Below are 57,671 nucleotides of genomic sequence, written 5' to 3' on the forward strand. Positions count from 1 at the left end.
GGGGTAATTAGCCGATAAAATTATACTGTGTAAATATCGATGTCGGCTAATTTGGCCAAAACAATACATATTTCACATTTTGGTATTTTTTCCTGCAATAGATTTTGGACAATCCTTTAGAAAAGAGAGAATTCAAGGGGTGTAGACGATCGCAAATTTCACTCTTGAATTATATTGGAAAAATCGTAGGAATTATATTGGACACTTTAGGTTTCGCTGCACTGTCATGTACATGAATAAATAATGAAGAAGAAAACAATAATCGTCGTTCTGATACTCGGTTTAGTAGGCTGTGCAGCGGCTCCCAAAACACAGCAGCAATACATGAACGCATCTTTCTACGGTATTAAAGAGGCGTCATTTAGCCTTCAATAAATTGCGCATACATAAGTAATATGCGAGTATGAAGTATATTTTTCTGAGCACCTAAATCTAAAAATCGGCGAAGAATTTTATGATTATATTATGGAGAGTAAATGAGAATTAGAGCTATTGAGAAATATTTATTCTCAAACTTCCTATACTTAGTTGTACTTAATTCAACAGTTTTCTCAATGCTTTGGAGTAGCATAGAAACCGCTTTTACTAACGCAGCGATTGTTTACTTTCTTTTTCGCTTAATTGATATTTACTCCTCACCATTCACTAGCCGATTAAGTGATAAGTTTGATAGAAAATTGATCGTTAAACTAAGCTATCTTTATTTGCTTGGTATCATTGCGCTGCTATCCGCATTTATTATCTTATTCGGTGAATTACCACTAATAGTATCTATTTTTATAGTGGTAAGTCTTGGGTTTATGTCCGGTCTGACGCCTATTAACTCAAGAGCGCTACTTCATGATTCTTATGGACCAAGAGTAAAGACCGCCTTACGATTAGGCGGGATATTTGCATCTGCAAGAATGTTTATTGCACCTGTTTTTGGTGCTTTATTCAGTATCTCCTTTGGTTCTTTAACAGCTCTTTTTATATCTGCTATTGTCCTTTTAGCCGCCACTCTCATAGTCTGGTCTGCACTACGAATGTTACCAAGCTACAAATTTGAAAAACAGATTGATCATAAAAATGAAAGCGTATCTCAGATAAAGCTTATTGGTTTAGTCTGGAAAATTCGAATAGAGAGATTTTTGATACTATCACAAATAAGTATCAACTCATTTTTGACCCCCTTCTTTATGATTGTAATGCCTTACCTAGCGTTTCAAGGGCACTTCGCTTTCCCAGAATTAATTGCCTTGCTCGATATGATTTTTGCAGCCGGCATGTATATTTGTAATAAGTACCTTATAAAAAAAATGAAAGGAAAATTATCAGATTCGAATCAGGTATTGGTTGGATTCTTTCTCATGGCTATTATGGTTATATTTGGTGTTTCTACCCACGTTTGGGTTTCACTATTATCAATGTTTGCTGGAGGCATTGGTATTGTTTTGTATGGCGTAAACATTTCGGCGTTCAGAATCAGGTCTATTCCACAAAGTCATAAAGCTCGTATGCTTTCTGTCGTCAATTCATGGTCGATGGCTTTCAACCCATGGTCAATAGTTATATTTAGTTTTTGTTTAGCTTCTTATAATTTTAGTGCTATATGGGATGTAGTCAGTATCATAATTTTAGTATTTTTCATACTTCATGTAATGAGTTTTCTTTCGTTTTCAGATATCAATGATGGTGAACGTCGCGACGAATACCTAGGCGTTATTAAGTAAGTTTAATTAACAGATTGGTTGACCAAGTTGGTGATTTTGGATTTAATGAGATCGATCCTTTACAGATTAAAGCTAGCGCTGAACAATATAAATCAAAACTGGCTTACTACGATACAGATAGGATGCTTTGTGAGGAAGGATTGAGATTGCTCTTTGTAGCAATTTCAAATGTGAAGACCGACTATATTCAGCTAACTGACGTTCCATTTCAAAATTATCAATTTGGAATATTTGCCCCCTGAAAAATAGTCAAAGAGTATATAAAGGGCTCTTCAATTATTGTCAAACATGCGGATTATGTATTTCTAGGCGTTTATTCCCTTAAAAGATGCGTCCAAAAAGAAAATTTTTCCTTATACGGTCTAGGCTAATGTCTATCTGGCTCCGATTTCTACTGAAGGGGTTTCCCCTCATGTCAAACATAACAATTGGCGATGGTGTCATTATTGGCAGTAAATCAGTCGTGACCAAAGATGTTCCTCGCTGCGCTGCTATGGGTGGAAACCCAGCAAGAGTGATCAAGCATCGCTTTGAACCAGAAACCATAGAACGCTTGCTGCAGCTTACTTGGTGGGATTGGCCTGCAGAGAAAATTACCGCTAATGTAGAGCATATATTAGGTCGCGATATAGAGCACTTGATGACAGCAGATAGCGAATAGCGAATAGCGAATAGCGAATAGCGAATAGCGAATAGCGAATAGCGAATAACATTGGCATACATCAACTGCATTGTGACGAGAAGGCCGAGTGCCATTCTTTTTCTTTTGGTTTAATAATCATTGGGGCCTGCAAAATCCGAAGAAGACAACTCATTCCTCAGAACACTCACCATCACAGCCTGTGAAAAACAACTGTATGAGAGCTCTCGAAACGGACAATGACGAACACTTGATAACGAATAGTTAGGACATGTTCGAGAAAATAAGCTTGTGACTCAAAGGTGTTGAATGGCTATATGTCTAAAGCTTCCATCATTGACTGCCGCCATAGCGACATTACACCCATGATATATAGCTAAAAAGTCCATCTTGTAGATACTTGAGTCCACTTTTTTTCGGCACATAACGGAGTCATAGACCCAAAAGTGTCCTTTGTAATGTCTGCGATTCGTACAATAAGCGTTGTTATTTATCGTGCAAAAAACTGTCCCGGGCGGTTCACATTCATTTCACACCTCACCCTTTATTTTTGTTCTGATCAACATGATGAGGTGAAGGATGAAACATAAACTTTGGTTACTCTTCGTAGCAACAGGATGGACGTTTTCTGCTAATGCCAATGAACACACTGATCTGTCTCATTGGGCGACAGACAGGGTAGCAATACAAACAACAATCAGCCAGGCATTAAATCGATATCAGCAGGCATCTCGTGATAAATGGGCGTATCAGGTTTCGCGTTACGAAAACGAAGAAGGTGACGAATCAACAAGCATAGAGCGCTTTAACCCGAACAGCAGCATAAGTGAAAGGTGGACTCTGATTGAGATTAACGGAGCCGCGCCAACGGAGGAAGAACGCGAAGATTTTGCAGCAAAGAGAAGGACGAGCAAAGAAAGTGAAGATAACAATCTCGTTGTTTCACTCAGTGACATCATTTCTCTCGAAACATTAACGTATAAAAGTGAAAGCGATGAGAAATTGAACGCGACCTTTGATGTTCACCTTGAACAACTCGGTGACGATGCCAGCAGTAAATTAAAAGGCTCACTGGTTTACAATAAGAACCTTAAATTTATTGAAGCCATCGACATAAAAAATATTGATAAATTCTCTCCCATGTTTGGTGCCAGTGTTTCTGACTTTTTAATGACGTTTGAATTTCAAGCTATTAACCAAGCTATTTTACCCAAAAAGAACGCGTTGAGAATGAAAGGGACCTACGCTCTTTTTTCAAAATTCGATGAGGTTTCCCACGACACTTTTTCTAATTTTACTTATCAGGGTGATACGTTGAAAAAATAAACGGGTTTATGCGGCATTCACATGCCGCATTGAAGACAAAGCGATAGTTAATCACAAACAGACACTGAGACTCTCGTGCCCTGCTGACTTTCAACACTAAGCATCCAGCCCTGATGCTCGCACAAACGCTTTACAATCGATAAACCAAAACCAAAGCCTGTGCTTTGGCTTCCTTTCACAGCGGGCTCCATAATATTGTCTGAAATGGCAGGCTCAATACCACACCCCGTGTCTTGCACAACGAGCTGATTCCCACTGAAAAACACCTCAACACGTCCAGATTGAGTGTATTGGAACGCATTACCAAGCAAGTTATTCAGCAACACCATCAGCATACCGGATTGCGCGAAAATTTCGCGGTTGCAGCTATCGTCAATCTCTACCTCCACTTTTTTTCCCTCAAGAAGGTGGGCATTACCGACAACAGATTTTTCAACCAATGGCATTACATTGAATGTTTCCTTCTTTGCTTGGGTATGTTCCTCTCGGGCTAGCACAAGCAACGTCTCGACTGTTTTTTCCATTGCAATAGCGGCATCAGCAATGCGTTCAATCACGACATTCTGGTCACTTCCTTTTCGAATACGGTGCACTTCCACTGCATTCTTGATAATAGCCAGCGGTGTTCTCAATTCGTGGCTCACGTCTCGGGTGAAGCAACGCTCGCGCTCCAAGGTCGTGGCAATTCTCTGCATTGATTGTTCTAACGAATCAGCCAGAATCCCTACCTCGTCATTTGGAAATTGATCGGCAAACCTTCGGGGTAAGGCATTCGGATCCGCTCCACCAACGACTTGAACCAACTGCCTTAGTGGACGAATGGTTTTCCGGCTGATAAACCATGCAATCAGGCAAGCGATCAATGACACAACAACACCGCTGAACCCCATAAACCACAGCACATCGTTAGTCATATACCGTACTATCAGCATTTTACTGACTTCAGAAACCAAAAATGTATTAGGAGCATCAGGAAAGCGATACAAGTGATAGTGACGTTTATCGGCACCGAAAAATTCACGTTGATTAGGGACGCGGATGACCGTATCACGGATGTCATCAGGAAGCTCCGTGACAGAAAAATATAGCGTCATGTAACCGTTACGGGGCACTGGCCATTGTCCCTGCTGCTTAAAGCCTCGCTGCAAATACTCAGCTTCATGGGTAATTTCCCGCTCAATAAAGCTGTCTTCGAGAGTCCACATCAAGACAAACGCGATCGCCCCATATACTGCTGACAAGACGAGGGCGAACAGACAAAACTGCGTCATGATGCGTCGGCGCAGGCTGGTAAATTTTGATTTGGTTTGTTTCATCAGTGTGTCGCTTTCTCGGAATCAATATCGAGCGTAAAGCCAACGCCATGAACCGTCTTCAAGAGCGGGTAATCGAAGGGCTTATCCAGCACAGCGCGCAGCTGATAAATATGAGAGCGTATTGCATCTGACTCCGTGGGCTGATCACCCCAGATTTTGCGGGAAAGCTCAGACCGAGTAACAACCTGTGGAAATGCCTCGGCAAGGATGGTGACAATTTTATACCCCATGGAATGTAGGGCGAGTGGCTTGCCGTCGCGCGTTATCTGCTTCCGTTTTCTGTCTACACTCAAAGGACCAAGTGTCATCACATCCTGCGTCTGAAGCAGGTGCCTGCGGGAAAGCGCCAGACATCTGACTTCCAGTTCTTGCAGTGAGAAAGGTTTTGTCAGGTAATCATCTGCGCCCACAGAGAAGCCTGTGACCTTATCATCAATGCTGTCTCGTGCTGTCAGCATTAATATCGGTATATGGCGCGCTGATTTCTCACGAAGCTGTTTACAAACTTCCAGTCCGTCCATCAGGGGAAGATTAAGATCGAGAATGACCAGGTCGTAGTACTCGCTGAGTGCCAGCTCAAGCCCATGCTTCCCTTCAACGGCAAAATCAAAGACATGCCCTTTTTCTTCCATATAATCGGCAACATTACTGGCAATATCTTGTTGGTCTTCAACCAGCAACACATGCAATGCTGGCATTGATGATGTCATGATGTCCTTCTCTCTTTGGTTTATGCGGGAAGCGCTGAAAATGCCTGATTCACTGTACGGTATTTGACTGATAAATCTAACTTTACTGAAGATATTGCGGCCGTTAGCGCGATTGTGCTGACTCTTTCACTCACCCAATCATTGGTTTGAATAAGGTTACCCAGACTGGCAACCTTATTCCGACATCACTGTGACTACCCCTCTGCCATCAAATGTCTGATTGACGTATCAAGGTTTCGCCTGCTCGCCAACACACCGGTACCGACCACCAACACTAAAATCACGGCGACCGTTGCAAACATCCAGATGAAGTCAGGTATGTATGGCAATGAGAACTGCGACTGATAGACCATTAAGCCCGCAAAATACGCACCTGCCACCGAGCCAAACGCCGCTGTAAGCGCAGTGATCACCCATTCGAAGACATTGAGCATCAGACAGGTTTTTCGGCTGAAGCCAAAACTCATGATGATGCTGTTCTTGCGCTTTTCTTCTGATTCCAAGGCATGAATAGACGATAAGATAACGATCCCGGCCAGTAGGCTGATTAACAGGGCAAAACTGCTGACGACATCAGTCAACATGGCAAGATTGGCGTCAAATCGCTCGGTCATTTCCTTCATCGTCACCATCTGAAGCGTTGGGTGTTTCTTCCAAAGTTCGCCAAGTTGCGACCATTTATCTTTCGGTAGCTCCATACTGGCCATGATGTATTTAGGTGCATCAATATATGCCAACGCGGCTGGAGGCATTTGCACCCAGAAGGTGATAGAGCCTGCCCCGCCATAGACATGACTTGCGGCAATGGTGAACGCTATCTCTTGTTGTCCAACAAAGAACGTCAGCCTGTCTCCGATTTGTAAGCCCAAATCGTCATGACCTCTGACTCTATCGACACTTGATCCCAAGTACTGTTTTCACTCCACCAGCTCCCTTTGATGATCCGGTTGTTACTCGGAACAGCCTGAGACCAATGAAGTCTGATTGACGTCTTCATGGTATCCAGACTCTCGCTGGGTTGCTCTGCGTATTCATCCAGTGTTTCGCCATTCACTTTGAGGAGTTTGGCGAAAACAAACGGTTTAGACTGCCTGATTTCAACATTCTGCTCATCGGCCCAACGCGTAATATCGGCCATCTGTGACTCGGTTGCCTTAGAGATCAACACATTCCCGTCGTGTACTCTTTGATTGGATGCAATGGTATCGCCCAAATCGCGAAGCACCATCAGGGTGAAAAGCAGCAAGAAAGCACAAAGGCCGACACCCAGAATTTGGGTGCTTTTCGTCAGCAAACGTTGCTTCATCATAAAGAGCGTGAAAGGCACTAATCCAGAAAATGGCTGCGAGACTTTTTCACCGACTGTCAGTACCGCCCAACTGCTGGTCACCATCAACACAACACTTAACGCAAGTGCCCCCAACATCATCGCCGTCAACAAACCGTTGTCTGAATACACCCAGGCAACAAGACAAAATACTGCGACAGCACTGAGCTTGGTCATCCAAAAGCCTTTGTCTTTTTTCACATCGTTGAGCAGTCTGGCGACTGAGCTTTGGGTGATTGCAATCCACACAGGCAGTTGGAAAACCATCAATATAAAGGTTACGGCGGCGAGAGAGGACAAGGCCACACTTGTATCCCAATGCCATTGTAAATCGCTGAATGTTGACTGCATCCAGTCGATAATCAGCCAGTGGCAGGCGGCAGAAATGACCAACACAAAGGGAATAATCATGATCAGGCTGAAAAACCACTTCAGCAGCGATATTTTAAGACCAACACTGCGTGTAGAGCCAAGGCTCATGCATACTGCGGTGAAGTACTTTTCCTTCTTCATACTCAGCTGCATCAATTGCTCAATGGCGATTGCAGCCATAAAGAACAAGATGATAGACATCAGACCAAAGAAGTTTTCAGTTCGTTTCCAGAATAACGCTAAAGGGTGCGCGCCTTGTCTGTGACTGACCACTGCGGCAGGCAACACCTCTTTTTGCCAAGAAAGAATATCGCTGACCTGCTTCTTGTCACCCGCCAATAGATAACGGTAATGCACCAGCTCTGGAGGAAAGTTTAGGCGTTCCAGATCCTTTGCATTGATCATCGCCCGCATAGTAGAGCTGTACCCTTCAGTTATCCGGTCAGGTTCGTGCAGCAGGATCTGTGAAACAACGAAACGCTTTTCTGATAACACCACGGCATCGCCAATGTTTAGCGATAAACTGTTAAACAAGCGCTCATCAAGCCAAATATTTCCGGATTCTGGGCCTACCGAAGCCGCCACACCTTCACCATTCAGCGCCGTTGCTATCTTAAGTTGGCCTTGTAACGGATAGCCCTCACCCACGGCTTTTAGCTTTGTCCGTTGCCAGCTCCCATCATGGAGCAGCGTGGTGTCGACCTGACGCGTCACCACCATCTTTTCACTGAGTTCAGTCAGATACTCCTGATGTTCAGGGGTTAACGCATTCGGCTGGGAGATCACAGCATCTGCACCAAGAAGGTTTCTAAGGTTATCTTGCAAGTAGTACTGAATATTTTCACTGGCCAGACTCAGTGTCACAATGAATACCATCAACAAGCCTTGCACCCAGCTAAAATATCGATGATGTTTTTCTTTCCTTTCTTCATTAAACAGAAGCCACGCCAACGTCATGCCTTTCATGCGCTCACCTCCTCAACATATGAGTGAGAGACCGCATCACATCGACCATCACTGAGCATAAACTGATGTGACGCCCTGCGAGCCAAGGTATTACTGTGCGTCACCACAACCAATCCCGCACCATGTTCGCGGCAACAGGCAAACAGAAGGTCGGCAATATCGGTTGCACTTTTCTGGTCTAAATTGCCCGTAGGCTCATCGGCAAAAATAAACTTTGGCTCAAATACTAATGCTCTGGCGATCGCCACACGTTGCTGTTCACCGCCACTCATTTGCTGTGGTTTGTGATTCAGGCGGTGGCCCAAACCCACTTTGTTAAGCCAGGTTTTAGCCTTCTCAATCGCTTGCTTGTCCCCTCTCAGTTTCAAGGGCAAAGCAACGTTATTAAGCGCTGTTAACTCGGGTAACAAATGAAATTGCTGAAAGATAAAACCAACGCTCTCACGAATACTATCAAGCGAACGGGTTTGTCCGCCCGAGACGTAATTTACCTGCCCCGACGACGGACTTTCCAACCCGGAGACCAGCATCAGAAGACTGGACTTTCCGGCACCTGACGGCCCGGTAATGGCGTAGGACTGCCCCTGATGAATGGTTAAGTTCAGACCTTCAAACAGGTTCACGTTTGCACCATTCATACAAAACGACTGACCGAGATTCGTTAATTCAATTTGACCTGACATAGGGTTCACCACTTTCTGAAGAATAGGGCTACGTTATGTCAGTGGTTGTGAAACAGATGTGAAAGGAAACGTGAAAAATCAATAAGCCAGCTCGCCAAGAAATTCGACGAGTTTCTTCTTGATAGCGAGAGCTTTTTTTCGCTCAGATCACGCTATACATCAGCGAGGAATTTTGTTGTCTCAGGAAAGTGTTAAAATGCATGACAGGAGAGCGCGACATACTAAAAAATCTACTAATTTTAGAATCTTGAATACGGGCATCTAATATGCCAGTTCCTTTTTTCGTAGCCACAGACTTGCATAAAAAACTGATGAACAACCTCTGTTTGCGTTGCGTGTCTGAAATGTTGAGTAACCCGAAATCACCCAATCTTGAGTCAGACGATTATGAAAATCTGTTAGTAAGTTTTTTACATACTAAATATTCGCTCAATGGGGTCATAGATAAAATGTCACACTATGATGGTTAATAATGTCACTTTATGATTCCATCATATTTTTAACGCATTGATTTTATTAGAGTGCGAATGTCAATTTATTGTCTATGCCACAGAAAATGCGGAGATTGTGAAGACAAAGGTGAGCAACAGCTCCCCTTCTACTTATGAACCGTTCAAACAGCAAAAAAGCCTGTCCGAGAACAGGCTTTTAAAAGCAGTGTGAAGTTTAATGCTCTATTTAATTGCTTATTACCAAGTCAGCTCTGCGCCTACCAGATAAGTAGTCTCGTCGTCTGTTGCTACATCAGCATTTACAGATTCGTAAGACGCTGAAACATTGAAGCTGTCTGTGAACTCATACTTGGCAGCCAGTTTAGCAGTTTGCTTATCAGCATTGCCATTATCAACCAGAGTCAAGTCAGCGTTATACGTCCACTTGTCAAGTTTGTACTCAGCACCCAGTTCTGTTGTTTTCTCATCAACATCAGAACTGTCGGTATCTACCACTTTGTAGCTACCACTCAGTGTCAGAGCGTCAAGAACGTATTCAACACCACCTTTCAGACCTGTCTTTGTTACATCATCTTTTTTGTCTTCAGAAGTAGTCAGAGAAGCGTAACCCGCATCAACAGTAAAACCTGCAACATCAGTTTTTACTGTAAGACCAGTGCCTTTCTGATGTTTTGTAGTATCTGCATTTTTAGCTTCGTTGTGGCCAACGCTAACTTCAAAATTAGATACATCGAAAGTGGCGCTAACCGCTACTACTCGTGCTTTGTCGGTCTTTGTTACAACGTCTTCAAGCTCGGTAGTACCAGCTTTAAGTTTTTGCTTAGTAGTCTCGACTGTAGAAGCATCATCGAACGACGTATCCACTGTAACTGTGTCATTGCTAAAAGTGTAGCGGATAACGTTTTCACCATCGTTCAGTTCGTCATAATCAATAGCAACTGGGCCAACACCTTCAACCAGGTCAACTTCACCATATTTCAGAACGTGTTCGCCACCGACCAAAGAAACGCCTATGTAACGACCACCAGCAGCCAGAGAGTCACCACTTTCAAGATCAAATGAAATGCCACCAAGTGCGTCGGTTGTATCGTTGAGCGCGTGCTTAACTTCAACTTTCAGTGTACCAGTACCCTCGGTTACACTGTTTGTCTCTTTACGAGTGCTCTCAGTTGCATTCTCTTCATAAGAATCAACCACTTTATACTCGGCACCAACTTTACCAGACAATGCAACAGTGGTTTTTTCGCTCGTTACGACTTCGTATGCACTTGCGCTTCCTGCGAACAGTGCTGCCGGGATTGCTACTGCTAATAACTTCTTGTTCATAATAAAACGTTCCTGTTTCTATTTTTATCCAATTGGAATGTGTTGCAGGAATAGGTTTATCACTGAGACATATGGTTAGCAAACGAGCCTAATGAAATGCAGAGAAGTTAACTTTCGGTAAAAATCACACTTCTAAATTTCATAAGAGTTGTGATACTGGAGGGTGTTTTTGGAGGAAGATCAAATCAAATGTTAATTTATGACCATTATTTAGAGCAATAACTATTTATCTGTTTATATTTTGAGCTTCAATTGAATTTCTACCGATTTAAATTCTCAATAGGATCATTAGCAATCAATTAAATAATGCGATTCACATCATGATTACAAACTGAAAACACAAATCGCGTTTCATGTTAAATATCTAGATTCATGTCACCAATTGTAACCACTATGTTAAGTATGCATATCGATATAAGCAGACCAGCTCAAAGATATTAGGTTCAAAAATCCGATTTAAAATTAGATTCAAGTCACACTTAAGCGTATGAACTATAGGGATTATTGAGGGGAAAATAGGCAGTGTTCAACGTGGGCGTTAAACACGGTCGGCATGCATGTTAATTTGAATGTTGCTAACTCGCAACAAGTCAGTGTGCCCCTGCTGGACGTTTTGTCACAAGATACAGTCGCAATACCCTTTCCAGCTCACCCTTATAGACTGGCTTAGCGACGTAATCATCCATGCCAGAGAGCAAACACTGTAGACGAAACTCTTCGGTCGCATTTGCTGTTAGCGCAATAATCGGCGTGTGCGTGTTGACAGACTGACGCGCCTCATAAGCTCTTATAGCAGATGTGGCGCTGTACCCATCCATGATTGGCATCTGACAATCCATAAATATCAAGTCGTAGTGTTTTTCTTCAAAAAGCTCACAGGCAATCTGACCATTTGCGGCAAGTTCGACCTCTACCCCGAGACGATGCAGCATTGCTTCAGTCACCTTCTGGTTAATGAGGGTATCTTCTACCACCAATACCCTTCCTGTATACCCATTAAAACGGGACGCGTCTTTTACAATGCTGGTATGTATTTGTGTTGTCGATTTTGCAGAGCAGTTATTGAGAACTTTGGAGAGTGTGCTCTTTAGCACCTCAGAGTTATACGGTCTTCTTATGTAGCTGGAAAAAAGTGACCGCTCTGGCGATTCAATGTGCGTATCACCAAGTTTGTTGGTGAGCATAATTAATGGTGGACAGCCGTTATTGAATGTTTGCTGCAATGATTGATTTAATTCTAAGGGAGACATCCCAGGAAACTCTTCATCGAAAATAATCAAGTCAAAACAGCCTAATGACTGATTCTGATGCAGCCATGCAGTGACTTCATCTTTATTCGAGAAACACACAGCTTGGCACCCTATGGTATTTAACTGTGTTGTCATAATGCGTATCTCAAGAGGATCAGATGCAATCAATAGTATTCGCTTAGGATTGACGCAGATTGATGTCTGGTTTGTTATTGTTAAAGGCTTTTCAACAACAGAAAATTCGACGGAAAAAAAGAATCTACTGCCTACACCCAATACACTCTCGACAGCAAGATGACCTCCCATGAGCTCAACGATTTGACTTGAAATCGCCAGCCCTAAACCTGTTCCACCATGATTTCGGCTAAGGCTCCCATCTGCCTGCTCAAATTTTTCGAAAATAAGCTGCTGTTTACTGCCAGGAATCCCGATTCCCGTATCTCTCACAGAAAACTGTACTACGTAGGTTCCAGCCTCTTGCTTCAACAAGGAGATATCAATTTCTACGGTTCCTTGCTCTGTAAACTTGAGCGCATTACCGACCAAATTGATCATTACCTGACGCAACCGTGACGAATCACCCTCTACAAAACGAGAGAGACGGGCATCAACATGGCAGTTGAAGTTAATTAATTTATTTTTAGCCGGAAGTTTAAACAACCTTTCCAGATCCCGCGCCAGCTCAGACAAGTGAAACTCACGATGTGCCAGCTCAAATTTACCCGCTTCAATTTTTGAAAAATCTAATATGTCATTGATCACCTCTAACAGTGATGTCGAGGAGGTCTCTAACATTTCGACAAACTCTGCTTGTTCTTTCGTGAGGCTGGAGTTTTTCAAAAGCGATGCCATGCCTGTGATCCCATTCATTGGCGTCCGTATTTCATGGCTCATATTGGCGAGAAATTCACTTTTTTTCAGATTTGCCCGCTCGGCAGACAGCTTTGCCTCAGTAATTTCGCGGTTGTAGGCTCGTACCTTGTCAACACTCTCGTTATACACGCGGTAAAGTACAGCAAGCTCATGGCCCATTTGACGCAAAGGCACCAGTGCTCTCGCGGGTACATTTTCATCATCAAATCGATTTATTACCTGCGCTAAATTAGTAATTGGCCTTACGATTTCCTTATACACAATAAGAAATACGATCCCCGCCAATAAAAGAACAGCTGGCCCCATGAACATTGAAATGAACATGAACCGCTCAGCTAACTGCCCTTTTATATTCAGTCGGGTAAATTCAAGAGTGAGCTTGCCAAAGTGAACTGTTTCACCAAACTCTTCTCGACTCAAGTCCCATTCAAATCGAATAGGGTTGTGTGTAGATGACTGTCCTTTGCTGAGGTAAATGCTATTGTATTCTGTAACCGTCAGATGAGAGAGATCGGGTTGCTTCATTAATCCATCAGCCAGAACAGTTAACAGCTCGTCATCTTTACTCCAGACGCTATTTGCGATTCCTTCAAGGGATGTCTCTTTAATAGATAAGGCCGTCTGTGAGATATCGTTTATCCTTGATCGATAATCGATATAAAGAACAACAGAACTGATAAGAACAGTGATCAGAGTAGAGATAGCAATAATTCTTGATGCGAGCCGAGTGGCAATACTTGATGACGCTCTTATTTTTTTGCTCTCTGATGTCATGAAAAGACCAATTTACTGATACGCTGTATAAACAATATACATAATCTTGTACATTCGGGCCTGAATAAGTCGAAAAAAGATAGATAAATGTTAAACCAGTTCATTAATTTAACACTCTATAAATTTAGTTTTCTGGCTTTTTTGTTATCGGCCAGTTTCCCCATTTCTGCATGGGAAATTGATTATTTTGTCATAAAGGATCAAGCCGAGCCGTTCCAAATTGTTGACGACCGCAGCAGGCACAGCGGTATTGTCAGTGACATCATTCAAGAAGCTGTTCGCGGCACAGAGCACCGTGTCACCCCCCACGTACTGCCTTTCAAACGCATGCTTGCTTATCTGGAAAATAACAAAAGTAAAAACTGGATAGTCTACGGCAGTCCAATATGGGCAGGAATACAATCGTCAAACTTGTCATCAACGCCAATTATGACAGTTCAACACAGCCTACTGACCTATTCTGACAATACCTTCACTTTTGACGGACCAGATGATCTTGAGAAGAGCCATGTTATTTTGCTTTTTGGCTTTGACTATCCGGGTTTGGAGCGCTTTATCCAGAGCGGGATAATCAGCCCCATTCATGTAAAAACTTACAAATCGGCCTTTGCGCTGGTAGAGAGCCAGCGCCCGAGACTTGCAGGATTTGTTGAAATGGACATAAGGATTAAATATAACCTGAGAAAAAGCGACAGAAATATAGATGACTTTCGGCTCTACTCGCTCTCTGAAATCGTCCCTGATTACGGTATATATCTTTCCTACTCCCCCAACCTGGACAGCGAAATTCAGCAATTCTTTGACATCAAGCTTGCAGAGATGCGATTAAACGGACAACTTGAAAAAATCATCAGCAAATATCGCTAAACAATAATCTGAGCACTTATTTGATGAACTATGTCTGACTCACTCAAACAAATAAAATATACGTTGTCGGTTTCATTCTGTTAATTCCGCGATCATTACAGTTAACTGGCATCATCCAACACACCGCGTCTAATCTGATCACGCTCAATTGACTCAAACAGCGCCTTAAAATTACCCTCACCAAATCCTTGGTTACCTTTGCGTTGGATAATTTCAAAAAAGACTGGCCCAATAACTGTGTCAGTGAAAATCTGCAATAACATTCCCTGCTCTGCATTGCCATCGATAAGAATACGGAGCTCCCGAAGGCTAGCAACAGACTCATTGTGACCACCTACCCGCTGATCGATAGCTTCATAATAGGTGTCAGGTGTGTCCATGAATGATACGCCATATGCGCGAAGTGCTTTTACCGTGTGATAAATATCGAAGGTCGATAAGGCGATATGCTGGATCCCCTCTCCCTTATATTCTCTGAGATACTCCGCTATTTGCGATTTGTCATCACTCGACTCATTAATTGGGATTCGAATCTTGCCACACGGCGCAGTGAGTGCCCGAGACTTTAAGCCCGTCTGCTTCCCTTCAATATCAAAGTATCGAATTTCCTTAAAGTTAGCGATATCATGGTAAAAGGCAGACCAAGTGTCCATATGGCCTTGTTCAACATTATGTGTGAGATGATCAATGACACACAGGCCAGCTTCATGCGCTTTCAATCTCGCCCGCCAATCTGGATGGTAGTTGAAATCAACATCGTAAATTTCTTTCTCACCATATCGATCAACGAGGTAAAGGTAAGAACCACCAATGCCCATTATTGCTGGAATATGTAATTCCATCGGGCCGCACTTCACTTCTGCTATTGTCGCGCCGTTCGAGAGAGCATGTTCCAGTGCGCTTTGAGCATCATTTACCCTAAACGCCATCGCATTGACACTGGCCCCGTGCAAAGAAGCGAAGTCTTCAGCCTGCGATTGAGTTTCGCCATTAACAATAAAGTTAATGTCCCCCTGTCGAAAAAGCCAAACGGCTTTATGTTTGTGTACCGCTATTTCAGCAAACCCTAAAGATTCAAATAACCGCTTCAATTCGTTGACGCCCTTTTGGGTGGGTGCCGAGAATTCCACGAATTCGAAACCATCCGTCCCCATAGGGTTATATGCTTTACCATCTGTCATGTCGTTGCCTCCTTGTCTTAATGACGAATAGCAAGGGCAACAACTGACCGCCAGTCTGGAGCATCATTCAAAACACAATTACATGCATATCAAGTGTAACATTTAGTTTACAAATAAGGTATGTTCGCACATTTACTGAGGATTTGAGGGTGCTGCAGAGGTGACCCGAAGATTGGCTTGATCAGAAGATACAAATAAGGAGGTGAGCAAGAGCTACCGTTGAACTAATGTGACACTGAGAAGTATTTTTGATAAATGACGGCGAGCTCCTCGGCCTCTAACTCAATACCATTTAAAGCTTCATCCCATTCAACCCCGAGTAAAACGTCATCTTTGGCGAGATCAGGGAGCCAAACATTGATGAACTCTTCTAACTCTATTTTCTCAGGCTTGAACGCTCTCCACTCCCCATTACAGTGTTGAGCTGCATCAGCTTCCGACGTCCAGAAAGGAATCACATCTGTATCCTGATAAAATGCAGAATTGCATAACACCCAGCCGCTCACGGACCACAAACTCCACACGCTGTGGTATCTGATCGTCGTTTCGACAAAACTCTCTACCGTCGTTCCGCTTTCGTCCAAAACAGACCTCGTTGTTATGTGAACATTCTCCACCGCCCTTAAGACATTTAAATCGGGAAAAATGTCAGAGAAGCAACACTGTGTACCACTTTATTTATAGAACGGTTTGTGCTGTCCGACACCATTGTCGCCATCATATCTTGAATTAAGATCATCTGACTCAGAACCCGCTCGTAACTCAGGTTAGGTGTCCCGTCTTCTGTGTAGCCATTCGACATGATCATCATCTCACCCTGCTTAGTCTTCCGGGTGTTTAATAACCAGGCAACTATTTCAAGGTTACGCGCACTGTCATACAGTTTTTGTTGGTCAATCGAGTCAGGAATGAAAAATTCAGAGCGGTTTTGGTATGTTTTATTTAGCATGCCCGTAATGCCAGCCATCAATGCAAACACACGATCACCACTGAACCCATCAGTAAAGGCAAGTATTAATGCATCACTACCATCAGCGCCTCCAAGTTCTTCAAAGCCGCCTTTTCGCTCTATGTCTAAAAGCTGAGTGAGACGGTTTTCAACTGTCATACCCTCTACTTTTGCCAACTCGCGGGGATTTCTTTTGTACAGCTTCACTGTAAGTACTTTTGACAGTTCACGTACTCTGTCAACGTGTATGTCAGCGACCATGTCCATATCTGTCTTCGCCAGATTTTTTACATGAAATCCTTTGTGGCCCGCACAACCAGTGAGAAACATCGTAAAGGCAATCAAGATCAAAAATATACGCATTATTTGTTCATTCCTTTGTCGAAATAAGCGGCAGCCAATGTTAGCGGTTTACCTCAAGTGGCTTTGATTTAGATTTAAGAATTTATAAGAAGTGACAACGGTGTAAATTTACAATCGATACTATTTTGAAATTATTCTCATTCAATTTGGTCTCTATCAAAAGGTTTGCCTACACTTTTCAGACTTACAATAAGAGCTCACATATCCCAAAAGCGCTGGTGTTTCTGCTTAAGAGTCAGTTGCTCTGGAAAATAGGTTGCAGTCGCAGCTTATATCATGATGCATGGATAATATCGGCAAACTCACACTGAGGGTTATCTTGAGCCTGTTTGGGTAGACCACTTCAAGACATGGACGAACAATGAACAAAAGCACAATAACTAACCTCATCGCTCTCACCTTATTTGTCACCGGATTAGTGCTAGACAATAAAATCGCCACATATTGTGGAATTTTTGCACTATCCGGCGCCTTAACCAATTTGCTTGCGGTACATATGCTATTTGAAAAGGTACCAGGTCTCTACGGCTCCGGTGTTGTTCAAAACCGTTTCATGGAGATCCGAAACAGCGGAAAAACAATGATTTTAGGTCAGTTTTTTTCATCAGAAAACGTCACTAACTACATTAAGGGTAAGACAAAAGAAACGGATGGAATGGGTGAGAAATTGACTGTTGTTATCAACAAGCTGGATTTAGATCCGATGTTTGACTCTTTTATCACTGCCGGAAAAGAGGGACCTTTGGGCCATCTAATCGCCATGGCTGGCGGGGAGGCGGTTTTGGAGACATTCCGTGAATCTGTTACCGATACAATACGCACATCGCTGATTGATTTTGTCCAAAACAAAGATTTTCAGGAGTCTTTAGTACTGAGCCTAACCGAACCAGAAATTGGTGCAGCCGTCGTCAACCAAGTCGAGGAGCTGGTAGATAAGAGATTGGAACAGCTTTCACCAGAAGTGATAAAAGAGATCACTCACAAGATTATTCATAACCATCTTGGATGGCTAGTGGTATGGGGAGGCGTTTTTGGCGGATTTATCGGGATTTTCTCAGGTTTTATCTTATGAGGGTGCGAAAAGCAGACCGGCGCTCAAAAAAACCAACATTTAACGGTGTTTCCTCATACTGATAAGAGCGTTATAAGCCGCTTACTTGAACTTTAAGGCTTTCTAGTGAGGCTACAGAAGGACTCGTCGACACTTTCACAGGGAGAGCCGTTAACATAACGCATGCTAGCTTTGTCTTTTGTTACTGACACCTGAGTAAAACTCACTGTTTTTGCGTCGTCACGATGCATACACACTGAGCGAAACCCCCTCTCAGGTAAATGGCTTTGATGAAACAGGCATGCATTTTCAGATGATTGATACCGAGACATTATCCTCCGATAAACGGACTGACGAATTGGCATGACCTCTTTGTACCGAACAGACGATGTAAGCATTGCTTCTTCCGGTATACATTTTCTCACATGCCTCCCGTCCCACCTGAGCGTTAACACCGAGAATTCAGACGAGACTGGATCATCGGCAAAAGCTAGCAAACTAAAAGGAGAAAAGGCGTTGTGTTGATGACGCCAGAATGACTGCTCCAGCAAAGATAATGAAGGGAGTGAAGCCAATGACTTCACGAGAAGCCCTCGACTTAATGCTCCAACTCCAGCCGTTGTTTTTGAGGGGAAGTATTCTGCCTGGTAAAGATTAAGTAAGCACACGCACACTCCATGCTCATTAACAGATATCCATGTCCCACCGCCTTCAGGATCGACTGGCATTATATGACGGCCATGGGCACCTTTAAATGTATCTGGAGGGAGTGCAACAGGACGAAGTCTCGATTCATCACGGTTGAAGAAAACCTGATACCCTTGCTCATTGTTCAACCAACTTACTGTACACACCGCTCGATCATCCTTAACCAATCGTTACCCTTATGCTTAATATTTAACCAGATTAACAGCAAACTAGCCGTTATCAAAAAGAGTAAAATACAACAGTCATGCTTAATCACGGGTAATGAGGCCAAGAGTCTTACAACAAAAGTCATTATCAAATAAGCTTGTCCACCGCGTAATCCGCCAGATTCCTGTTAAGGTGAAAGTCTTAACAAGCATTAATGAGGTAAGAATAATGAGCGATGACAAAAGTAACCCCCTGCTTCGTTTACAGCACGAAATGGCTGTGTTTGCCGAAGAAAGGGATTGGGATAAATTTCATACACCAAAGAACCTGGCGATGGCGTTATCCGGTGAAGTCGGAGAATTGACTGAGCTTTTTCAATGGTTAACGTCAGAGCAATCATTCACTCTTCATGAACACAACAATGAGGCACTCAGTGATGAGCTAGCGGATATTATGCTCTACTTGTTGCGACTCGCAGACAAATGTAACATTGATATCGAAACAGCCTGCGACAGAAAAATCGAAAAAAACCGCATCAAGTATCCCATCGAAAAGTGTTACGGCAGCGCGAAAAAGTATGATCAGTTGTAGTTTCCAGTAACTGAATCCTTGTCCTAACATCAGGAGAGCGATATTAATCACGAAAACACCGCCGATTTACCTACCAGCAACGACAATATCGCTGAAAATCTAACAACCATCTCCTTCTGATCAACGCTTTAACAGCAGAATAATTTGTTTTTAATTTAATCAACCACACTTCATATTGTGACATGCGCCGAAATATCTTTCGATTTCACACAAAAAACTCACGTCAGGCTCTATTCATTAATACAAATTTAAAAATTTATAACTTTTTTTTACAATATAGAATGAATATATAAATTATTGTTTTTATTGGTAAAAACGAACATAAAATATATTGATTGTTTAATCACCAGACAAGAATCATTCACTGCAGTGAATATTAATTCACTGGATCACTACTTTCATGATATTAATCACAAAACTTGGGGATTTGAAGTCCATATAAATTATGAGCTCTAATGATGTCTGTCTGGGAAAGGTTACAAATCTATTTCAGGTAAATAACTCGGCGAAGCTGAAGCTTATTGAATCAGCTCACGAGAGGTGACAAAGGTTAGAGCAATCTCTTTACAGAAAAATTTCAATTCTGCCTGTCACTCACACATTTGAACTTTTAGAAGCCTAAAAGCAGTATCCAGGCTCCAACGGATGCGCAATGACATGGAGACAGTCAGCAGGTGTTAGCTTATCTACTTAGGCGTTTAGCCCTTATAGTGCCAACTTTTCTTGGCATAACCGTTCTTATTTTTGCCATAACCCGATTTGTACCGGGTGGTCCGGTTGAGCAAATGATTGCCAGTATGCAATCACAGGGCGATCAGGCCGCCAGCCAAGTTGCAGGTGGAAATACACAGTTGGATGAAGACCAACTGGCAATGCTTAATGAATTTTATGGCCTTGATAAACCTATTCCTCAAGCATATTGGGAGTGGTTGAATGCCTTTATCGTTTTCGATTTTGGCGAATCTACCCGTTACTTTGAACCTGTCACCGACATGATCATAGAGCGTCTACCCATATCACTTTTTTATGGGGCAATAACCTTCTTTATTTCCTATTTGATCTCTATCCCTTTGGGTTACTTCAAAGCTGTCAAACACAATTCAACAATGGATACTGCCAGCTCAGTGCTGATTTTTACTGGCTTTGCTCTGCCAGGTTATGTTGTCGGTGTGTTTTTAATCACTTTGTTTGCCTTCAACCTTGAATGGTTCCCCATGGGCGGCTTTGTCAGTGACGATTTCGAGGATATGGAATCAGTCTGGGACATGGCAAAAGACCTTCTGTGGCACGGATTTTTACCGCTTATCTGCTACATCATTGGTGATTTTGCAATTTTGACTATGACCATGAAAAACAACTTGATGGAAAACCTTTCCGCAGACTACGTTCGTACAGCGATTGCTAAGGGTCTGCCGTTCAAAAAGGCGGTTAGGCGACATGCCCTGCAGAACAGCCTTATTCCAGTTGCCAGTGCCTTCGGTAACTCTCTGATGTTCTTCCTTACAGGGGCATTTCTTATCGAGGTTATTTTCAATATTGATGGTATTGGATTGCTGGGCTACGAGTCGATCATACAACGCGACTATCCGGTCGTGATGGCAATAGCAGCAATCAATGCCCTGTTGTTTATGATTGGAAATATTTTGTCAGATATCTGTGTTGCACTTGCAGATCCTCGTGTACGAGTAAGGTTTGGTTCGTGATGTTTAAATTTAGTCCTCTTACACAGAAAAAAATCAACAGCTTTAAGTCCATAAAGCGCGGTTATTACTCGTTGTTAATACTATCCGGACTGTTAATTCTGAGCCTATTTGGCGAGCTATTAGTGAACAATAGAGCACTGGTAGTCAGCTATAATGGCGAGCTATCCTTTCCCGTTTTTTCTGACATTCGAAAAGGGACAGATTTTGGACTCGGCTATCCCAACGAGCCAAACTACCGAGAACTAAGAGAAACGTTCAAACAGGAAGGTGGCGACAACTTCGTCATTATGCCTCTGGTTCCTTACGACGCCTTTGAGCAGGATTATACGGGTGCATTTCCCCCTCTCGCACCCAGCATAGAGTCGCAGCATTATTTGGGGACTGATACTTTGGGGCGCGATATGGTCGCACGCTTACTGTATGGTTTCCGGATTGCGATGACGTTTGCCCTGTTTACCGTCGCTATCTCGACAGTGATCGGTATTGTCGTAGGCTGTTCCATGGGCTTCTTCGGCGGTAAATTTGATATCATTGCCCAGCGATTTATTGAAGTCTGGTCAATGCTGCCATTCCTCTATGTGATCATGATAGTAGTATCTATATTCTCTCCCAGCTTCTCGCTGTTTGTCCTGATAAACGTTCTTTTTGGCTGGGTGGGTATCACATGGGCAATGCGAACCATGACCTACAAGGAATCAACCCGTGAATATGTGATGGCTGCCAGGGCGTTAGGTGCCTCAACATCACGGATACTATTCAAACATATTCTACCGAACACCATGGTCGTCGTGGTGACCGCAACACCTTTTGCTATTGTATCAGCACTCACCACCCTGACCGCACTCGATTTTCTCGGTCTTGGTTTGCAAGCTCCAACACCAAGCTGGGGGGATCTACTTCAGCAAGGCCGTTCAAACCTACATGCACCATGGATTGTTGCCTCTGTTGTAACGGCACTCGTACTCGTTTTAGTTATGGTGACTTTTGTCGGCGAAGCAGTCCGAACTGCATTTGACCCTAAAAAATTCACCCGCTATGTATAACCAAAAAAGTAAACAAGGAAATGTGATGAAGAAACTACTCTCACTGTCGATTGCGGCAGCACTGTCTTCAGCAAGTTTTGCAGGTTTTGCGGCGACGCTCCCTGCTGATCTTAAATGGATTTCAAATAACGACGAACCATTGTTCGCATCAGAGGAAGCGAAACGTGGCGGTACCTATACCACCTATTTGGCATCTTTCCCACAAACGCTGCGCAGTGTCGGACCAACAGCAAATTCAGGGATCCGAGGCTACCTGATGGACGGTACGCCGAAGCTGGCCCAGCGACATCCAAATACTGGTAAATATATCCCTCAGCTCGCAACGTCTTGGGCATTCGGTGACGATAACAAAACAGTCTATTTTAAACTTGACCCAACTGCGAAGTGGAATGACGGCGAAAAGGTAACCGCTGACGATTACCTGTTTATGCTGACGTACAACCGCTCGAAAGACATTGTCGATCCTTGGTATACCGACTTTTTCACCAACACTATTGTCGATGTCGTTAAATATGACGATTACACCATTTCCATCACGCAAAAAGAAGAGCTGAGCCAGGCGACGTTGATGTCAAATATCAACTTGCCAAGCAACGGCGTTCAGCCTCGCCCTGAGCATTTCTATGCCAATGATAAAGGCGACAAAAATGGCGACGGTATGCCAGATAACTTTGTCAAAAAATACAACTTTAAATCAGAGCCAACCACTGGTGCATACTATTTAGACAAAGTGAAAAAAGGGAAATCACTGACCTTCAAACACGTTGGCGAAGACTGGTGGGGTTATAGTAATCGCTACTACAAAAATCGCTACAACGTAGAAAAAATCAGAATGTCAGTTATCCGAGACACTGATATTGCCCTGAAGCATTTTGAAAAAGGTGACTTGGACAACTTCCGTATGGTGTTCCCAAGTTATTGGCATGAAAAGTCTGACTCTGAGGCCTTCGAGAAAGGATATGTTCAGAAATTCTGGGGCTTCAACCAAACACCTCAAGGCGCAGGTGGCTTATGGATGAATACCGAAATGCCACTGCTCAACGACATCAATGTCCGCAAAGGCGTTTCGCATGCAACAGACTTTGATGGCATGATCGCCAATGTTCTCCGCGGTGACTACTCGCGTCTTCCAAGTGGCATGGGCTTCGGACATGGTGACTACTCTTGGCCTGATGCGAAAGCACCTGAATTTGATGTAGCCTTGGCTATTCAATACTTCGAAAAAGCCGGTTTTGACAAAGTTGGTCCAGATGGTATCCGTGTAAACGAAAAAGGCGAGCGGTTATCATTTAATATCACTTATGGCTACCCAGTTCACACACCGCGTATCGCTTTCTTCAAAGAGCAAGCGAAAAAGGCGGGCCTTGAATTCAATATGCAGATGCTAGACCCCTCAGCTTACTTTAAGTATGCGCTGGAGAAGAAACACCAACTGGTATTCTTACATATGGGCAGCGGTGACACGCCAGCTTACTGGGAGTACCTGCACTCAGACAATGCCAAACCTCAAACTAATGCTTTCAACAACTTCAGTGATCCTGCGTTGGATAAACTGATTGATGCTTATCGCGCTGAGTTTGATGAAACAAAACGTGCTGAGATTTCGCATCAGATTCAGAAGATAGTTGAAGATGCCAATATCATCGTTCCTGGATACATGGTGCCTTACGACCGTCAAGTGCACTGGCGCTGGGTTAAGTTCCCAAGCACCCCAATGACCAAACAAACTGAGCTGATTTTCTCACCGATTGATCTATCTACATTCTGGATAGACACTGAGGTCGAGAAAGAAACACGCGAAGCAATGAAAGCAGGTAAAACCTTTGAAAAAGTTGTTGTTATTGACGACAAGTTCAAAGTCTAAGCAAAAAGGGTAATGGCATATGATGAATGATGTTGTACTGAGTGTCAGAAACCTTGAAACCGAGTTTCTGACCGATAATGGGCCAGTGAAAGTCCTTCATGGCGTGAGTTTTGATGTTAAGAAGGGGAAAACACTGGGACTGGTTGGAGAATCAGGTTGTGGTAAAAGTGTTACCTCCATGTCGATAATGGGCCTGTTACCTAAGCCCTATGGCAATGTGGTAAGCGGCGAGATAATTTACCGTAACAAGGATTTGGTCACTCTACCCGCGTCAGAGATGTATGAAATGCGGGGAAACAATATCGCCATTATATTTCAGGACCCAATGACGGCGCTCAATCCGGTTCATACCATTGGCAAGCAACTGATGGAAGTTCTCGAACTTCACAGACCAGAGCTTGCTAAAAAAGAGCGCCGTCAATACGCACTAGAGATGCTTGATAAGGTCAAAATTCCGATGCCGGAAAAACGGCTTGACGAGTATCCACACAACCTCTCTGGCGGCATGCGCCAGAGGGTTATGATAGCCATGGCATTGGCATGTAAACCCGATATTCTTATCTGTGATGAGCCGACAACTGCACTTGATGTGACCGTTCAAGCCTCGATTCTCGAACTGATGAACGACCTTCAGGAAGAAACCGGCATGTCGATGATATTTATCACACACGACCTTGGTGTCGTCGCTGAAGTCTGTGATGATGTTGCCGTTATGTATGCGGGTAAGATCGTTGAGAAAGCAGATGTATTTGATATCTTTGATAACCCTCAACATCCTTACACCAAACGCTTGCTTGGCTTTATGCCGGACCTTGACAGTGAGCCAAAGCAATTGATCGATATTAAACCTGTCGACGTCACTGAGTTTCCAGAGTTTAGGGGTTAATTATGTCTCAAGAAGTTCTACGAATTGAAAACCTCAAACAACATTTTACCTCTGGCAAAGGTATCTTTGCCAAAGGCTACACGATAAAAGCCGTTGATGGCGTTTCCTTCAGTGTAAAGCGCGGTGAAACGTTAGGATTGGTGGGTGAATCTGGTTGCGGAAAGAGCACCCTGGGCCGAACCATTCTAAAACTATATGAACCGACTGAAGGAAAGATATTCTTTGAAGGTGAAGATATTACTGACTTCACCGTCAAACAAATGCGTCCACTACGCAAGGACATGCAGGTTGTATTTCAGGATCCACTAGAATCACTTAACCAACGCCACACTATCGGCATGATCCTCGAAGAGCCCTTTGTCATTCACAATATAGGTACGTCCGCTGAACGCCGTAAATGGGCGGCTGAGCTGCTAGAAAAAGTTGGTTTGCCCGCTGACGCCATTACGCGTTATCCCCATGAGTTCTCGGGTGGCCAGCGTCAACGTATCGGTATTGCACGCGCCATTGCCCTTAAACCTAAATTGCTGATTTGTGACGAATCAGTATCGGCTCTGGACGTTTCGGTGCAAGCACAAATCATTAACCTGCTGCTGAAATTGCAACAGGAAATGAATCTGGCGATGATATTTATTTCTCACGACCTATCTGTCGTACGTCAGGTCTCTGATAACGTTGCTGTTATGTATTTCGGCGAAATGGTTGAATACGGTCCCGCAAAAGAGGTTTACCAATCACCAAAAGCGGATTACACCAAAACCCTGCTGTCTGCTATCCCGGTTAATCATCCGAAAGATCGCAAGAAAAAACGTAAAGCTGAGCTGGAATCAAAAAAGATTAGTGCTGGGACGCCCCAGCAAGAAACCGCCTGATTCGGCCACTGTCCAACTTCATCCAAAAAAAGCAGTCATATGGCTGCTTTTTTTATTACATACTAATTGCAATGTCTGCTGCCAGTCTGGCATTATTAATCACCAATTCAATATTTGCATCCAGACTCTCTCCCCCCGTCAACTCACACACTTTTGCCAGCAAATAAGGCGTAGACGCTTTACCCGTAATCTTGTGTTTCTCTGCATCTCTCAACGCTTTTTCGATAGCCTCATCTATGACCTTGCTATCCATTGCAAATGCCTCAGGGATCGGATTTGCAATCACCGCCCCGCCATTCAAACCCAATGCCCATTTGGTCTTGAGTGCATTCGCAATCTCAGCGGGCGAATCGAGGCGATATTCCAACCCAAAATCACTCTCGCGCGCATAAAACGCAGGCAAGGTATCACACTGATAGCCTATCACTGGGACACCATGCGTCTCCAAATATTCCAGCGTTAAACCGAGGTCGAGAATAGACTTGATCCCTGCGCAAACGACAGCCACATTTGTCTGAGCCAGTTCCTGCAAATCGGCTGAAATATCAAATGTCTCCCCTGCCCCACGATGCACACCACCAATGCCACCGGTTGCAAACACTTTGATCCCGGCCATTTGCGCAATAATCATGGTTGCAGCCACAGTGGTCGAACCATGTCTGCCAGCCGTTACTACAAATGGCATATCACGGCGACTCACTTTGACGACCTCCTTTCCTGCCTTACCCAACACTTCGATGCTCTTTTTTGACAGCCCAACTTTTAATCTTCCATCAATGATTGCGATTGTTGCAGGAATGGCGCCTCTCTCCCTGACCGCTTTCTCAACCTCTAACGCTGTTTCAACATTTTTGGGATAAGGCATACCGTGAGAAATAATGGTCGACTCTAACGCCACTACAGGCTGTCCTTGGTTAAGTGCCACCTGCACGTCATCACTGATATCTAGCATGGAATGATTCATAGACGTCGCCTCCTTGGTAAGCGTCTCTCTGCATGGTAGCATCAAGGTCACTTCTCTTTTCCAGCACTGGCTCAAGCTTTTACGGAATATAACGGAACGGAACCCCAATGAGACAATGTGACTTCTTAGTAATTGGTGCAGGCATTATCGGTCTGAGCACTGCGCATGAATTGCAGAAAAAGTATCCAGAGTCCAAAGTCATCGTCTTAGAGAGAGAGGGCTCTCCCGCTCTGCATCAAACTGGCCGTAATAGCGGCGTCATTCATGCTGGGGTTTACTACACGCCCGGGAGCCTCAAGGCAGAGTTCTGCAAACGCGGAAACATTGCCATCAAGGCATTTTGTCGGGAGCATGACATTCCGTTTGAAGAGTGTGGCAAGTTGTTAGTGGCGACAAATGAGACTGAGCTGGAACGTATGCAAGGGCTGATTTCGCGCGCCAAAGAAAACGGCATTGAAATAGAGGTGCTCGATAAACGGGCACTATCAGAGAAGGAACCCAATATCTCAGGTGAAGGCGCAATTTTTGTACCTTCTACAGGCATCGTCAACTATCGACTGATTTGTCTGCGTCTGGCTGAAATCGTCAAACAACACGGTGGAGATGTTCTCTATAAGGAGGACGTCAGTTATCTGAGCGAAACTGAATCCGGTGTCACTGTTGTCACTCATGAAAACACTTTTCATGCGCATCAACTGATTGCCTGCGGGGGCGTGATGTCTGACAGACTCGTAAAGCTATTAGGTCAAGAGCCAGACTTCCGCATCATTCCGTTTAGAGGCGATTACTACCAACTCCCCTCTGAGCATAATCAAATCATAAAACACCTCATCTACCCTATCCCTGATCCCAATCTGCCTTTTCTTGGCATACACCTGACTAAGATGGTAGATGGCTCAGTGACTGTTGGCCCCAACGCTGTGGTGAGCTTTGCAAGGCAAGGCTACGAAAAAACAGCCTTTAGCGCCAAAGATAGCCTCGATATGTTGGGTTATGCGGGCTTCAGAAAGCTGGTTTGGAATCATCGTAACTCAGCGGTACAGGAGCTAAAAAATGCATTCTGGAAACGTGGATATCTCAAACACGTTCAGAAGTATTGTCCGTTGCTAACTATGGAAGATTTAGGTGACTATCCTTCGGGAATAAGAGCACAGGCGGTATCAAGAGACGGAAAACTGATCGATGATTTTCACTTTCATACCACTAAGCGATGCTTGATGGTGTGTAATGCGCCATCACCAGCGGCGACGTCCTGCTTTCCAATTGCAGAATACATTGTCGGTAAAATCAGCATGTAAACTGAAGATAGCCTAATCGTATAAGTCGTCCAAGCTCATCGACATGATACGCGATTGTGTTTCCATCCCTTGTGCATAATAAAACTCGATGGCACCTTGATTGAACTCCATGACCTCGAGTCGCAATTCAGTCGCTCCTTGATTATGTGCCCAAGCTTTTACACTCGCCATGAGAGCAGATCCCACTCCCACACCTTGTGATGATTTGGAAACCACAATAGTATCAACACGGCATATCAAATGTCCGCGTAAAAAAAGACACTTTGGGCGTCTCTTTTATTCTTGCCGTGGTGTACCCAATAATATTGCCGCCACACTCAGCGACTGTAAAATAACACTTCACATCACAAATCTGCCTGTGAAGCTCTCCCATTTCCTGATTCTGCTCGTCAGGTAACTGAGCAAAAACCTCAGGCGCACCTTGGTAATGCTGAGCATTAATTTGTCGATAAAGACTATTAATAGGTTTTAGATCAGATTCTCTTGCTTCTCTTATTTTTACATTCTGGTGGGCATCGTCATTTACAAACATAGTCGCTCTCAGAAATAGGTAGGGCTATCGGATTAATGAAGGCTACAAGGCTTTCATTATTTATCTAATTGACAATATGCCCGGTAAAAAACTCGTGAAGGATAATTATAAATCAGAGGTAAATATATTACTAAATACAAAAAATAGAATTACGTACCATAAAAGACAGAACTAAGTACCATAAAGAAAAAATACTAAAGATCATGAAAAAAAACACGTTAAAAGAATTAATAATAAAAATATTAATATCATTTGCACTCACGGAATTAATATACTTGGGAGCATCATGGGCGGACATATTGTTAATGATTTTCAAGGAATGATGGCTCATCGCCATTTAAGCAACACGTCGCGCGCGCAAAGCGAGTCGATAGACCGACTGGCATCTGGCACGCGTATACACAGCGCTAAAGACGATGCCGCCGGCCTTCATCTTTCCACACGATTGACCGCACAAACCCGCGGCTACGACACCTCCATTCGCAACCTGAATGACAGCTTATCTGTGCTCCAGACTGCTTCTGCGGCGATGGAGGAGTCATATTCGATGCTTCAAAGGATGCGTGAAATGGCGCTTCAATCATTAAACGGCTCGATGGGTAAGCAAGAGCGTATTGCTCTGCAGGAAGAAGTCTCTGCACTGAAAGATGAAATAAACCGGATAGCAGAAACCACAAGCTTTGGCGGCAAAAAATTGCTCAATGGCTCTATGGACAATACCGCTATTCAAGCTGGCGCAGAAGCTGGCGAAGCCATGAAACTCAGCCTAGATAGTCTTCGGAGTAGCGAGCAAGCTAATACCGTATTCACAGCAACACAAGCGATGTCAGCAGGATGGACTGTTCCCACCTCTAACTTCGCTGTTAACCATGGCAACCAGATAGTCATAACCAAATTCGAGGTCCCCAACCCTGCAGGTTCAACACTTAACGACACTATCAACACGCCTTATGCGGTAACGTTTGAAGCAGAAGAATTTGATCGTGCCCATGAAAACACGCCGGGATCAAACTTTTATCACATGGGTTTTTATCCTTTTAACCAATGGAACCGCCCCGGAGGAGTCGATATAAGCGCTGCTGGGTTCCAGCTCACCGGTCCCTCATTTTCAGATGAGACTTTTGTTGGCCACATTCAAGATGGCCCTCCTCCAGAATCGTTGCCCGAGGCGCTTGAATTCGATACAGCGCTGACGCAAGGTCTATACCGTGCCGAGGTCCGTTTTAAAGGAGTAGGTGGTGATCATCAATTTAATCTGAGCATGGAAGGAACAACTACCAGCTCAACTCACAACATTACGACAAATGGATGGGAATATGCAGATCTCGGCACCCGAAGTGTTACCACAGAGCAACCTACTTTTAGGCTTGAATACCCCACGGACTATATGCCTGGTGGGGGCATGTTATTTAAGGCCATAGATAAAATAAGATTCACGCCGTTAGATGAAACGACTCAAGATACACTCGAACTCGACTCAGTGACTTATCAAGCTTCACAGGGTGCAACATTGGGAGAGGTAGTTGATGGCCTGAACGCAATGCAAAACAGCAGTTTCAGCTCTCCCAATGTCACAGATGTGACTTTCTCAGTTACCAACGATTATCGGCTAAAAGCAGAGATGAACAGTGAAGCAGGCACTCACTCTGAACTTAGAATCGCGGGTAACCTTGCCACACTCATGGGTGATTACGATGAACACGGCCTAGTAATGACCGCACGAACTGATGGTTCATATCAGGATATTGATATTTCGACTCTTGCTGGTGCGCAAGATGCAATAGCCGCCATCGACTCAACGCTTGAAAGACTTGATGCACAACGAGCTGATATCGCTGCAATGGAAAATCGCATTGGCCATACGTTAAACAGCCTAGAAACCAACAAAATTAATATTACTGGCGCAAACGGTAAAATACTTGATACTCAGATAGGCAAAGAGACTGTCAGCATGAGCAAAATGGCGATGCTTCAGAATGCCACCATGACAATGCTGGGGCAGGCAAATAATTTACCGTTGAATGCTTTACAGCTACTCCGTTAATGTAACGAGAGATATCGCGTTTATCAGAGAGATAAGAGCAGTTCAGGTATAGCATGTAATGATTGGACAACATGCTCAGGCTCATTGACCTCTCGGGGCCATGGAATAAATCCCTCTATCCAAACAGGTCGCATTCCGGCTTGCCTGGCACCGCAGTAATCATTAATGGGATGGTCGCCGATAAAAGCCGTTTCATTAGCAGCAACATTCAGATTACGAGCAGCAAGAAGAAAAATATCAGGGTTAGGTTTACGCAGACCACTGCCGCCTGACGTGACAACACAATCAAAAAAATGTTCGATGCCTAATGCACGAATTTTCGCTCTTTGAACCTCATCTTTACCATTGGTGATCACGCCCATAGTGATACCTCGTTTCGATAGTTCATCAAGCATGTTCATCATGCCGTCCATCGCAACAGGGTGATGGGGAAACACAGTGAACCAATGATCTAACAGCGATTTTACATTGGGTTTAACGCGCCATATATCCAGATCCACCAGCAGCTGACATCTATTGTCGTGCCCACCATAGCCGCCCTGATCTATGGTGAGAATTTTGTCTGTTAACCACTTAGCATCGACACTTTGCAGTAGATTGCTGGAAAAATCGCGCAAGAATATCTCCAGATATTGACTGATCGACGCAGTTCTGTCTGTCAGTGTGTTATCCAGATCAAATAAGACGGCTTTCACATGTTCACCTGTTATCCCATCGTCAAGATGCCTAAAGACATCAATATAAAAAGGGGATTATTATGGCGTCTCAGTAGACTCGACGCTGTTCAGTAGGCAAAAGTTGGGAAACACTTCAATATTCAGGAGGTTATTATTTGTAACAGTAGGCAAGGTGGACTTTGAAAGGTGAATACGTTTATCTATTAGACGACGATAACGATTAAAAAAACTTATCAAGATTGCGTGCGAAAGGGAATGTGAACGAATTCATAGGACTACAAAAAATGTGGCAAACGTCACATTTCTTATCTACCATTAAATTGAAAATAAAAATTTCATAATCCTAACCTCTAGTTTCACTTGCAGCCCTCCCAAGGGCTCTTTTTTTATACAGCTCATTTCAAACCGTAACGTTGAGCGAGTTACACCATGGGATTAATGGCAATGGGGATCTCCATAGTATTGTCAGCAGCACTGTGGTTATGACCGACCATTTCATCATAAGCGCTTTGTTGTCTTAAGACGTGAGATTCAGCTCTTACCGCTTTAAAGTGCTTTTGTAATCCATGCAAGCTGTGGTCTCTTAGCGGTTTTCCATCGTCGTCAGTGACCAGCAATTCTTGACCTCCAACTACAGCCGATACCTGATATAGGCTGAGATCAAGGGAATGAAAGACGACCTTTTCTACTTTCAGTTGCATCTTTAAGTGGGTCAGGCTGATCGGCATTGGATGTCTCCTAGTCATCAAGGTGTATAAAACAATTATGATTAACGATGCAACTTATTTGATCGATCATTTCTGAGAAACAACTAGGTCTCGCCTTCACACATATAAGACGCATCGTCAGGCATGCTCAACGGGTTGTCCGTCAGCACTGACGTCAAAAAAAACCTGATGTGGTCATACATAGTGTCTAACGGCAAGTAAGAGCCGTGATCGCATTTTTCGTATACGACCGTCTTCACGTTATCTGGGTTGGGGCGAGATTGCTTAATTTGGTGGAGATTCTCAATCGGTACATTGAGATCGTCTGACCCACCGATAAGGAGTAAAGGCACTTCTTTCCCCTGTTGCCCGAGCGCCGTAATGCTTGAACCCTTACGGTCAAAATCATACTCTTTTTCCGCTCTGGTCAGTAGCGCAGGTAGAAACCCCGTTTGAACTGAACAAAAGTCCAGCAGACCCTCAGATTCAGGGGCCAAGTCTGAAACCGCTCCCTTCACAGCCTGGAGAACATTATCGATAGACGATAAGCCTGACATGTTGATAGATGCCACCACGTCAGGGTTTTTAATCGCAAGCAAAGTACCTGAACTGGCGCCGTAGGAGTGACCTGCGACCATCACTGGTTTAGATATCCGGCTTCCAAGTCTTTGCAACAGCTTTGTGAGATCATCAACATCTTTGTCGCCATAGGTACTTGCCGCTTTGTACGGTTTGCTGGCTTCACTCATGCCATGTCCACGCAGATCGACGAGTAGAAGCTCCATCCCAAGCTCGCGGGCAAGCTGACCTGTTCGGTTGAGATATGATTGCTTGTCGAAAGGGTATAACCAAGCACCGCTCCAGCCTTGAAGCAGCATCAGCGTTCCTTTCGCTGTCGGATGTAACTCTTTATCCTGCGGAACAATGAGATAGCGAATCAGCTGCTGATATCCGTCATATTCAATAATGATGTATTCGTTTAAAGTGCCCTCGGGATATTGATAATCATCTGGCCGCCAACTCTCCGCCTGATTTATAAAATAACTTAAACCGTTTCCTTCCTGCCAGGGTGCTTCGTACTTAGCTTGATCTAATCCCTGAGTGATGAAACGGGGCAGAAAAATAGGCTTTATTCCCTGCTCGACACATATTTGTGTACACCCGCCGAGCGTGAGTAATAGCGTGACCGCAACCAATCTTGTTATCTGTTTTAACATTTTTCCCCTCTGATATTTTCGATAGGGCTTTTACTCAGATAGAACAGTAGAAATATGGTGTATAGTCACGATATATAGCGTTTCAAAAAAGAGATATAGACGATGTTAAATTAAAAACATAGAGGGAAATAAGTTGTAAAAATATATAAAAATATTAAAGCGGAAAGAGATAATTTAATTAAATTAATAACTTAAAAAAATAACAGCCTCATTGGTTAAATATATTTGACACGGTTCAACTCAAGTAAAACATATAACTATTTTTTATAAAATTTATTTCATTTATAAATTTTAACAATAGCGTGAATAAAGTAAATAAGCGGGAGGATCCCGCTTGTTAGTCACCTGCTCTTTGCTTGGAGATATCGCTATCTTCCACCAGATTCATTGCCGCGATAGATTTAAGCATTTGCCAATCTTCACTGCTGATTGTTATCCCCATATCAAAGGCTGCATGATAAGTAGCTGCCAAAGAACCGGAGCTTATATACCTGATATCCTCCGAGATAACGGGTGCTGAAATGGAGCGTTTGCTGATGATGATTTTCATGCTCTGTGAGAATGACTCAACTGATGTGTCAATGTAAATATCAGGAAACAACTGACCAGCATTCAAAAAACACTCAACTTCAACGCCTTCTTCTCCCCCGCTCCAGTGTGCAAAGACTGACAGCCCCTTACCAGCAAGCTTCCGTAGTTCGCTGAAAGCCAGCCATCGACTGTGAACCCGTTGCAGCTCAAGTATGATTCTTGGCCTGTCGGCCAGACGCTCCAAAGCGTAATCAACCAGACTGGGAAGATGGCAGACAATACTGGCACCATGGCAATCAACGATGACGCGGTTATCAGCTTTATCTGTCACTTGAGGAGGAAGGTCTCTGTCTTCCTTTGCCAGCTCGAGAGCCTGAATAAAACGGGTCACTCCCTCTTGTCCAGCCATTTCCAAATCAACAACCATGGTCGCAATAGCATCAGATTCACCGCAAACACAGTGTGTAGCATCAAAAGCCTTGGTACAAAGACTGATCAGCTCATTCCGTGTGACCGTCAACATCCCTCATCTCCGCGCTTTTTGGGGATGTCTGGCAATATCGGGAATAACCAGTGATCGTCCATGTCCGGCTCTGACAAATCCGCCCACAATGGTGCACCCTGATAAAGGGTTACCCTCACCCAGCGGTCAGAGCGTGGATCAAATTTAGTCGCACCGAACATGGAGAGTTTACAACGCAACAAGTGCATTGGCTTACAGGTTTTGCCAATGCTGTTTATCTGGATATCTCCCATCATGCGATGACCCAACGTATCGCAGCGACGTGCAATTTGTCTGAAACCGGGATGTTGAAGCAGGAACTTTGCCAACGAGTCACCGTCTGGATAGGTTTTGAGTGCATGATAAAAACGACTGACCTGACGAGCAACATCAAGCGGTAACTCACACTCCTCACCCGGCTCCTCACCTCGTATGCCCAGCCGGGGCTCTTCTTTGTCTGTAGAACGGTACCAGAACCAGTACTGGCTCTCCGGCTCGGAAAAATCAATATCAAGCGCCCACCGATAGCGGTCTTCAAGTAAAGTGATCATGTCAGATACACGGGTACCGGGAGTAATAGATACCTCTTCTTTGGTATTCATTCCCTGCTCAAAGTGGTCAACGCTCTCAGGATAGATCTCAATCAGGCAGGCTATCAGTGCTTCCTGCGCTTCGTGGCTGAAGTGAGTGACTGCTGACATTAATGTGTGCCAGGTTTCGCCTCCCTTAGCCAGTAGCTTATTCACACGCTCAATCAGATGTGGCAACTCACTGGATGCAATCAGGTTTTCTCACGCTGGTCATCATCAATCGTTACCACCTGTGAGAAATGCGTGGCGGCCTTTGAAAGAAACCGAATGAGCTGCGGGGCAGACTCTGTGTTTACAGGCTGTTCAAGCACTGACATAAGTGCGTGCTCTCTTTGTGTGATCCATTGATCGACCACACAAGGGTGACGAAGCAAATAAGGCGCCATACCAAGACCTGTTGCATTGCCCACCCCGAGGTAGCGCTGAAGCAGAGGGTCAAGCGCTACCGACTTATCACCTCCACGCAGCTCAGACAAATAATGTACCCAGTCAAGGCTGAACTGACGCAGCACATATACAGCGCACATTTGCGCGCTGAAGGATGATTCAAAATCGGAGTTTTCCAGGGCTTCAAAGTCAGCAATACCAAATTTACCATTGCCGTAGACTGCGGTTGTTCGGAGTATGTAGCCCACGTTTGCTAGCACATCGCCATCCGGCTGTTTCCCCTCCGCCAGTGAGGCAATAATATGCTCGAATACCCTGACACTTTTGTTTGCACGGGCGAGCACCAGTACCTGCGTGCTGTTTCTTCCGGCCTCCTGTAAGGGCACATTCTGACGCAGTCTTTCCAGTTCATCATCAGACAGGGTGCCACGAACCAGTGCAAATGTGACATCCCACTTTTCAGCTATGACGCGATCGCAACGTTGATGGTCCTCAATCGCGTTAGAAAATACAACTAACTGGTAAGTGTTGGCGGGGGTAGTGACGGTATACACAGAAGTGCCAAACCCTTGATCATTCATGTCCCACAAAGATGCTTCAATCGACCAGTTTTCTCTGGTGACTTTTCTCAGCAAGCTTCTGACAAAACTGATCCTTGTCTGGTGCATCGCACCAAGTCTTTCAGGTTTCATTATTTCGCTGGGCATCCGAAAAGCCAACGGTTTTTGCCCCATATCATTTGCTCTCATAACATCACCTCTTCCATCTCTGGTGACGACCACACCTTATTTTTTCAATAATAGCTCTAAGTGTGGTCCGGGCATTCTCTATCCCTTACGGGTCACTGCAAACCTTGCTCCTTCGCCATTTCAATGGCCATTTTGGGGCCGTTCCACAATGAGGGGAGCAGTATCAAAGAAACAGGTACTGCGGTGATAACAATGAAAGATTGCAGCGCTGAAACCCCACCGGAGCCCAGAGAAATCAACACCAGCGCGCAAATTCCCATCATGATGCCCCAAAAAGCACGCACAATCGCATTCGGCTCAGTTTCTCCACTGATCACAACACTGATGGTGTAGGTCATGGAGTCACCGGTGGTGACGATAAAGATGGTGGTGAGGATGAGAAACAGTACCGAGATCAGGGTGGGCATTGGCAACTGCTTAGTGATAGACAGTAATGCCGCTGGCAAATTAAAGCCTTCAAACGCTTTGCTGACCGAGCCCGGGTCGGCAATTTCAAATGACAGTCCGGTGCCACCGACGATAGTAAACCAGAAGCACGTCAGTAATGGCGCAATGACGCTGATTGCCATGATTAATTCTCGAATAGTTCGGCCACGTGAGATTTTGGCAATGAAGATGGCCATCATAGGTCCATAGCCGAGAAACCAACCCCAGAAAAAGACAGTCCACCAGCCAAGCCAGTTTTCATCACTCCTGAATGTTGCCATAGGAATAAAGTTATCCAGCATGGTGCCCACACCATGAAGATAGGCATTGATGACAAAGTTGGTTGAGCCGAAGATCAGAATGTAAACCATCAGACCCAAGGCAAGAATCACATTGAAACGGCTGAGAATCTGAATACCACGGTTTAGTCCACTCAGTGCTGAAACTGTATATATAGCAATCGCCATTAAAATGATAATGAACTGAGTAGTGAACGTATCCGGAATAGAGAAAAGGTCGTTAAGCGCGTAGCTGATTTGAAGGCCCAGAAAACCTATGGGGCCAATGGTGCCAGCAGCCACCGCAATGATACAGCATCCATCAATGATGCCACCGAATACTGGTGTCAGTACCCGTTTACCAAAAATAGGATAAAGCAAAGTACGAGGCTGAAGCGGTAAGCCTTTGTCATAATGCAGTCGCATCAACACAATTGACGTCAAGGTGCCAAGGATCGCCCACGCGAGAAATCCCCAGTGCATAAATGACTGCGCCAGTGCGTTGAAAGCGCGCACAGTGGTGTTTTCTTCAACGCCATATAATGGCGGTGGGCTCACATAGTGGGCAATCGGCTCGCCCGCCGCCCAAAAGACACCACCACCGGCCAGTAAAGTACAGAGAATAATCGCCATCCATTTAAAGCCATCCATTTCAGGCTTAGCGATTGCGCCCAGTCGCACTGAACCCAGACCACTGAATGCCAGTACGAGACCGATGAAAAAGGTTAACAACAGTAATGCCTGCCAATAAGCACCAAACACTTGGACAGCCCAACCGAAACCGCTGTTGACTATCGATGATAGGAATTCACTGTTTATCATCGCCGTTGTTGCAAAAAGAGCTAGAAATCCCCCACTGATCCAAAACGCAGGGTTATCTAAGCCGAGTTTATTTACTTCCACTTTTGCTGTGCCCATCTCTGGTGATTTGGACGGGTTAATTGAATTAGACATGACTTGTCTCCTGTGAAAGGATCACTCCTGATCCTGCTCCTGATCGTCAGATACTCACGGTTAGACGACCTATCGCTTACGCTGGCTGGGTGCCAGATTTTAAGAATCTCAGCCAATTGCCTCCGAGAATCTTAGCTGTTTCTGATTCATTGAATCCTTTCTCAATTAAACCAGAATAGATATTTTTAAAGCCCGAGCTGTCGGGGAACCATGGCAACGCATCGGGCCAGCCAGAATTCGACGCTGAACCCTCACCGTAATCCATCGCTTTAGACCATCTTCCATTTCTCATCCAGTCGAGCACACTTTGCGGTTGGTTCTGGCAAAGGTCACTGCCGATTGAAAGATTGTCGATACCATACCGTTCGGCACAATCAGCAATCATTGAGCAGAATGTGTCCAGTGTGCACTGGCTACCGTCGGGCAGATGAAAAGGATAGAGACTGAAGCCAAGCAGCCCGCCTCGCTGGGTCAATGCCTTTAACACTGCATCGGACTTGTTGCGAAGTGCTTGATGAAACAAAGATGGATTGGCGTGACTAATACAAATAGGACGTGACGACAACTCGATGGCATCGAGTGTCGAACGCTCAGCACTGTGCGACATATCAACAATCATCCCAACCCGGTTCATTTCTTCTATGGCTTGTTTTCCAAAACGGGTTACGCCGCTGTCATCCTGCTCATAACAGCCTGTGGCGAGTAAACTCTGATTGTTGTAAGTCAGTTGCATGATCAGTAAACCAAGCTGGCGCATCACTGAAATCAGGCCAATTTCATCATCAATCGGTGAGCAATTTTGTGCACCGAAAAAGATCCCCACTCTTCCCTGACTCTTCGCGATACGGAGGTCATCTGCATCAAACACGGGCATGATGAGATCGCTGTTGAGTTCAAACAGTCTTTGCCATTGGGCAAAACGGGTCAGAGTCTCACGAGCATTCTCATGGTAAACCAATGTAACGTGTACACCACTTAGGCCACTTGCTTTTAACTGCTCAAAATAGGCCCGATCCCAGCGGCAATATTGCAAGCCATCGATGATTATTTGGTCGCTATACATAATTACATCTCCTTTTACACATCAGGCTCAGTAGGCACGCTGATAAGCCGTTTTAACTACAGTGTAAAAATCTTTTGCATACTGGCCCTGTTCGCGCGGACCAAAACTGGATGACTTTCTGCCACCAAAAGGTACGTGATAATCAGTCCCTGCAGTAGGCAAATTAACCATCACACAACCCGTCTGTGCTTGCTGCTTAAACAGAGTGCTTGTCTTCAGACTTTGGGTGATCACACCTGCGGTCAACCCAAAGCGGGTGTCATTGACAGTACTTACAGCATGTTCAAAATTATCCACCTTAATCACACAGGCCATGGGAGCAAAAAGCTCTTCCTGATTCACATCCCAGCTATTGTCTGTACCGGTAAACAAGGTTGGTGACATGAAAAACCCGTCAGTTTCCCGGGTCAGTGTTTCGCCACCAAACACCAGCTCTCCCCCGCGCTGTTTGGCAACTTCGACCCAACGCAGATTCGAATCAAGCTGAGTCTGGTCAACCACTGGCCCCATAAAGACTCCGTCCTGCAGAGCAGGACCAACACTGACTGATTTAAGACGGGCGACTAATGCTTCAACGAAGGCATCGTGAATATTTTTATCGACAACAAGACGGGAGGAAGCCGTGCATTTTTGTCCCGTACCTGAATATGAACCCGCCAGAGACGCTTCAACCGCAATATCGATGTCAGCATCCTCTGCAATATAGAGAGCGTTCTTACTGCCCATCTCTAACTGACAGCGAACAAAGTTAGGCGCAGTAGCAGCAGCAACCTGACGCCCTACAGCGACAGAACCAGTAAAACTCACCGCATCAATATCTGTACTGTTTATCAGCCTGTCGCCAACATCGCGCCCAGATCCGAGTAATAGATTAAAGGTGCCCGGCGGCAAATCCTGACGGTCTATGATGTCAGCCAGTGCAACTGCACTCGCCGGGGTGAGATTTGCTGGCTTCCATATCACACTGTTTCCAAATGCAAGAGCGGGCGCTATCTTCCAGGCGGCGGTTGCAGTAGGAAAATTCCAGGGAGAAATAACCGCAACAACACCCACGGCTTCGCGGGTAACCTCAACCTGAACGCCGGGACGCACTGAGTCAGAAATATCCCCCATCTGACGTAACACCTCGGCCGCGTAATATTGAAAAAACTGGCCAGCGCGATAAATCTCGCCACGCCCTTCCGCAAAGGGCTTGCCTTCCTCACGCGATAATAAGGTGCCTAATTCATCACAGCGAGCAATCAACTCATCACCAATTGAACGTAAAACGCCGAGCTTTTTCTCAAGTGGTACTTTTTCCCAGACAGGCTGTGCAATACGGGCGGCTGCAATTGCATTTTCTACTTGATTAGCATCTGCCTGAGAAAATTCGCCTAGAGATTCATTCATATTAGAGGGATTAATATTGGGTACTGTTTTAGATCCCTCTTGCCAACGACCATTTATATAAAGTGCTTTTTCACTATTTATAGACATCGCTCTAACCCATCCTTTTTATATTCAGTGTGTTTTTCCGCTCTAGAAAAGTATGTGCCTCTTTATGCAACTGTATTTATTCTTTTTTTACTTGGGCATATACCACTAATTCGACCAACATTTCCTCGCGAGCCAGACCAGCAACAATCATTGCTGCACGATTGGGATAAGGAGCATCAAAATATTTACCATAAATACCATTAAATACATTGAGATAAGAACGATCGGTAACATATATCAATACTTGTAAAACGCTTTCAGCATCTTCACCTGCTGAATTCAACGTTGATATTAAATTTTCCATTACCTGAATTGACTGAGCTGCAATTCCACCTTCGACAACGTTTCCATCGGCATTAATTGGTATTTGTGATGTATATAAAATGCCATCAGACTTTACAGCCCAACTTAGTGGTGCGGGTGTCGCGTACAGATTTGTTTTAATAGATGTCTTCAAATTGACACTCCTAGAATAATCATTCGAATCCATAGTTGATATCAAAACCCAAATATTGCATAACATTTATCGATAAATCGAACTATAAATTTATAACAATTGATAAATAAAATTTATCAATATAAGTAAAAATAAAATAAAAACATGGAGGGCTAGGTATATGGGCATCAAAGTTCAACAATTGATGCATTTTTCGTTGGTTGCAGAAATGGGGGGTTTTCGGGCAGCAGCATCGAGAGCCAATAGAACACAAGCAGCATTATCCACATCAGTTAAGGAGCTTGAAAAATTATTAGGACAGTCACTCTTTCAAAGTGGTCATAAAGCACAACTCACCCCTTTCGGACAATATTGCTTGCCGAAAGTGAAACGATTTTTAGCCTTGTACAATGATTTTAATGCTGACCTGAAAGCTGCGGCTTCAGGAGAGTCAGGAATCATCAGAATCGCCAGTGTGCCGTCTGTAGCAGCCAAACTCATTCCTAACGTTTTGGCTGAATTCACATCCATGTATCCCGACGTTCAGGTATCTCTGGTTGATGACAACGCGGCAGGGGTAGAAACCAAGTTGTTGACTGGCGAGGTTGATCTCGCAGTGGGTAACTGCCTTCACATAAAAGACAATAATATTTCGTTTGAACCGCTTCTCAGTGATCCAGTTGGCGCTGTCTGCCAGCTAGACCATCCACTTGCCCAACTGCAGATGGAAAACCTATCAAATGGGAGCAAATGGCATCATTCCCTTTTATTCGGAATGGGACTTGCTCACTCCTCTCTAAAACCGCCGCAAGTCAGCTGGCGGAGAATGCGCTTTACTCGGTTCAGAATATTACATCTCTTTTCTCAGTGTTGGAGCATGGCGTTGGAATCACCACACTTCCCAGACTGGCATTTAACGAGCGGGCGTCAAACCTCTGCTGGATCCCCATTGAAGACCCGTATGTCGAGAGAGAAATCGGTATATTCAAGCTCGGGGGCCGCTACATCTCGCCGCAGGCAGATAACTTTATGGACCTCTGTATTAAAATGATAAGGGGTTAATAGATAAGGAAGATACATTGCCGTCACGGACGTGGCGGCAATGAACTCGTTCCTCTCAGACGTAAGTAATACGCACTCGATTTGACACTGCCCATATTTATAGTGATCCTTGACCGAAATGTATGTAATTCAGGAATACATCATGAAAGTCGCCGTATTTAGTACAAAAAAGTACGATCAGGATTCTTTTCAAAAGCATAATCAGGCTTTTAATCATCAACTTAGTTTTTTTGACTTCAGACTCACAGAACAAACCGCCAGATTACTGGACGGATTCGATGCAGTCTGCGCTTTTGTTAATGATGATTTAAGCGCTTCGGTGCTTGAAATACTTGCCGAGCATGGCGTGCGGGTGATCGCCATGCGTTGCGCAGGTTTTGACAAGGTTGATATTGAAAAAGCGGCCTCACTGGGGCTTGAGGTTGTCAGGGTCCCTGCTTATTCGCCGGAATCTATTGCTGAGCATACTCTCGGGCTGATGTTAAGCCTTAACCGACGGATACATCGTGCTTACCAACGTACCCGGGAGGCAAACTTCTCACTGGAAGGTCTGACCGGATATAATTTCCACGGTCGAACTGTCGGAGTAATTGGCACGGGTCGAATTGGCGTGGCAACGATTCGTATTTTAAAAGGCTTTGGTATGAAAGTGCTTGCTTTCGACCCCTACGAAAATGCCGAGGCAGTAGCACTGGGAGCGACTTACACCTCACTTGACGAGCTTTACCGTCAGTCACATGTCATCAGCCTGCATTGTCCGATGAGTAAAGAGAACTACCATATGCTCGATGCGGACGCCTTTAATAAGATGCGTGACGGCGTCATGATCATCAATACCAGCCGGGGCGGGTTGATCAATTCTCAGGATGCAATTGAGGCATTAAAAGAGCGCAAAATTGGTGCATTAGGCGTTGATGTATATGAAAACGAACAAGAATTATTTTTTGAAGATAAGTCAAACGACGTGATAAAAGATGATGTCTTTCGTAGGCTTTCATCATGCCACAACGTTCTGTTCACGGGTCATCAGGCTTTCCTAACTGAAGAAGCACTTGGCAACATCGCAGATACCACTCTCAACAACCTCAAAATGTTTGAGATAGGAGAAAAGTCGGGGAACGAAATTTTCGGCTGATTGCCCTCACAATAACCGCTGTATACTTGTTAGCCCGGAGCGTTCGTTGCTCTGGGCAGATCTCAACAGCCATGCCTGCCCAGTTGACGACCTTTCATTGATCCAGTCATAGTGACTCACGTACTGCTCAACATGACTGACAATGAGGGACAATCGTGGCGTACATTACTTTTTTTACATTGGTCGTTATGCTTGGAGGCATGGTGACATTTCAAATCCTCTTTGCCCCCCTTTTGTTTACCCAACTTGGTAAAGAGAATTTTTCTACCTTCATCCGGGCATTCTTTCCCTGGTATTACATTTATTTCGGTCTGCTCAATCTCATCCTTTTCGCCTCTTTTATCGTTCAGAGCATTCTCGGACAATCGGATTGGTTCTTGATTTTTTTATCTGGATTCAGTCTGCTTGGCTTTTATGTCTCTCGTCAGATCCTGATGCCGAAAGCTAACGAAGCGTCTGATGCCGGCGAAAAAAAGGCCTTCGACCGCTATCATCGCAGTACAGTAATAATCAACACGATCCAGTTGTTTATCGTTATCTACCTTATCTGGCCGTAACGCAAAAGCGACGCTGCCATCGAGCAGCTCATCGCTAGTCAGCTCACATCTGCCTTGTCAGCGAAAAAACTGGGCGGATGTCCGAAGGCTCGTCTAAAAGCATTGGTAAAATTGGACGGGTGGTGATATCCGGCCTGATATGCAGCTTCTGTGATCGTCATCAAACCGCTTTCAAGACATTGCTTTGCCATATCCAAGCGGCGTTGTCTGATGTAAGCGTTGACTGGCATTCCCAAATGCTCCCGACATTTTCGTTGGAAACTTGAGACGCTCATTGCGAAGTGAGCAGCCAAAGATGCCAGTTCCAGTGGCTCTGCCAAATTATTTTCAATATGACTGATTATTTTTTCAATGCCGTTCCCCACAGTTATTGCATTGGTGCTGGTAAACGCAGGGAATATCCCGGCCTCAACCTGTTGTACCAACTCACCAATTGTCTGATAGACCAAACTCTCCATCTTTACTCGCTCAGAAAATGCAGCGGGCGAATCAAGCGATATAAGTTGCTCACAGAGGACCAATAATTCTGGCGTCATGACAATTGATAATGAAGCATGGTGTTGCTCAATGAACCGGTTGATAGCACAGGAGTTCGAAGACATTTTCCGAACCCATGAGGGGTAAAGCATCAAATTTAGTTTGGCTGTGCGGTTTCCCCGCCTGAGCCTTCGGGTAAAGGCCGACGGACGGGCAACATTTGCCATGATTCCGCATGGCGCAGACGATGCATCGAGGTGAAAATCATGGTCGTCATAACCAAAGCTAAGGCTTCCCTCTAATAAAAAGGTGACCATAACTGCTGGCGTTACAGACGATAAAACTTGCATATCGTCCAGCTCTTTTACCCTGCCGGCATGCAGTGAAAAAGCGCCCTCGTGGCGATATGAAGTCAGCTCACCTTTTACTAACGGCGATCCCATTGACGATAATGTGCCTTTTATCAGCTGATTTTCTGACTCTTCATCATTCACTTTGGCTGGCACGTTGAGGAGTTTGATTCGAGGATGAGGCGTAATACCCATTTTGCACTTTCCTAATAACAACTATGCAATCCCGCATAACAATCCTGACTTTCCCTGAGTGAAGATGGAATCTACCATACATGAGAATTGTTATCACTTGCATTTGGAGTATTACGTTGGAAAGGTATTGTCTCATGGATAGTTGTAACCTTGCTTTGCCGAAAAAGTCACTACTTTGCCTGGCCGTTGGCCTCGCACTAAGCAATCCTGCTATGGCAGCGGAAAGCACCGAGATGGATGATGTTGTTGTCTGGGGTACCAAGGTCTCCAGTGACTCAGAATCGGTGGGTGCAGATGATATGTCGCTCAAGCAGGCAGACCATATGTCTGATATTCTGCGTGATATTCCAGGTGTAGACGTGGGTGGTACCCACTCGGTCAACCAGCGTATTAACATCCGTGGCCTGAACGAAACGGACTTGGACATTCGATTGGATGGCGCTTCTCAACACGCTAACATGTTCCACCACATCGGTAACCTCACCCTAAACCCAGATATCCTGAAAAGTGCCGACATCAAAGTCGGTAACAACTCAGTGACTCAGGGCGGACTGGGTGGTGCAGTGAATTTTGAGACCAAAAATGCTAAAGACCTGTTGGGATACGGACAGGAATTCGGTGGTCGTATTTTCGGTGGCTTTGCTGACAATAACAACCGTCAGACCTCGTTAACACTCTTCGGAAAACTGAGTGATCAAATTGATGCCGTGGTTTATGGCCACCAAGTCCAACGCGACAACTTCCGCGACGGTGAAGGTAACGAAGCTTTCGGCACCGCCGGAGATGTAGTCAACGTACTGGCAAAAGTAGGCTTTGAGCCTTCTGAAGGCCACCGTCTGGAATTGTCATACGACGTATATCGTGACAGCGGCGACTACAATCCACGTCCTGACATGAACGGTGATACAAATATCGCGCTTACTAAGGGTCGCTTACTTCTCCCTACGAATTACGACAGGGATACAGTGACACTCAACTACAACTTAAAAACATCTTCATTGAAAGGTAAGGCAACACTTTACAACAGCAAAACCTTTATTGAACGCGATGAGAGTAAAACAGGTTGGAGTAGATATGGCCGCGAATCCATCAATACCGCGACCAACAGTAACACGGGCGGAAACGTAACGCTGCAGTCAGAGCTTGTTATTGCAGGACTGGATAATCAAGTCACCTATGGTGTCGATTATCTGGACAAAACCAGCAAGAGTGAATTTGGTGGCAAGCAATACATGAGTGAGTCTGCTCGCTCTGCGGCAGCATTTGTTGAAAACACGCTTCACCTTAATAAAAAATGGGAAGTCACTGCTGGGCTTCGATTTGATGATTACCGTCGCGATGCGATGACAGGTAGCGATGACTTTAACGGCACAACATGGTCACTAGGTAGTGAGTATGCACTTACGCCTGAGCTTACTGTTTTTGCCAACACCCGCACCCTGTTCAAGGGTCCAGAGTTGCTTGAAACCTTCGTTAAATATCAAAAAGATGCCTTTCTTGCTGATGATATCAAGTCAGAAACAGGCCAAAATACTCAGGGTGGTCTCCGCTACTCTCAAACATTCGGTGAACATTTCCTGAGCGCAAACCTGACAGTATTCAAGACCCGCATCGATGACCACATTGTCGAAGAATGGCAGCGTGGTAGCTACTTAATCAAAAACGATGGCGATGTTGAGTATACGGGTGCTGAGATCAGTACTGGTTACGGTTATGAAAACTTTAACGCCAAACTTTCTTATGCACAGTCAAATAACAAACACCTGACAACAGGTGGACCAATCACCAAAGATGGACGAAGCACTGACATCGGTGACAGCATCGCGCTGACGCTCGACTATGAGGCGGAGAGTCTTGATACCCTATTTGGTTGGACTGCTGTTTCAGTCCTCGAAGAGAGCAATGTAATTAAAGGCAACAAGCCAAAAGAAGGCTATAACGTCCATAATGTATATGCACAGTGGATGCCATCAAATATTGCTGACCTCTCTGTCACACTGGGCGTAGACAACCTCTTTGACGAAACGTACGTTTCTCATGCATCACGTTCAGGCGTGATACGTGGTGGATTTACGAGTGATGACTACGAGCCGGGCAGAAACATCAAACTGTCTGCTTCATACCAGTTCTAATTTCACATTACTTACTCAAGCCTGCCATTCGGCAGGCTTTTTTGATCATTTGACAGGTAAATGTGGCAATAATCGGTCGTACTGGCGAAAAAATCCGCTAACAGCGCGATTTAACAAGCTAAAAATTGCTTTAAAACAAACGATTAAAAATGACCTGAGTTATACTAGATAAAGGGAAGTTGGAGTAAAGAAGTAGGAACAAGATGGGAGCAAAAAAAGCGCTTCGTAAGTTGAAAAAACAGAAAGAGAAGCTTAAAACGGAGTCAGCCCGTCAGCTCATGGAACTTGCGAAAAGTACAGTTTCCTCAGACGATCACCCCTCAACACAACGGCAACATGCCTTAAGTGCAGATCTCAAAGCGGTATCAAAAGAAGCACTGACCAGTATGGCATCAGAACTGGCTGTTCCCTTTAATCCGTTGCTCTCTTGGTTTAACGAGGGAAGTATTGTTGTCAATCTTAGGAATTCAAATGACAGTGAGGGTAAACAAACCGCTATCGTCACTGCGCCAACAGTTAAGTCAATCACTCACTTACCGTTAAAATCGCCGCCGTGTAAACGTTGCCCTGCACTTCAGAATGGCATTTGTAAGTGCGCTGCGAAAAAGCTTCAGCAACACGCTTAGCACTCGTCGCGGAAATAGGCTGGAGGGCTAAGAATGGTGCGGAGTATCCGTGAGAGTACTAGAGACTCAAAATAACCCGGCTTACCGTCGGCCCCAACAGGCGTTTTAACATCACCCCGGCTACACCCTTTGCCAGTGTTTTGGTGCCACTGACAACAGCGTTTTCAACGAAAGAGGGTTTTGAACGACTTGCCATCCATCCGTGGCTATCCAAAATTTCAAGGATGCTCTCACTGTCAAGCTGAGCAGGGTCAAAAGTGATCGCGACTGAACCTGCATATTTTTTATATTTAATAGCCGTAATTGCCTCGATTTTATTCAAGTCTTCTATTAGTTTTTCGACCTCTTTTGGATGGTCGAAAATATAGTCAGACCTGACTCTAACTCTATGATTTGTATTGTGAATGTAAGTATTCATAAAAATGCCAATCTAAGTGATAATTATTATTAATATTAAACAGAGGTCCATAATTTGATCAAGTTCAAATAATAGAAAAAATTTGATCTGCATTTCACTTTTAAACATTGTTTCGTCAACGAGAATAAATACACTCCGCCCCATGAATGAATATATCAATACAGCGATGAAGCTCAGACGCTGGGTAGTCATCGGACACCATATTCCTGGGCGCATCAGACTCAAATATAAATTGGGTATTCTCAGCCAACTGGCCGCATTCAAAACCGATGCGATAGAGAATACACTTGGGGCTATTCCTGCCTTTAAAAACTATAAATTGAACAGCGCAACCAGCAGCATTGTTGTCGAATATGATGCAACGTTGATCGACCCTACTTGGGTGGATGCGTTTTTTTCTGATTCAAGCGACGCTGCTGAACAAGCCTGCATTTCAATCGCCAACAGCATAAATGTTAACGGAGTCAATCAATGACCGATGCACAGGCTCAGGGAATCAATCCCGATCCTAATGTTCAGGCAAACCCTGCCGAACAACAGCCGCAAATGCCGCCGCAAGGAGGTTATTTTGGTTATCCTCCGCATATGGCTCCGCCTCCGCACATGGCACCCAATTCGCCTTTTGCTGGCCAAGCACACATGCAACCACAAATGCCTCCACAGCATCCAAACGGCTTTCAGGCTCAGCCTCAAATGTGGCCGCCACATATGTGGATGCAGCACCCAGCCTACGCTCAGCCAGGCATGATGCCTCCTCCAGTTCACTGGCAGGCTCAGCCTCAGATGCAACAAGCCCAACCTCAGGCTCAGCAACCAGCTGATAACACTCAAGGCGGCAATCCGCAGAGTGATGCAATGATGGAACAGGCACAAGCCATGCTGGAAGGTGTGCTTGGCGAAGAAGTAAGTATGTATAAAGAACTATTAGGAAGCTTTGGTATGAATGATAAAGAATTTTGGAAAGGCGCTATGGTTGGTGCCGCAGCAGCACTACTTCTGAGCAACGAAAATGTTCGTGGCAAGCTGGTTGGTCTGGTAGCTGGTGCAGGTGACAAACTGAAGTCAGGCGGTTGCGCCGTGAAAGATACTGCCGCTCAAACTGCAAGCTCAGTACGTGAAAATATCACCACTGGCAGTGAGATCTTCCGCGACACTTATGCGGCAAGCAAGCAAGGTTTTCAAGAATCAGTAGAGCGTCATAATCAGGAAAAACAGTCTGAAAACGTTCAGCAAGAACAAACTGATAAAGACGATACTGCGACAGCATGAGTAATTCATCCAACACCTTAAGCCCGACAAGTCGGGCTTTGCTCATCGGCGCGATGGCAGGTGGTGGGGCGTCAATTGCAAAAAACTGGAAAAACCATCAGCAAGGTCAACTTTCAACCAATGAGCTGGTCTCTAAAGCGACAAGCTCAGCGCTAAAAACAGGCGCGCTGAGTGGTGCATCGACCTATGTTGCAGGTCAAATGGCAGGACGCCCTGCTCTTTCTTTAATGACAATTATCAGTGCTGGTGTTGCAGGGGTTTACCTCATGGACCAGTTCTCAGAGAAAAAAAATGAACAATAATAACCAAAATCCGGGTTTCCCATATTACGGCTACCCTTACAACGCTTATCCTCAACAGCCTGCTGCTCAACAGCCTAATACTCAGCAAATGCCTCAACAAAATGCTGACGCACAACCATACAAGAAGCAGAACTCAAAGACGCATTTCGCTATGGGTCTGGTTGCGGGTGCAGCGGCAGCGTACATCATAGGTAACAAGAAATTCCGTCAGGGTGTTTCTGCTACCGGTGAGAAAGCATGGTCAGCAGTCCGTGGTGAAGTTGAAGAGTTAAAAGAACGCTTGGAAGATACTCAGGCTGAACTGGAATACTATCGCAATCTTCACAAAGGCGACGAATGACAGCTCTAGAGGTAAAACACCACTTTCCGGGGCGCATTCGCTTTAAAGCGGGTGCCCTGAGACATCACAAAGATGTGGGTGAGTGGATCAAACACAGCCTGATGGCTATTCAAGGCATTCGTGATGTACGTGTCAATGAATCAGCCTGCTCCATCGCCATTGAATATGATGTGTCTCTGCTCGACGCCAAGACGCTGGAAGCGCGTCTGGAAACGTTAGATTTTAATGACGCTGAGCACGAAGAAACTGAACACCAGTTCACTCGTGGCGATATTGCCATGAATGTTATTGGTACGCTTTCGGCTGCACTGCTGCCCAACAAATGGGGTGCTCTCACAACAGCAACACTCATTGCGCCGACATTGGCTGAAGGTATCTCTGATGTCAAAGACGGTCATATGTCAGTCGAAGTTCTCGATGCGATAGCTGTTGGACTGTCAGCCTGGCGTGGTGATTACAAGACAGCCATGATGACCCAGAGCTTAGTCAGCCTTGGCGAATACATGGAGCAAAAAACCAGCCGAAACAGTGATCAGTTACTTGCCGACCTCATGCGCCCGCAGCAGTCTCTGGTATGGCGGGTATCCGAATCAGGAGCACGCGAACAGGTCAACTCAACAGAGCTGATCGTTGGCGATATCATTGAGCTGGCACCGGGTACTGCAATTCCTGCTGATGGTGTGGTGATTGAAGGCACAGCACTGATCAACCAGTCAGCCCTTACAGGTGAAAACGTACCTGTGAGACGTGAGCTTGATGCTGTCGTTTATTCCGGTACAAGTATTCACGACGGCACAATTAAAGTGCGTGTCGAGAAAGTTGGCTCAGAATCAACAACGGCAAAAATCGCTCAGCTAATCTATGACTCACTGAGTGAAAAGAGTGAAATACAGCAGGTCACTCAGGACATGGCAAATCGCCGGGTGAAAATCACCTTAGGCATTGGTGCCGCCGTCTTCGCGCTGACTCAGGACATCAACCGTGTTGCTTCTGTATTTCTGGTTGACTACTCCTGCGCGCTGAAACTCAGCACGCCAGTCACCTTCAAATCTATTATGTATCGTGCAGCACAACAGGGCATCCTGTTAAAAGGCGGCAGCGCGATTGAAAAACTCGCCAAAGTGGACACCTGTGTTTTCGATAAAACAGGCACACTGACACACGGCGATATGGAAGTGACCGATGTTGTGCCACTTTGTGGTAAAAACTCGGCAAGAGATCTGTTGGCTATTGCTGCTTCTGTTGAAGAGCACAGCAACCACCCACTGTCACAGGCTGTGGTTAATGCTGCCAAGCACAATCAGTTACCACATATTGACCATGGCGAAGTAGAGTACGTGATCGCTCACGGCCTGAAGAGCACACTCAATGGCGAATGTCTGGTTATGGGAAGCCGCCACTTCCTCGAAGAGCACGAGGGTGTGGATTTCTCAGCGTATGAGCAAGACATCATCAGCTACGAAGAGAAAGGTCGTCATCTGATCTTTATCTCTCACGATAAAAAGCTGATTGGTATGATTGGTTTGCGTGACCATTTACGTGAAGACGTGGTGGAGACACTGAGTCACTTGCGTCAAATGGGCATTAAAGAACTGGTAATGATCTCTGGTGACCGTGCTTTCAAAGCGCAGATGCTTGCTGATGAGCTGAAACTGGACAAGGTTTTCGCCGAAGCCACGCCGAAAAGTAAGTCTACCATCATTGAGCAATTGCAGCGTCAGGGCCGAAACGTAATGTTCGTTGGTGACGGTGTTAACGATGCTCCTGCACTGACCAAAGCAGACGTAGGTGTCGCTATGTGCCGTGGTACTGAGCTGGCTCGTCAGGCTGCCGATGTGGTCTTACTGCGGGACAAGCTGTATGGCGTTGCCGAGACCTACGAACTGGCTCAAATTGCCATGAAGATGGTCAACAGCAATATCAAAATTGCAGAGTATGTAAACAGTGGCATTATGCTGGCCGCAGCAATGGGATGGTTAAACCCAACGCTGAGTGCCATCCTGCATAACGGTACAACACTGGGCATTCTGGGCCGCTCTGTGGCGATAAAGAACGGGTAACCCCTTCTTCCAGAACAAACATACCAACTAAAACACACTGCATGGCAGTGTGTTTTTTTATCTGTACTCAAATAACCTGCAAATTTAGGATTCAGCGAGCTTGGGTATAGCTATCGCTTTTATGTAACCTTCGCAGACCAACAGAATCAGTGCGTAAAGGCTACCGCACTTTTTATTTTTTCACATCACGGTTTACAGAATCGGATTTATATTGGCATCAACAACACACGCAATGTACCCAAGCAAACCCAGGTCGCTTGAGTTAAATTTTTGATTGAGGTTAACGAGTCAGCACAATGAGTCACGACAACTACCAAATCTCTATTTTGAAGAGAAAAAGCCAACTCGATAACGTCCTCCGATTAACGCATGACTCCTTGGTTGAAATAGGTGCCATTAACCCTGCGCCATCAGGTATGTTTAATTTCGCTCCTCATCTGGATGAAACTGAAGATACCACCGTTCTCATTGCTGAAAAGGATGGTGAAATAATAGGTACCAGCTCAATAACGATAGATGGTAAGGCTGGACTTATTTCAGACCACTTATTTGAGCGTGAAACTAACCGTATGAGAGAGAAGTCGTCTTCACCCATTTCCTCAGCTTGGAGATTCGCGACAAAAAAAGAATATAGAAATAACAAGAAACTGGCTGTTGATCTCATGACCAAAACGAGGGAAGTGCTGAGAGAAAGCAACTCAGAACTCTGTCTGTGCCTCTTTCAGGAAAAACATGTTCGCTTTTATCAAAAATTTTTCAATGGAGAAGTAGTAGCGAAAAAGATAGGCACTGCAGATGGCTCTGACTATGCAAATTTTGTTTTAATGGCAATTGCGATAAACGATGTCAGGAGCAAGGTCTAGGTTCATTTAACGCGCTGAATCCCTATGGGTATCGATACATTTAACCTACGCTTTTTTCTCCGATATGTCGCTTTTCATCAACTGGTTGGTAGAGCTTTACTCACTGAAGTAACGCTATCTTAGCGACTCATTTCTACAAGAGTTAGCCTTTGTTTTAGTACAACTCCTTTCAGCTCTACAAAGCTTGAACAAATCACATCTACCTTCACTTGAGCCGCCAAATTATTTTGTGACGTCAGTTTTAGCTTTCTTAAATTTCCTTGTCTTTATATCCAGTTTCCGTAGACTGTCTCGCCTTTTCCTGATCATTTAGGTGTTTATGTTTATTGGCTTTGACTACGGAACCGCAAACTGTTCAGTGGCAGTGATGGAGCAGCAGACTCCACGCCTCATTCCTCTTGAGGGCGATAGCTATTTTATACCCTCAACCCTCTGTGCGCCGACCCGTGAGTCAGTCAGTGAATACCTTTATCGCTTTTTTAAACTCACCCCTACCGATCCCTTGGGGGAGCAATTACTGCGCAGTGCCATCGCCGCCAACCGTGATGAGGGTATAGAGCTGGTTCCCGGCGATTTGATGTTTGGCCAAGCCGCACTCAGTTGCTATCTCGATGATCCGGAAGAGGTGTACTACGTCAAGTCACCGAAATCCTTCCTCGGTGCAACCGGGCTAAGAGATGTTCAGATCCGTTTTTTTGAGGATCTGGTCTGCGCCATGATGGCTAACATCAAACAACAAGCTGAATCCCACCTCCAGCAGGATATTACCCAGACCGTGATCGGCCGTCCCGTTAACTTTCAGGGGCTCGGGGGCGACAAAGCCAATCAACAGGCTGAAGCCATTCTCCGGACTGCCGCGACGCGAGCTGGATTTACCGACATTGCCTTTCAGTTTGAGCCTGTTGCGGCTGGTCTCGATTACGAAAGCCAGCTAACAGAAGATAAAACCGTACTGGTAGTTGATATCGGTGGCGGGACCACAGATTGCTCCCTGCTGCGGATGGGACCCAGTTATCGTGATCAGGCAGATCGCAAAAATAGTCTGCTTGGTCACAGTGGCTGCCGGGTGGGCGGTAACGATTTGGATATCTATCTGGCCTTTGAAGAGTTAATGCCTGCATTCGGCAAAGGAAGCAAAACAGAACGCGGGATAGAAATGCCTGTTACCCAGTTCTGGAATCCTATAGCCATCAACAATGTTGCGGCACAAACCGATTTCTACGCCAGCAGCAACCGGAGGGTTATTGAGCAGCTCATTCGTGACGCACAACACCCAGAGCGCCTTTCACGCCTGCTCGCTGTCCACCAGCAGACACTGGGATACCAAATTGTCCGACATGCTGAAGAAGCCAAAATTGCTCTGTCGCAAACCCAAGAGGTAACATCTTCTATTCCGCTGAGTGGCCAGCAGGTTGCTTCGTCTATCAGCCAGCAGCAACTTGAGGCTGCAATCGCGACGCCGGTGAACAAAATTGTAGACTTGGTTCGTGATGCTCTCGCTCAGGCCAGTGAAAAGCCAGATGTTATTTATATGACAGGCGGCAGTGCACGTTCTCCCATTCTGCGCGCGCTCATGGAAAGAGAACTACCAGGCGTGCCTGTTGTTGTGGGTGATTTCTTTGGCTCAGTGACCGCAGGTCTTGCCCGGGATGCACAGAAGGTGTTCAGCCACTAGGCCCTTTTACGGAAGCATGATCAAGAAGAGCAGCAACAGGCTACTCTTTTTTATGTCCAAACTTTGACGAATATTCACCGCCATATTAGAGAAAGGTACAGCCTGTATCAGACAAAAAAGGGCTCTATGTTTTTTGAGATTTTTTACACGTATCTATGCGTAAAAAACCAAAAAGAAGGCGTACAAAAAACCAAAAAGATGGGGAAGTGACATTTGCATTACAAAGGTTAAACTGGCGATTTTAGCTTTAATTTCGCAACATTTAGACCACTTTTACCGTATTTTATTCAATGGGTATTTTAGAAAATGAGAGGATGACCAAGGTCAGCCAGACGCATTCCTTCTGACTGACACCCTGTTTTTTTACAATGCGTTCAAGACCTTTTTCAGAGTATTTTGCAGGTGAAGCAACTCATCATCCGTCATAATCGAACGATAAAAATCGATGCTTTTATGAGTGATTTGATTGAGCATTGTGTTCACTTTTGTACCAGATTCAGTCAGCGACAATACTTTGGCACGCCTGTCCTGTGTATCCTCATGTCGGTTGATCAGATCTGCCTCAACCAAACTTTGTACAATCCGGCTGATCTTCGACTTTTCGCTGGCAAAATAGATCAACTCGATCAATTCACTCTGATGCAATTGCCCTGACTTACCGATACTGTAAATCACGAATATCTGCTCAGGTGTCAGGTTGATACCTTGCGTGGATAATATTTCATGAAAGCGATGTGACGTCTTCATGCCAATAAGTCGACACAAAGAACCTATGCTATTCTGCATATCCATATCAATGGAACTGTTCAATTATCTACTCCAAAATCTCGTTGAAAAGTGAGAATGCGTGTATAAAAAACAACCAACACTCTCACAGTAAAACCATTGTTATTTGTTATGTTCTTATCAGAATGACAAAAAGGGTTAGCAAAGCCAAGAATCAATCTTTCGTCGATCGACACGATCTCACTAAAAACAGCGTAACATTACGGTAATATTGGAGCAGGATCTCTTGATAAAGATCATTAAAATGAAGGAATTACAAGATAAACATAAAAAAAGTCAACACAATTGTGCTGACTTTATACGATTAAGTGCATTTTTGCTTGATTGGCTATTTTCTCACCAAGCTGATGTGGAATAGCCGCCGGACGACGATGTGATTGTGAAAGCCCGCACGGCTGCCAAAAACACTACACACCAACAGACAGCACGACCCTCCGGTTTAGTTGGCGACCAGCCCGCGTTTTGTTACTGGCATCAGGTTGTTGCTCGCCTAATGACGATTCACTGATTTCTCCGGCAAGTGATTTTTTGCTCAAATACCCAGCCGCACTCGCCGCTCGCTTTCCACCCAGTTTTTGGTTGTAGCGTGCAGAGCCCATATTGTCGGTATGTCCTTCAACCTGCCATGACTTCCCGGCCATCTTTTTCGACCAGTGATCAAGCGTCTGCTTGGCGGGTAAGGATAATTCGGCCCGATCAAAGGCAAACAGTACCTTACCCAAGCCCTCTACACCATTGATCATGTGATGGCATTGCGATGACTGAAATTTTGAAAACTCGCCCAATGCTATTTTGGCTTCGACTGTGTCAGCAACGAGGATATCGCTGACCTGATATCTGCCGCCTTGGTGAAACCCAATCTTGACTCGCTTCACCTCAACATGGTGTTCAACACTGTGGGTCAGTTTGTGGCAAAACTGCCAGTTATCGCTGGCTAATGCCGGTGAAGAAATCAGCACCATGGTGCTTGCCAGTCCAAATAATAATCGACTCATTGATTAACTTCTCTTGTCGTCTAAATATCGGTAATGTAATCGGCTCGTGCCTTGTTGGCTGACGCCACTGCGTATCAGTTCTTCAATTATCTTGCTTAGATCTTTAAGTCTTTTGACGTCTTTAACCTCGTCAGCACAGTTAATGAATGCGTTATTACGCGTTGCCTGAAAACCAATACCGATCACTCCGATAAACAAATCAGTTTCGCTATCCTCGTTAATGTCTTCACGAATTTTTGCGCAAAGACCATTATTGACCAGATTTTCAAAAACCTTGCTATCATTGCTCTCTTCACCGTCACTCAGGACCAGAATCATCTTGTGCTTGGCACGATAAGCGGCTTTTTCTTCTGGGCTCGCCGAAGAGTGGGGCTTACCCTCTTTTAGTATTTGTGCACCTCGAATAAGTCCTTGATAAGCGGCAGTTCCTCCATAGGCCTGAAAGCTATCAAACTGAAATTTGTCTTGGTCCCCTGTGAGGGGTATGGTGTGAAATCGCCGCCCTGCACATGAATATTCTGAGAACAAATATGATTTATTTGCGTTTAACGCCAGGTTTTTAGGGGAAGTCGAATACCAGTTTGACACTGTGCTCCGATAATTGATTACACTTTTAGGATCGGGCATTGGATATATGGTCCAGCGATCATCCGGATCGAGATACTTCCCATATCTCACAGCTTCCCGTGCGTCTTGCCAGCTGACACCATCACAATTTTGACGAGTTTTGGCACAGTAATTTACCTTCCACTTTCTCATTGAGCTAAGTCGGAACCAATCTGCGCTGTTGTATGAATGATTGTACTTCACATGGGTTTGACAAAGACGCTCTCCGTTCCTCTCCTCTATCGTTCTAAAACTGAAAGGCACATAGGCCATACGACTATCGATTGCCGCATCCTCATTGTTCAAAATGATATCCCGAATCATCCCTACCGCTTGCTTGAGAGTTCGCAGCTTGCCGTAATCGTTCATCGAACCCGAGTGGTCAGTAACAAACACAATATCGATCGGTTTTCCCGCCAGATATTCTGGATATCGGCGCGCCAGCGCTTGGTTTGTCAAAGATTGAGAACGGTCAAAACTTGGGATCAAGCCACTATAGAACCAAGACGCGTGTTGGCTGGTTACCGTGACTTTATGCTGTAAATATTCTCGCTCTTCTCGACCACGTTTAGTCTGTTCCTCATATTTCACCGTTTTACGCTCAATATTCAGCGTAGGAATCGACGTTTCATCAGGGAGATATTGCCGAATATATTCGCGGGCCAATGCTTGCTCTCTCGGCTGATTATCGGCACTCGACAATGCAAAGGCTGCCGCTTCGGCGGCATCACCCAAACGGCTTTGGGTTTGGATATAACGGGTCGCCTCAATGGCAAAGAACACAGCACCAATCATCGCGACCAGTGAAATCGCCATTGATACGGCGGCCGCCCCACGCTGACGCCTGGGACTCACTTTTCGATAAGTGTTAACGGCATTCATGTCTATCTCCCAACCATTACGGAAGCAGATTCAATGGTGACTTGGCCATTTTTACCGCCGAGAAACATTGAAAAAGGGGATGAAATTGTTTCACTGACTGCCACCCTATACAGAGGTAACGCCTTGCCCTCCTTTGGTTTAGCAACAAGACGTGTAAA

At 44.9% G+C, this 57,671-nt stretch carries 53 protein-coding genes and 2 pseudogenes (1 of these 55 running past the window's edge); 26 read left to right on the forward strand and 29 right to left on the reverse strand.

The window, feature by feature from the left end:
- Window positions 1–243: 243 nt before the first annotated feature.
- The 4 genes from A8L45_RS25445 (at window position 244) to A8L45_RS00020 (ending at window position 3,678) form a co-directional block, all read left to right on the forward strand.
- Window positions 244–375, forward strand: coding sequence for a hypothetical protein (locus A8L45_RS25445; RefSeq protein ID WP_281181471.1), 132 nt, complete (start codon window positions 244–246; stop codon window positions 373–375).
- A gap of 101 nt (window positions 376–476) precedes the next feature.
- The gene (locus A8L45_RS00005) at window positions 477–1,712 is read left to right on the forward strand and encodes an MFS transporter (protein ID WP_068897930.1); all 1,236 of its coding nucleotides are present in this window, start codon (window positions 477–479) and stop codon (window positions 1,710–1,712) included.
- A 412-nt stretch (window positions 1,713–2,124) separates the two neighbouring features.
- Window positions 2,125–2,373, forward strand: a complete 249-nt coding sequence (locus A8L45_RS24310) for an LbetaH domain-containing protein (protein WP_068897934.1) — start codon at window positions 2,125–2,127, stop codon at window positions 2,371–2,373.
- Between the two features lie 558 nt (window positions 2,374–2,931).
- On the forward strand, window positions 2,932–3,678 hold the full coding sequence (locus tag A8L45_RS00020; RefSeq protein ID WP_068897936.1) for a hypothetical protein: 747 nt from the start codon (window positions 2,932–2,934) through the stop codon (window positions 3,676–3,678).
- A gap of 47 nt (window positions 3,679–3,725) precedes the next feature.
- Here the strand turns inward: A8L45_RS00020 and A8L45_RS00025 are convergent, their stop codons facing one another.
- The 7 genes from A8L45_RS00025 to A8L45_RS00055 form a co-directional block, all read right to left on the reverse strand.
- On the reverse strand, window positions 3,726–4,994 hold the full coding sequence (locus tag A8L45_RS00025; RefSeq protein WP_068897938.1) for a sensor histidine kinase: 1,269 nt from the start codon (window positions 4,992–4,994) through the stop codon (window positions 3,726–3,728).
- A complete protein-coding gene (locus tag A8L45_RS00030; protein ID WP_068897940.1) occupies window positions 4,994–5,704 on the reverse strand; it encodes a response regulator transcription factor in 711 nt (236 codons plus the stop codon). The genes A8L45_RS00025 and A8L45_RS00030 overlap by 1 nt, the downstream gene beginning before the upstream one ends.
- Before the next feature lie 194 nt (window positions 5,705–5,898).
- Entirely contained in the window at window positions 5,899–6,573 is a 675-nt protein-coding gene (locus tag A8L45_RS24090) for an FtsX-like permease family protein (protein ID WP_175401860.1), read from the reverse strand.
- Window positions 6,546–8,369: an ABC transporter permease gene (locus A8L45_RS00035; protein ID WP_139122259.1), complete on the reverse strand. Its 1,824-nt coding sequence runs from the start codon at window positions 8,367–8,369 to the stop codon at window positions 6,546–6,548. The genes A8L45_RS24090 and A8L45_RS00035 overlap by 28 nt, the downstream gene beginning before the upstream one ends.
- Window positions 8,366–9,052: an ABC transporter ATP-binding protein gene (locus A8L45_RS00040; protein ID WP_068897942.1), complete on the reverse strand. Its 687-nt coding sequence runs from the start codon at window positions 9,050–9,052 to the stop codon at window positions 8,366–8,368. The genes A8L45_RS00035 and A8L45_RS00040 overlap by 4 nt, the downstream gene beginning before the upstream one ends.
- A gap of 689 nt (window positions 9,053–9,741) precedes the next feature.
- Window positions 9,742–10,830 (reverse strand): porin, encoded by a 1,089-nt coding sequence (locus A8L45_RS00050; RefSeq protein ID WP_068897946.1) that lies wholly within the window; start codon window positions 10,828–10,830, stop codon window positions 9,742–9,744.
- 590 nt (window positions 10,831–11,420) lie between these two features.
- Window positions 11,421–13,727 (reverse strand): response regulator, encoded by a 2,307-nt coding sequence (locus A8L45_RS00055; protein WP_068897948.1) that lies wholly within the window; start codon window positions 13,725–13,727, stop codon window positions 11,421–11,423.
- Between the two features lie 87 nt (window positions 13,728–13,814).
- Between A8L45_RS00055 and A8L45_RS00060 the strand changes: the two genes are divergently transcribed.
- Entirely contained in the window at window positions 13,815–14,594 is a 780-nt protein-coding gene (locus tag A8L45_RS00060; protein ID WP_068897950.1) for a type 2 periplasmic-binding domain-containing protein, read from the forward strand.
- Between the two features lie 101 nt (window positions 14,595–14,695).
- Here the strand turns inward: A8L45_RS00060 and hppD are convergent, their stop codons facing one another.
- From hppD to A8L45_RS00075, 3 genes are all read right to left on the reverse strand, one after another.
- The gene (gene hppD / locus A8L45_RS00065) at window positions 14,696–15,775 is read right to left on the reverse strand and encodes a 4-hydroxyphenylpyruvate dioxygenase (RefSeq protein ID WP_068897952.1); all 1,080 of its coding nucleotides are present in this window, start codon (window positions 15,773–15,775) and stop codon (window positions 14,696–14,698) included.
- 224 nt (window positions 15,776–15,999) lie between these two features.
- Window positions 16,000–16,359: a DUF2750 domain-containing protein gene (locus A8L45_RS00070; RefSeq protein WP_068897954.1), complete on the reverse strand. Its 360-nt coding sequence runs from the start codon at window positions 16,357–16,359 to the stop codon at window positions 16,000–16,002.
- A 47-nt stretch (window positions 16,360–16,406) separates the two neighbouring features.
- Window positions 16,407–17,087: a hypothetical protein gene (locus A8L45_RS00075; RefSeq protein ID WP_068897956.1), complete on the reverse strand. Its 681-nt coding sequence runs from the start codon at window positions 17,085–17,087 to the stop codon at window positions 16,407–16,409.
- A 361-nt stretch (window positions 17,088–17,448) separates the two neighbouring features.
- On the opposite strand from A8L45_RS00075, the gene A8L45_RS00080 reads away from it, so the two are divergent.
- Window positions 17,449–18,159, forward strand: coding sequence for a hypothetical protein (locus tag A8L45_RS00080; protein ID WP_068897958.1), 711 nt, complete (start codon window positions 17,449–17,451; stop codon window positions 18,157–18,159).
- 92 nt (window positions 18,160–18,251) lie between these two features.
- On the opposite strand, the gene A8L45_RS23610 is transcribed toward A8L45_RS00080, so the two are convergent.
- Window positions 18,252–18,992 (reverse strand): NRDE family protein, encoded by a 741-nt coding sequence (locus tag A8L45_RS23610; protein ID WP_175401861.1) that lies wholly within the window; start codon window positions 18,990–18,992, stop codon window positions 18,252–18,254.
- Between the two features lie 229 nt (window positions 18,993–19,221).
- On the opposite strand from A8L45_RS23610, the gene A8L45_RS00085 reads away from it, so the two are divergent.
- The 6 genes from A8L45_RS00085 (at window position 19,222) to A8L45_RS00110 (ending at window position 25,952) form a co-directional block, all read left to right on the forward strand.
- Window positions 19,222–19,584 (forward strand): nucleotide pyrophosphohydrolase, encoded by a 363-nt coding sequence (locus tag A8L45_RS00085; protein WP_068897960.1) that lies wholly within the window; start codon window positions 19,222–19,224, stop codon window positions 19,582–19,584.
- Between the two features lie 674 nt (window positions 19,585–20,258).
- Window positions 20,259–21,287, forward strand: coding sequence for an ABC transporter permease subunit (locus tag A8L45_RS00090; RefSeq protein WP_068897962.1), 1,029 nt, complete (start codon window positions 20,259–20,261; stop codon window positions 21,285–21,287).
- A complete protein-coding gene (locus A8L45_RS00095) occupies window positions 21,287–22,330 on the forward strand; it encodes an ABC transporter permease subunit (protein WP_068897963.1) in 1,044 nt (347 codons plus the stop codon). Before A8L45_RS00090 ends, A8L45_RS00095 begins: the two co-directional genes overlap by 1 nt.
- Before the next feature lie 25 nt (window positions 22,331–22,355).
- Complete coding sequence (locus A8L45_RS00100; protein WP_068897965.1) at window positions 22,356–24,194, forward strand: extracellular solute-binding protein; 1,839 nt, start codon at window positions 22,356–22,358, stop codon at window positions 24,192–24,194.
- A gap of 19 nt (window positions 24,195–24,213) precedes the next feature.
- Complete coding sequence (locus tag A8L45_RS00105) at window positions 24,214–25,080, forward strand: ABC transporter ATP-binding protein (protein WP_083228117.1); 867 nt, start codon at window positions 24,214–24,216, stop codon at window positions 25,078–25,080.
- Between the two features lie 2 nt (window positions 25,081–25,082).
- Entirely contained in the window at window positions 25,083–25,952 is an 870-nt protein-coding gene (locus tag A8L45_RS00110) for an ABC transporter ATP-binding protein (protein WP_083228118.1), read from the forward strand.
- Between the two features lie 55 nt (window positions 25,953–26,007).
- Here A8L45_RS00110 and A8L45_RS00115 read toward each other — a convergent pair whose 3' ends face one another.
- On the reverse strand, window positions 26,008–26,916 hold the full coding sequence (locus A8L45_RS00115; RefSeq protein WP_068897967.1) for a pseudouridine-5'-phosphate glycosidase: 909 nt from the start codon (window positions 26,914–26,916) through the stop codon (window positions 26,008–26,010).
- Between the two features lie 107 nt (window positions 26,917–27,023).
- On the opposite strand from A8L45_RS00115, the gene lhgO reads away from it, so the two are divergent.
- Window positions 27,024–28,214 (forward strand): L-2-hydroxyglutarate oxidase, encoded by a 1,191-nt coding sequence (gene lhgO, locus A8L45_RS00120; RefSeq protein ID WP_068897969.1) that lies wholly within the window; start codon window positions 27,024–27,026, stop codon window positions 28,212–28,214.
- A gap of 12 nt (window positions 28,215–28,226) precedes the next feature.
- On the opposite strand, the gene A8L45_RS23615 is transcribed toward lhgO, so the two are convergent.
- Complete coding sequence (locus A8L45_RS23615; RefSeq protein WP_245680608.1) at window positions 28,227–28,400, reverse strand: GNAT family N-acetyltransferase; 174 nt, start codon at window positions 28,398–28,400, stop codon at window positions 28,227–28,229.
- Window positions 28,401–28,437: 37 nt separating this feature from the next.
- Entirely contained in the window at window positions 28,438–28,746 is a 309-nt protein-coding gene (locus A8L45_RS23620; protein WP_083228120.1) for a GNAT family N-acetyltransferase, read from the reverse strand.
- Window positions 28,747–29,032: 286 nt separating this feature from the next.
- Here A8L45_RS23620 and A8L45_RS24315 point away from each other — a divergent pair, with 286 nt between their 5' ends.
- A complete protein-coding gene (locus tag A8L45_RS24315) occupies window positions 29,033–30,790 on the forward strand; it encodes a flagellin N-terminal helical domain-containing protein (protein ID WP_068897970.1) in 1,758 nt (585 codons plus the stop codon).
- A gap of 23 nt (window positions 30,791–30,813) precedes the next feature.
- Here the strand turns inward: A8L45_RS24315 and A8L45_RS00135 are convergent, their stop codons facing one another.
- The 9 genes and pseudogenes from A8L45_RS00135 to A8L45_RS00175 form a co-directional block, all read right to left on the reverse strand.
- Window positions 30,814–31,485, reverse strand: a complete 672-nt coding sequence (locus A8L45_RS00135; RefSeq protein ID WP_068897972.1) for an HAD family hydrolase — start codon at window positions 31,483–31,485, stop codon at window positions 30,814–30,816.
- Window positions 31,486–31,889: 404 nt separating this feature from the next.
- Entirely contained in the window at window positions 31,890–32,195 is a 306-nt protein-coding gene (locus tag A8L45_RS00140) for a DUF6482 family protein (protein ID WP_068897974.1), read from the reverse strand.
- A gap of 83 nt (window positions 32,196–32,278) precedes the next feature.
- Window positions 32,279–33,391 carry an alpha/beta fold hydrolase gene (locus A8L45_RS00145; protein WP_068897976.1) on the reverse strand — a complete coding sequence of 371 codons (1,113 nt, stop codon included), beginning with the start codon at window positions 33,389–33,391 and terminating at the stop codon, window positions 32,279–32,281.
- A gap of 337 nt (window positions 33,392–33,728) precedes the next feature.
- Window positions 33,729–34,445: a DUF3726 domain-containing protein gene (locus A8L45_RS00150; protein ID WP_068897978.1), complete on the reverse strand. Its 717-nt coding sequence runs from the start codon at window positions 34,443–34,445 to the stop codon at window positions 33,729–33,731.
- Window positions 34,439–36,150: pseudogene (locus A8L45_RS00155) on the reverse strand (hypothetical protein). Before A8L45_RS00155 ends, A8L45_RS00150 begins: the two are co-directional and overlap by 7 nt.
- A 92-nt stretch (window positions 36,151–36,242) precedes the next feature.
- Window positions 36,243–37,808: a BCCT family transporter gene (locus A8L45_RS00160; protein ID WP_068897980.1), complete on the reverse strand. Its 1,566-nt coding sequence runs from the start codon at window positions 37,806–37,808 to the stop codon at window positions 36,243–36,245.
- 76 nt (window positions 37,809–37,884) lie between these two features.
- Window positions 37,885–38,871 carry a membrane dipeptidase gene (locus tag A8L45_RS00165; protein WP_068897982.1) on the reverse strand — a complete coding sequence of 329 codons (987 nt, stop codon included), beginning with the start codon at window positions 38,869–38,871 and terminating at the stop codon, window positions 37,885–37,887.
- A gap of 27 nt (window positions 38,872–38,898) precedes the next feature.
- Complete coding sequence (locus A8L45_RS00170; RefSeq protein ID WP_068897984.1) at window positions 38,899–40,347, reverse strand: aldehyde dehydrogenase family protein; 1,449 nt, start codon at window positions 40,345–40,347, stop codon at window positions 38,899–38,901.
- A 76-nt stretch (window positions 40,348–40,423) separates the two neighbouring features.
- Entirely contained in the window at window positions 40,424–40,837 is a 414-nt protein-coding gene (locus tag A8L45_RS00175; RefSeq protein ID WP_068897987.1) for a RidA family protein, read from the reverse strand.
- A 127-nt stretch (window positions 40,838–40,964) separates the two neighbouring features.
- Here A8L45_RS00175 and A8L45_RS00180 point away from each other — a divergent pair.
- The 3 genes and pseudogenes from A8L45_RS00180 (at window position 40,965) to A8L45_RS00190 (ending at window position 43,537) form a co-directional block, all read left to right on the forward strand.
- Window positions 40,965–41,845 (forward strand): annotated as a pseudogene (locus tag A8L45_RS00180) (LysR family transcriptional regulator).
- A 142-nt stretch (window positions 41,846–41,987) separates the two neighbouring features.
- Entirely contained in the window at window positions 41,988–42,980 is a 993-nt protein-coding gene (locus tag A8L45_RS00185) for a 2-hydroxyacid dehydrogenase (protein ID WP_068897988.1), read from the forward strand.
- A 155-nt stretch (window positions 42,981–43,135) separates the two neighbouring features.
- Entirely contained in the window at window positions 43,136–43,537 is a 402-nt protein-coding gene (locus A8L45_RS00190; RefSeq protein ID WP_217492100.1) for a DUF4149 domain-containing protein, read from the forward strand.
- A gap of 38 nt (window positions 43,538–43,575) precedes the next feature.
- On the opposite strand, the gene A8L45_RS00195 is transcribed toward A8L45_RS00190, so the two are convergent.
- Entirely contained in the window at window positions 43,576–44,559 is a 984-nt protein-coding gene (locus A8L45_RS00195) for a helix-turn-helix domain-containing protein (RefSeq protein WP_068897990.1), read from the reverse strand.
- A 134-nt stretch (window positions 44,560–44,693) separates the two neighbouring features.
- On the opposite strand from A8L45_RS00195, the gene A8L45_RS00200 reads away from it, so the two are divergent.
- Both A8L45_RS00200 and A8L45_RS00205 read left to right on the forward strand, forming a co-directional pair.
- Window positions 44,694–46,691, forward strand: a complete 1,998-nt coding sequence (locus A8L45_RS00200; RefSeq protein ID WP_068897991.1) for a TonB-dependent siderophore receptor — start codon at window positions 44,694–44,696, stop codon at window positions 46,689–46,691.
- A 203-nt stretch (window positions 46,692–46,894) separates the two neighbouring features.
- Window positions 46,895–47,317 carry a hypothetical protein gene (locus tag A8L45_RS00205; RefSeq protein WP_068897992.1) on the forward strand — a complete coding sequence of 141 codons (423 nt, stop codon included), beginning with the start codon at window positions 46,895–46,897 and terminating at the stop codon, window positions 47,315–47,317.
- 58 nt (window positions 47,318–47,375) lie between these two features.
- On the opposite strand, the gene A8L45_RS00210 is transcribed toward A8L45_RS00205, so the two are convergent.
- Window positions 47,376–47,735 carry an HMA2 domain-containing protein gene (locus A8L45_RS00210; RefSeq protein ID WP_068897994.1) on the reverse strand — a complete coding sequence of 120 codons (360 nt, stop codon included), beginning with the start codon at window positions 47,733–47,735 and terminating at the stop codon, window positions 47,376–47,378.
- Window positions 47,736–47,877: 142 nt separating this feature from the next.
- Between A8L45_RS00210 and A8L45_RS00215 the strand changes: the two genes are divergently transcribed.
- The 7 genes from A8L45_RS00215 (at window position 47,878) to yegD (ending at window position 54,244) form a co-directional block, all read left to right on the forward strand.
- Entirely contained in the window at window positions 47,878–48,210 is a 333-nt protein-coding gene (locus A8L45_RS00215; protein WP_083228122.1) for an HMA2 domain-containing protein, read from the forward strand.
- Complete coding sequence (locus tag A8L45_RS00220; protein WP_139122260.1) at window positions 48,207–49,004, forward strand: YtxH domain-containing protein; 798 nt, start codon at window positions 48,207–48,209, stop codon at window positions 49,002–49,004. Before A8L45_RS00215 ends, A8L45_RS00220 begins: the two co-directional genes overlap by 4 nt.
- Window positions 49,001–49,306, forward strand: a complete 306-nt coding sequence (locus A8L45_RS00225) for a magnetosome protein MamC family protein (protein WP_068897996.1) — start codon at window positions 49,001–49,003, stop codon at window positions 49,304–49,306. The genes A8L45_RS00220 and A8L45_RS00225 overlap by 4 nt, the downstream gene beginning before the upstream one ends.
- Window positions 49,296–49,646, forward strand: a complete 351-nt coding sequence (locus A8L45_RS00230; protein WP_068897998.1) for a hypothetical protein — start codon at window positions 49,296–49,298, stop codon at window positions 49,644–49,646. Before A8L45_RS00225 ends, A8L45_RS00230 begins: the two co-directional genes overlap by 11 nt.
- Window positions 49,643–51,706, forward strand: a complete 2,064-nt coding sequence (locus A8L45_RS00235; protein ID WP_068898000.1) for a heavy metal translocating P-type ATPase — start codon at window positions 49,643–49,645, stop codon at window positions 51,704–51,706. Before A8L45_RS00230 ends, A8L45_RS00235 begins: the two co-directional genes overlap by 4 nt.
- Before the next feature lie 296 nt (window positions 51,707–52,002).
- A complete protein-coding gene (locus A8L45_RS00240; RefSeq protein ID WP_068898002.1) occupies window positions 52,003–52,569 on the forward strand; it encodes a GNAT family N-acetyltransferase in 567 nt (188 codons plus the stop codon).
- Between the two features lie 319 nt (window positions 52,570–52,888).
- On the forward strand, window positions 52,889–54,244 hold the full coding sequence (gene yegD / locus A8L45_RS00245; protein ID WP_068898004.1) for a molecular chaperone: 1,356 nt from the start codon (window positions 52,889–52,891) through the stop codon (window positions 54,242–54,244).
- A 363-nt stretch (window positions 54,245–54,607) separates the two neighbouring features.
- Here the strand turns inward: yegD and A8L45_RS00250 are convergent, their stop codons facing one another.
- From A8L45_RS00250 to tadF, 4 genes are all read right to left on the reverse strand, one after another.
- Window positions 54,608–55,054 (reverse strand): MarR family winged helix-turn-helix transcriptional regulator, encoded by a 447-nt coding sequence (locus tag A8L45_RS00250; protein WP_083228123.1) that lies wholly within the window; start codon window positions 55,052–55,054, stop codon window positions 54,608–54,610.
- Between the two features lie 383 nt (window positions 55,055–55,437).
- The gene (locus A8L45_RS00255) at window positions 55,438–56,025 is read right to left on the reverse strand and encodes an OmpA family protein (protein ID WP_068898006.1); all 588 of its coding nucleotides are present in this window, start codon (window positions 56,023–56,025) and stop codon (window positions 55,438–55,440) included.
- 3 nt (window positions 56,026–56,028) lie between these two features.
- Window positions 56,029–57,513: a TadE/TadG family type IV pilus assembly protein gene (locus A8L45_RS00260; RefSeq protein ID WP_068898008.1), complete on the reverse strand. Its 1,485-nt coding sequence runs from the start codon at window positions 57,511–57,513 to the stop codon at window positions 56,029–56,031.
- A gap of 2 nt (window positions 57,514–57,515) precedes the next feature.
- A protein-coding gene (tadF, locus tag A8L45_RS00265; RefSeq protein WP_068898010.1) for a tight adherence pilus pseudopilin TadF crosses the window boundary here: on the reverse strand, window positions 57,516–57,671 show its 3' portion. 375 nt of this gene lie beyond the right edge of the window; the window shows 156 of its 531 coding nt (coding positions 376–531); its start codon lies off the right edge, out of view; the stop codon is at window positions 57,516–57,518.

Source organism: Veronia pacifica (assembly GCF_001707825.1).
GTDB lineage: Bacteria > Pseudomonadota > Gammaproteobacteria > Enterobacterales > Vibrionaceae > Veronia > Veronia pacifica.

Excerpts from the sequence above, each read along its gene's own strand:
- A8L45_RS00175 (WP_068897987.1), bottom strand. The coding sequence starts at position 40,837 with ATGGATTCGAATGATTATTCTAGGAGTGTCAATTTGAAGACATCTATT.
- A8L45_RS00170 (WP_068897984.1), bottom strand. The coding sequence starts at position 40,347 with ATGTCTATAAATAGTGAAAAAGCACTTTATATAAATGGTCGTTGGCAA.
- A8L45_RS00145 (WP_068897976.1), bottom strand. The coding sequence starts at position 33,391 with ATGTTAAAACAGATAACAAGATTGGTTGCGGTCACGCTATTACTCACG.
- yegD (WP_068898004.1), top strand. The coding sequence starts at position 52,889 with ATGTTTATTGGCTTTGACTACGGAACCGCAAACTGTTCAGTGGCAGTG.
- A8L45_RS00225 (WP_068897996.1), top strand. The coding sequence starts at position 49,001 with ATGAGTAATTCATCCAACACCTTAAGCCCGACAAGTCGGGCTTTGCTC.
- A8L45_RS00055 (WP_068897948.1), bottom strand. The coding sequence starts at position 13,727 with ATGACATCAGAGAGCAAAAAAATAAGAGCGTCATCAAGTATTGCCACT.
- A8L45_RS00115 (WP_068897967.1), bottom strand. The coding sequence starts at position 26,916 with ATGAATCATTCCATGCTAGATATCAGTGATGACGTGCAGGTGGCACTT.
- A8L45_RS00020 (WP_068897936.1), top strand. The coding sequence starts at position 2,932 with ATGAAACATAAACTTTGGTTACTCTTCGTAGCAACAGGATGGACGTTT.
- A8L45_RS00100 (WP_068897965.1), top strand. The coding sequence starts at position 22,356 with ATGAAGAAACTACTCTCACTGTCGATTGCGGCAGCACTGTCTTCAGCA.
- A8L45_RS00025 (WP_068897938.1), bottom strand. The coding sequence starts at position 4,994 with ATGAAACAAACCAAATCAAAATTTACCAGCCTGCGCCGACGCATCATG.
- A8L45_RS00095 (WP_068897963.1), top strand. The coding sequence starts at position 21,287 with ATGTTTAAATTTAGTCCTCTTACACAGAAAAAAATCAACAGCTTTAAG.
- A8L45_RS00255 (WP_068898006.1), bottom strand. The coding sequence starts at position 56,025 with ATGAGTCGATTATTATTTGGACTGGCAAGCACCATGGTGCTGATTTCT.
- hppD (WP_068897952.1), bottom strand. The coding sequence starts at position 15,775 with ATGACAGATGGTAAAGCATATAACCCTATGGGGACGGATGGTTTCGAA.
- A8L45_RS00080 (WP_068897958.1), top strand. The coding sequence starts at position 17,449 with ATGAACAAAAGCACAATAACTAACCTCATCGCTCTCACCTTATTTGTC.
- A8L45_RS00230 (WP_068897998.1), top strand. The coding sequence starts at position 49,296 with ATGAACAATAATAACCAAAATCCGGGTTTCCCATATTACGGCTACCCT.
- A8L45_RS00165 (WP_068897982.1), bottom strand. The coding sequence starts at position 38,871 with ATGTATAGCGACCAAATAATCATCGATGGCTTGCAATATTGCCGCTGG.
- A8L45_RS25445 (WP_281181471.1), top strand. The coding sequence starts at position 244 with ATGAAGAAGAAAACAATAATCGTCGTTCTGATACTCGGTTTAGTAGGC.
- A8L45_RS00005 (WP_068897930.1), top strand. The coding sequence starts at position 477 with ATGAGAATTAGAGCTATTGAGAAATATTTATTCTCAAACTTCCTATAC.
- A8L45_RS00210 (WP_068897994.1), bottom strand. The coding sequence starts at position 47,735 with ATGAATACTTACATTCACAATACAAATCATAGAGTTAGAGTCAGGTCT.
- A8L45_RS00030 (WP_068897940.1), bottom strand. The coding sequence starts at position 5,704 with ATGACATCATCAATGCCAGCATTGCATGTGTTGCTGGTTGAAGACCAA.
- A8L45_RS00215 (WP_083228122.1), top strand. The coding sequence starts at position 47,878 with ATGAATGAATATATCAATACAGCGATGAAGCTCAGACGCTGGGTAGTC.
- A8L45_RS00075 (WP_068897956.1), bottom strand. The coding sequence starts at position 17,087 with ATGCGTATATTTTTGATCTTGATTGCCTTTACGATGTTTCTCACTGGT.
- A8L45_RS00260 (WP_068898008.1), bottom strand. The coding sequence starts at position 57,513 with ATGAATGCCGTTAACACTTATCGAAAAGTGAGTCCCAGGCGTCAGCGT.
- A8L45_RS00220 (WP_139122260.1), top strand. The coding sequence starts at position 48,207 with ATGACCGATGCACAGGCTCAGGGAATCAATCCCGATCCTAATGTTCAG.
- A8L45_RS00085 (WP_068897960.1), top strand. The coding sequence starts at position 19,222 with ATGAGCGATGACAAAAGTAACCCCCTGCTTCGTTTACAGCACGAAATG.
- A8L45_RS00150 (WP_068897978.1), bottom strand. The coding sequence starts at position 34,445 with ATGTTGACGGTCACACGGAATGAGCTGATCAGTCTTTGTACCAAGGCT.
- A8L45_RS23620 (WP_083228120.1), bottom strand. The coding sequence starts at position 28,746 with ATGTTTGTAAATGACGATGCCCACCAGAATGTAAAAATAAGAGAAGCA.
- A8L45_RS00240 (WP_068898002.1), top strand. The coding sequence starts at position 52,003 with ATGAGTCACGACAACTACCAAATCTCTATTTTGAAGAGAAAAAGCCAA.
- A8L45_RS00195 (WP_068897990.1), bottom strand. The coding sequence starts at position 44,559 with ATGGGTATTACGCCTCATCCTCGAATCAAACTCCTCAACGTGCCAGCC.
- A8L45_RS00140 (WP_068897974.1), bottom strand. The coding sequence starts at position 32,195 with ATGCCGATCAGCCTGACCCACTTAAAGATGCAACTGAAAGTAGAAAAG.
- A8L45_RS24315 (WP_068897970.1), top strand. The coding sequence starts at position 29,033 with ATGGGCGGACATATTGTTAATGATTTTCAAGGAATGATGGCTCATCGC.
- A8L45_RS00110 (WP_083228118.1), top strand. The coding sequence starts at position 25,083 with ATGTCTCAAGAAGTTCTACGAATTGAAAACCTCAAACAACATTTTACC.
- A8L45_RS00040 (WP_068897942.1), bottom strand. The coding sequence starts at position 9,052 with ATGTCAGGTCAAATTGAATTAACGAATCTCGGTCAGTCGTTTTGTATG.
- A8L45_RS00105 (WP_083228117.1), top strand. The coding sequence starts at position 24,214 with ATGATGAATGATGTTGTACTGAGTGTCAGAAACCTTGAAACCGAGTTT.
- A8L45_RS00160 (WP_068897980.1), bottom strand. The coding sequence starts at position 37,808 with ATGTCTAATTCAATTAACCCGTCCAAATCACCAGAGATGGGCACAGCA.
- A8L45_RS00205 (WP_068897992.1), top strand. The coding sequence starts at position 46,895 with ATGGGAGCAAAAAAAGCGCTTCGTAAGTTGAAAAAACAGAAAGAGAAG.
- lhgO (WP_068897969.1), top strand. The coding sequence starts at position 27,024 with ATGAGACAATGTGACTTCTTAGTAATTGGTGCAGGCATTATCGGTCTG.
- A8L45_RS00050 (WP_068897946.1), bottom strand. The coding sequence starts at position 10,830 with ATGAACAAGAAGTTATTAGCAGTAGCAATCCCGGCAGCACTGTTCGCA.
- A8L45_RS00235 (WP_068898000.1), top strand. The coding sequence starts at position 49,643 with ATGACAGCTCTAGAGGTAAAACACCACTTTCCGGGGCGCATTCGCTTT.
- A8L45_RS00200 (WP_068897991.1), top strand. The coding sequence starts at position 44,694 with ATGGATAGTTGTAACCTTGCTTTGCCGAAAAAGTCACTACTTTGCCTG.
- A8L45_RS00185 (WP_068897988.1), top strand. The coding sequence starts at position 41,988 with ATGAAAGTCGCCGTATTTAGTACAAAAAAGTACGATCAGGATTCTTTT.
- A8L45_RS00035 (WP_139122259.1), bottom strand. The coding sequence starts at position 8,369 with ATGAAAGGCATGACGTTGGCGTGGCTTCTGTTTAATGAAGAAAGGAAA.
- A8L45_RS24310 (WP_068897934.1), top strand. The coding sequence starts at position 2,125 with ATGTCAAACATAACAATTGGCGATGGTGTCATTATTGGCAGTAAATCA.
- A8L45_RS00060 (WP_068897950.1), top strand. The coding sequence starts at position 13,815 with ATGTTAAACCAGTTCATTAATTTAACACTCTATAAATTTAGTTTTCTG.